Source organism: Streptomyces sp. NPDC051218 (assembly GCF_044455475.1).
Lineage (GTDB): Bacteria > Actinomycetota > Actinomycetes > Streptomycetales > Streptomycetaceae > Streptomyces.
Genome location: NZ_JBITEU010000008.1, coordinates 168,849 through 220,701, shown reverse-complemented (window position 1 = coordinate 220,701; position 51,853 = coordinate 168,849). Strand labels below are relative to the sequence as shown.

63 protein-coding genes, 2 pseudogenes and 1 riboswitch (2 of these 66 only partly in view) are annotated in these 51,853 nt (G+C 70.2%); of the genes and pseudogenes, 35 read left to right on the top strand and 30 right to left on the bottom strand.

What is annotated here, in order from left to right:
* Nucleotides 1-106: the 5' end (the start) of a biotin synthase BioB gene (bioB, locus tag ACIBCK_RS24505; RefSeq protein WP_399393499.1), read on the bottom strand. It extends 1,079 nt beyond the left edge of the window; 106 of the gene's 1,185 nt are visible here — the first part of the coding sequence; the start codon lies at nt 104-106; its stop codon lies beyond the left edge, outside the window.
* 163 nt (nt 107-269) lie between these two features.
* Here bioB and ACIBCK_RS24500 point away from each other — a divergent pair, with 163 nt between their 5' ends.
* The gene (locus tag ACIBCK_RS24500; protein WP_399393497.1) at nt 270-1,412 is read left to right on the top strand and encodes an 8-amino-7-oxononanoate synthase; all 1,143 of its coding nucleotides are present in this window, start codon (nt 270-272) and stop codon (nt 1,410-1,412) included.
* Here ACIBCK_RS24500 and ACIBCK_RS24495 read toward each other — a convergent pair whose 3' ends face one another.
* Together ACIBCK_RS24495 and ACIBCK_RS24490 are read right to left on the bottom strand one after the other, a co-directional pair.
* On the bottom strand, nt 1,413-1,637 hold the full coding sequence (locus tag ACIBCK_RS24495; RefSeq protein ID WP_399393494.1) for a DUF397 domain-containing protein: 225 nt from the start codon (nt 1,635-1,637) through the stop codon (nt 1,413-1,415).
* A 9-nt stretch (nt 1,638-1,646) separates the two neighbouring features.
* On the bottom strand, nt 1,647-2,507 hold the full coding sequence (locus ACIBCK_RS24490; protein WP_399393492.1) for a helix-turn-helix domain-containing protein: 861 nt from the start codon (nt 2,505-2,507) through the stop codon (nt 1,647-1,649).
* 270 nt (nt 2,508-2,777) lie between these two features.
* Between ACIBCK_RS24490 and ACIBCK_RS24485 the strand changes: the two genes are divergently transcribed.
* The gene (locus ACIBCK_RS24485) at nt 2,778-3,245 is read left to right on the top strand and encodes an ATP-binding protein (protein WP_399393491.1); all 468 of its coding nucleotides are present in this window, start codon (nt 2,778-2,780) and stop codon (nt 3,243-3,245) included.
* Here the strand turns inward: ACIBCK_RS24485 and ACIBCK_RS24480 are convergent.
* Nucleotides 3,234-4,145 carry a LysR family transcriptional regulator gene (locus ACIBCK_RS24480; RefSeq protein WP_399393489.1) on the bottom strand — a complete coding sequence of 304 codons (912 nt, stop codon included), beginning with the start codon at nt 4,143-4,145 and terminating at the stop codon, nt 3,234-3,236. The genes ACIBCK_RS24485 and ACIBCK_RS24480 overlap by 12 nt on opposite strands.
* A gap of 128 nt (nt 4,146-4,273) precedes the next feature.
* On the opposite strand from ACIBCK_RS24480, the gene ACIBCK_RS24475 reads away from it, so the two are divergent.
* Complete coding sequence (locus ACIBCK_RS24475) at nt 4,274-4,903, top strand: LysE family translocator (RefSeq protein WP_399393487.1); 630 nt, start codon at nt 4,274-4,276, stop codon at nt 4,901-4,903.
* On the opposite strand, the gene ACIBCK_RS24470 is transcribed toward ACIBCK_RS24475, so the two are convergent.
* The 4 genes from ACIBCK_RS24470 to ACIBCK_RS24455 all read right to left on the bottom strand — a co-directional run bounded on the left by ACIBCK_RS24470 (nt 4,881) and on the right by ACIBCK_RS24455 (nt 7,567).
* A complete protein-coding gene (locus ACIBCK_RS24470; protein WP_399393485.1) occupies nt 4,881-5,447 on the bottom strand; it encodes a DUF6328 family protein in 567 nt (188 codons plus the stop codon). The two genes, ACIBCK_RS24475 and ACIBCK_RS24470, sit on opposite strands and share 23 nt — an antisense overlap.
* Before the next feature lie 164 nt (nt 5,448-5,611).
* A complete protein-coding gene (locus tag ACIBCK_RS24465; RefSeq protein ID WP_399393484.1) occupies nt 5,612-6,085 on the bottom strand; it encodes a C40 family peptidase in 474 nt (157 codons plus the stop codon).
* 3 nt (nt 6,086-6,088) lie between these two features.
* Nucleotides 6,089-6,261, bottom strand: a riboswitch (cyclic di-AMP (ydaO/yuaA leader).
* A 354-nt stretch (nt 6,262-6,615) separates the two neighbouring features.
* Nucleotides 6,616-6,924 carry a hypothetical protein gene (locus ACIBCK_RS24460; RefSeq protein ID WP_399393482.1) on the bottom strand — a complete coding sequence of 103 codons (309 nt, stop codon included), beginning with the start codon at nt 6,922-6,924 and terminating at the stop codon, nt 6,616-6,618.
* Nucleotides 6,925-6,931: 7 nt separating this feature from the next.
* A complete protein-coding gene (locus ACIBCK_RS24455) occupies nt 6,932-7,567 on the bottom strand; it encodes an ATP-dependent Clp protease proteolytic subunit (RefSeq protein WP_399393480.1) in 636 nt (211 codons plus the stop codon).
* 151 nt (nt 7,568-7,718) lie between these two features.
* On the opposite strand from ACIBCK_RS24455, the gene ACIBCK_RS24450 reads away from it, so the two are divergent.
* The 12 genes from ACIBCK_RS24450 (at nt 7,719) to ACIBCK_RS24395 (ending at nt 15,122) form a co-directional block, all read left to right on the top strand.
* The gene (locus tag ACIBCK_RS24450; protein WP_399393478.1) at nt 7,719-9,212 is read left to right on the top strand and encodes an amidase; all 1,494 of its coding nucleotides are present in this window, start codon (nt 7,719-7,721) and stop codon (nt 9,210-9,212) included.
* On the top strand, nt 9,172-9,630 hold the full coding sequence (locus ACIBCK_RS24445) for a phage holin family protein (protein ID WP_399393476.1): 459 nt from the start codon (nt 9,172-9,174) through the stop codon (nt 9,628-9,630). Before ACIBCK_RS24450 ends, ACIBCK_RS24445 begins: the two co-directional genes overlap by 41 nt.
* 66 nt (nt 9,631-9,696) lie before the next feature.
* Complete coding sequence (locus tag ACIBCK_RS24440) at nt 9,697-10,062, top strand: gas vesicle protein (RefSeq protein WP_399393933.1); 366 nt, start codon at nt 9,697-9,699, stop codon at nt 10,060-10,062.
* 67 nt (nt 10,063-10,129) lie between these two features.
* Nucleotides 10,130-10,555 (top strand): gas vesicle structural protein GvpA, encoded by a 426-nt coding sequence (locus ACIBCK_RS24435; protein WP_399393475.1) that lies wholly within the window; start codon nt 10,130-10,132, stop codon nt 10,553-10,555.
* Nucleotides 10,552-11,331 carry a GvpL/GvpF family gas vesicle protein gene (locus ACIBCK_RS24430; RefSeq protein WP_399393473.1) on the top strand — a complete coding sequence of 260 codons (780 nt, stop codon included), beginning with the start codon at nt 10,552-10,554 and terminating at the stop codon, nt 11,329-11,331. Before ACIBCK_RS24435 ends, ACIBCK_RS24430 begins: the two co-directional genes overlap by 4 nt.
* Before the next feature lie 3 nt (nt 11,332-11,334).
* On the top strand, nt 11,335-11,595 hold the full coding sequence (locus ACIBCK_RS24425) for a gas vesicle protein GvpG (protein WP_399393471.1): 261 nt from the start codon (nt 11,335-11,337) through the stop codon (nt 11,593-11,595).
* Entirely contained in the window at nt 11,595-12,260 is a 666-nt protein-coding gene (locus ACIBCK_RS24420; RefSeq protein ID WP_399393931.1) for a DNA primase, read from the top strand. The genes ACIBCK_RS24425 and ACIBCK_RS24420 overlap by 1 nt, the downstream gene beginning before the upstream one ends.
* Nucleotides 12,253-13,392, top strand: coding sequence for an SRPBCC family protein (locus ACIBCK_RS24415; RefSeq protein ID WP_399393469.1), 1,140 nt, complete (start codon nt 12,253-12,255; stop codon nt 13,390-13,392). The genes ACIBCK_RS24420 and ACIBCK_RS24415 overlap by 8 nt, the downstream gene beginning before the upstream one ends.
* A complete protein-coding gene (locus ACIBCK_RS24410) occupies nt 13,389-13,826 on the top strand; it encodes a gas vesicle protein (RefSeq protein WP_399393467.1) in 438 nt (145 codons plus the stop codon). Before ACIBCK_RS24415 ends, ACIBCK_RS24410 begins: the two co-directional genes overlap by 4 nt.
* On the top strand, nt 13,823-14,611 hold the full coding sequence (locus ACIBCK_RS24405) for a GvpL/GvpF family gas vesicle protein (RefSeq protein WP_399393466.1): 789 nt from the start codon (nt 13,823-13,825) through the stop codon (nt 14,609-14,611). The genes ACIBCK_RS24410 and ACIBCK_RS24405 overlap by 4 nt, the downstream gene beginning before the upstream one ends.
* Complete coding sequence (locus ACIBCK_RS24400; protein WP_399393464.1) at nt 14,608-14,796, top strand: gas vesicle protein; 189 nt, start codon at nt 14,608-14,610, stop codon at nt 14,794-14,796. Before ACIBCK_RS24405 ends, ACIBCK_RS24400 begins: the two co-directional genes overlap by 4 nt.
* A 20-nt stretch (nt 14,797-14,816) precedes the next feature.
* Entirely contained in the window at nt 14,817-15,122 is a 306-nt protein-coding gene (locus tag ACIBCK_RS24395; protein ID WP_399393929.1) for a gas vesicle protein K, read from the top strand.
* On the opposite strand, the pseudogene ACIBCK_RS24390 reads toward ACIBCK_RS24395, so the two are convergent.
* Nucleotides 15,119-15,397, bottom strand: a pseudogene (locus tag ACIBCK_RS24390) (DJ-1/PfpI family protein); the annotation flags it as partial. The gene ACIBCK_RS24395 and the pseudogene ACIBCK_RS24390 overlap by 4 nt on opposite strands.
* A gap of 68 nt (nt 15,398-15,465) precedes the next feature.
* Here ACIBCK_RS24390 and ACIBCK_RS24385 point away from each other — a divergent pair.
* Nucleotides 15,466-16,473 (top strand): Ppx/GppA family phosphatase, encoded by a 1,008-nt coding sequence (locus tag ACIBCK_RS24385; protein ID WP_399393462.1) that lies wholly within the window; start codon nt 15,466-15,468, stop codon nt 16,471-16,473.
* 59 nt (nt 16,474-16,532) lie between these two features.
* Here ACIBCK_RS24385 and ACIBCK_RS24380 read toward each other — a convergent pair whose 3' ends face one another.
* Both ACIBCK_RS24380 and ACIBCK_RS24375 read right to left on the bottom strand, forming a co-directional pair.
* The gene (locus ACIBCK_RS24380) at nt 16,533-16,802 is read right to left on the bottom strand and encodes a WhiB family transcriptional regulator (protein ID WP_399393460.1); all 270 of its coding nucleotides are present in this window, start codon (nt 16,800-16,802) and stop codon (nt 16,533-16,535) included.
* Nucleotides 16,802-17,266, bottom strand: coding sequence for an ANTAR domain-containing protein (locus ACIBCK_RS24375; RefSeq protein WP_399393458.1), 465 nt, complete (start codon nt 17,264-17,266; stop codon nt 16,802-16,804). Before ACIBCK_RS24375 ends, ACIBCK_RS24380 begins: the two co-directional genes overlap by 1 nt.
* A gap of 133 nt (nt 17,267-17,399) precedes the next feature.
* On the opposite strand from ACIBCK_RS24375, the gene ACIBCK_RS24370 reads away from it, so the two are divergent.
* Together ACIBCK_RS24370 and ACIBCK_RS24365 are read left to right on the top strand one after the other, a co-directional pair.
* Nucleotides 17,400-17,771, top strand: a complete 372-nt coding sequence (locus tag ACIBCK_RS24370; protein ID WP_399393457.1) for a helix-turn-helix transcriptional regulator — start codon at nt 17,400-17,402, stop codon at nt 17,769-17,771.
* Nucleotides 17,772-18,041: 270 nt separating this feature from the next.
* Entirely contained in the window at nt 18,042-18,326 is a 285-nt protein-coding gene (locus ACIBCK_RS24365) for a type II toxin-antitoxin system Phd/YefM family antitoxin (protein ID WP_399393455.1), read from the top strand.
* A 124-nt stretch (nt 18,327-18,450) separates the two neighbouring features.
* On the opposite strand, the gene ACIBCK_RS24360 is transcribed toward ACIBCK_RS24365, so the two are convergent.
* Entirely contained in the window at nt 18,451-19,464 is a 1,014-nt protein-coding gene (locus tag ACIBCK_RS24360) for an ABC transporter permease (RefSeq protein WP_399393453.1), read from the bottom strand.
* Nucleotides 19,465-19,596: 132 nt separating this feature from the next.
* On the opposite strand from ACIBCK_RS24360, the gene ACIBCK_RS24355 reads away from it, so the two are divergent.
* The 8 genes from ACIBCK_RS24355 to ACIBCK_RS24320 all read left to right on the top strand — a co-directional run bounded on the left by ACIBCK_RS24355 (nt 19,597) and on the right by ACIBCK_RS24320 (nt 26,789).
* Nucleotides 19,597-20,217: a TetR/AcrR family transcriptional regulator gene (locus ACIBCK_RS24355; RefSeq protein ID WP_399393451.1), complete on the top strand. Its 621-nt coding sequence runs from the start codon at nt 19,597-19,599 to the stop codon at nt 20,215-20,217.
* A gap of 200 nt (nt 20,218-20,417) precedes the next feature.
* Entirely contained in the window at nt 20,418-20,720 is a 303-nt protein-coding gene (locus ACIBCK_RS24350; protein WP_361831764.1) for an urease subunit gamma, read from the top strand.
* Nucleotides 20,721-20,752: 32 nt separating this feature from the next.
* Nucleotides 20,753-21,064 (top strand): urease subunit beta, encoded by a 312-nt coding sequence (locus ACIBCK_RS24345; protein ID WP_399393927.1) that lies wholly within the window; start codon nt 20,753-20,755, stop codon nt 21,062-21,064.
* Nucleotides 21,057-22,778: an urease subunit alpha gene (locus ACIBCK_RS24340; RefSeq protein WP_399393449.1), complete on the top strand. Its 1,722-nt coding sequence runs from the start codon at nt 21,057-21,059 to the stop codon at nt 22,776-22,778. The genes ACIBCK_RS24345 and ACIBCK_RS24340 overlap by 8 nt, the downstream gene beginning before the upstream one ends.
* 15 nt (nt 22,779-22,793) lie before the next feature.
* Nucleotides 22,794-23,468 (top strand): urease accessory protein UreF, encoded by a 675-nt coding sequence (locus tag ACIBCK_RS24335; RefSeq protein WP_399393447.1) that lies wholly within the window; start codon nt 22,794-22,796, stop codon nt 23,466-23,468.
* A gap of 111 nt (nt 23,469-23,579) precedes the next feature.
* Complete coding sequence (ureG, locus tag ACIBCK_RS24330) at nt 23,580-24,263, top strand: urease accessory protein UreG (protein WP_399393925.1); 684 nt, start codon at nt 23,580-23,582, stop codon at nt 24,261-24,263.
* Nucleotides 24,260-25,033 carry an urease accessory protein UreD gene (locus ACIBCK_RS24325; protein WP_399393445.1) on the top strand — a complete coding sequence of 258 codons (774 nt, stop codon included), beginning with the start codon at nt 24,260-24,262 and terminating at the stop codon, nt 25,031-25,033. The genes ureG and ACIBCK_RS24325 overlap by 4 nt, the downstream gene beginning before the upstream one ends.
* Before the next feature lie 151 nt (nt 25,034-25,184).
* On the top strand, nt 25,185-26,789 hold the full coding sequence (locus tag ACIBCK_RS24320; RefSeq protein ID WP_399393443.1) for an alpha/beta hydrolase: 1,605 nt from the start codon (nt 25,185-25,187) through the stop codon (nt 26,787-26,789).
* A gap of 99 nt (nt 26,790-26,888) precedes the next feature.
* Here ACIBCK_RS24320 and ACIBCK_RS24315 read toward each other — a convergent pair.
* Together ACIBCK_RS24315 and ACIBCK_RS24310 are read right to left on the bottom strand one after the other, a co-directional pair.
* A pseudogene (locus tag ACIBCK_RS24315) lies at nt 26,889-27,005 on the bottom strand (YbaK/prolyl-tRNA synthetase associated domain-containing protein); the annotation flags it as partial.
* A gap of 42 nt (nt 27,006-27,047) precedes the next feature.
* Nucleotides 27,048-27,776, bottom strand: a complete 729-nt coding sequence (locus ACIBCK_RS24310; protein ID WP_399393442.1) for a lysophospholipid acyltransferase family protein — start codon at nt 27,774-27,776, stop codon at nt 27,048-27,050.
* A gap of 288 nt (nt 27,777-28,064) precedes the next feature.
* Between ACIBCK_RS24310 and ACIBCK_RS24305 the strand changes: the two genes are divergently transcribed.
* Nucleotides 28,065-28,481, top strand: coding sequence for an SSI family serine proteinase inhibitor (locus ACIBCK_RS24305; RefSeq protein ID WP_399393440.1), 417 nt, complete (start codon nt 28,065-28,067; stop codon nt 28,479-28,481).
* A gap of 63 nt (nt 28,482-28,544) precedes the next feature.
* Here the strand turns inward: ACIBCK_RS24305 and ACIBCK_RS24300 are convergent, their stop codons facing one another.
* From ACIBCK_RS24300 to ACIBCK_RS24280, 5 genes are all read right to left on the bottom strand, one after another.
* Nucleotides 28,545-28,706, bottom strand: a complete 162-nt coding sequence (locus ACIBCK_RS24300; RefSeq protein ID WP_344519316.1) for a hypothetical protein — start codon at nt 28,704-28,706, stop codon at nt 28,545-28,547.
* 85 nt (nt 28,707-28,791) lie between these two features.
* Entirely contained in the window at nt 28,792-29,742 is a 951-nt protein-coding gene (locus ACIBCK_RS24295) for a cytochrome c oxidase assembly protein (protein WP_399393437.1), read from the bottom strand.
* A 104-nt stretch (nt 29,743-29,846) separates the two neighbouring features.
* On the bottom strand, nt 29,847-30,872 hold the full coding sequence (locus ACIBCK_RS24290; protein WP_399393436.1) for a 6-phosphofructokinase: 1,026 nt from the start codon (nt 30,870-30,872) through the stop codon (nt 29,847-29,849).
* Nucleotides 30,873-31,036: 164 nt separating this feature from the next.
* Nucleotides 31,037-31,765, bottom strand: a complete 729-nt coding sequence (locus ACIBCK_RS24285; RefSeq protein WP_249585951.1) for a type 1 glutamine amidotransferase — start codon at nt 31,763-31,765, stop codon at nt 31,037-31,039.
* A 40-nt stretch (nt 31,766-31,805) separates the two neighbouring features.
* Nucleotides 31,806-33,044, bottom strand: a complete 1,239-nt coding sequence (locus tag ACIBCK_RS24280) for a MurT ligase domain-containing protein (RefSeq protein WP_344519320.1) — start codon at nt 33,042-33,044, stop codon at nt 31,806-31,808.
* A gap of 142 nt (nt 33,045-33,186) precedes the next feature.
* Here ACIBCK_RS24280 and def point away from each other — a divergent pair, with 142 nt between their 5' ends.
* Nucleotides 33,187-33,726: a peptide deformylase gene (gene def, locus ACIBCK_RS24275; protein WP_399393434.1), complete on the top strand. Its 540-nt coding sequence runs from the start codon at nt 33,187-33,189 to the stop codon at nt 33,724-33,726.
* A 31-nt stretch (nt 33,727-33,757) separates the two neighbouring features.
* Here def and ACIBCK_RS24270 read toward each other — a convergent pair whose 3' ends face one another.
* On the bottom strand, nt 33,758-34,405 hold the full coding sequence (locus ACIBCK_RS24270) for a TetR family transcriptional regulator (protein WP_363207121.1): 648 nt from the start codon (nt 34,403-34,405) through the stop codon (nt 33,758-33,760).
* Between the two features lie 167 nt (nt 34,406-34,572).
* Between ACIBCK_RS24270 and ACIBCK_RS24265 the strand changes: the two genes are divergently transcribed.
* The 3 genes from ACIBCK_RS24265 (at nt 34,573) to ACIBCK_RS24255 (ending at nt 36,972) form a co-directional block, all read left to right on the top strand.
* The gene (locus tag ACIBCK_RS24265; RefSeq protein ID WP_399393430.1) at nt 34,573-35,799 is read left to right on the top strand and encodes an acyl-CoA dehydrogenase family protein; all 1,227 of its coding nucleotides are present in this window, start codon (nt 34,573-34,575) and stop codon (nt 35,797-35,799) included.
* Between the two features lie 90 nt (nt 35,800-35,889).
* Nucleotides 35,890-36,333, top strand: coding sequence for a MarR family winged helix-turn-helix transcriptional regulator (locus ACIBCK_RS24260; RefSeq protein ID WP_399393429.1), 444 nt, complete (start codon nt 35,890-35,892; stop codon nt 36,331-36,333).
* Nucleotides 36,334-36,423: 90 nt separating this feature from the next.
* The gene (locus ACIBCK_RS24255; RefSeq protein ID WP_399393426.1) at nt 36,424-36,972 is read left to right on the top strand and encodes an isochorismatase family protein; all 549 of its coding nucleotides are present in this window, start codon (nt 36,424-36,426) and stop codon (nt 36,970-36,972) included.
* Between the two features lie 6 nt (nt 36,973-36,978).
* On the opposite strand, the gene ACIBCK_RS24250 is transcribed toward ACIBCK_RS24255, so the two are convergent.
* The 4 genes from ACIBCK_RS24250 to ACIBCK_RS24235 form a co-directional block, all read right to left on the bottom strand.
* Nucleotides 36,979-37,767 (bottom strand): GNAT family N-acetyltransferase, encoded by a 789-nt coding sequence (locus ACIBCK_RS24250; RefSeq protein WP_399393424.1) that lies wholly within the window; start codon nt 37,765-37,767, stop codon nt 36,979-36,981.
* A 56-nt stretch (nt 37,768-37,823) separates the two neighbouring features.
* Nucleotides 37,824-38,855 carry a PhlD gene (locus tag ACIBCK_RS24245; RefSeq protein WP_399393923.1) on the bottom strand — a complete coding sequence of 344 codons (1,032 nt, stop codon included), beginning with the start codon at nt 38,853-38,855 and terminating at the stop codon, nt 37,824-37,826.
* 124 nt (nt 38,856-38,979) lie between these two features.
* Nucleotides 38,980-39,801 carry a helix-turn-helix domain-containing protein gene (locus ACIBCK_RS24240; RefSeq protein ID WP_399393423.1) on the bottom strand — a complete coding sequence of 274 codons (822 nt, stop codon included), beginning with the start codon at nt 39,799-39,801 and terminating at the stop codon, nt 38,980-38,982.
* 464 nt (nt 39,802-40,265) lie between these two features.
* Nucleotides 40,266-41,153 carry a Gfo/Idh/MocA family protein gene (locus ACIBCK_RS24235; protein WP_399393421.1) on the bottom strand — a complete coding sequence of 296 codons (888 nt, stop codon included), beginning with the start codon at nt 41,151-41,153 and terminating at the stop codon, nt 40,266-40,268.
* 352 nt (nt 41,154-41,505) lie between these two features.
* Between ACIBCK_RS24235 and ACIBCK_RS24230 the strand changes: the two genes are divergently transcribed.
* Nucleotides 41,506-41,952 (top strand): cupin domain-containing protein, encoded by a 447-nt coding sequence (locus tag ACIBCK_RS24230; RefSeq protein WP_399393419.1) that lies wholly within the window; start codon nt 41,506-41,508, stop codon nt 41,950-41,952.
* Here ACIBCK_RS24230 and ACIBCK_RS24225 read toward each other — a convergent pair.
* Nucleotides 41,925-42,869 carry a DMT family transporter gene (locus tag ACIBCK_RS24225; RefSeq protein WP_399393418.1) on the bottom strand — a complete coding sequence of 315 codons (945 nt, stop codon included), beginning with the start codon at nt 42,867-42,869 and terminating at the stop codon, nt 41,925-41,927. The genes ACIBCK_RS24230 and ACIBCK_RS24225 overlap by 28 nt on opposite strands.
* Before the next feature lie 142 nt (nt 42,870-43,011).
* Here ACIBCK_RS24225 and ACIBCK_RS24220 point away from each other — a divergent pair, with 142 nt between their 5' ends.
* Both ACIBCK_RS24220 and asnB read left to right on the top strand, forming a co-directional pair.
* Complete coding sequence (locus ACIBCK_RS24220) at nt 43,012-43,599, top strand: TetR/AcrR family transcriptional regulator (protein ID WP_399393921.1); 588 nt, start codon at nt 43,012-43,014, stop codon at nt 43,597-43,599.
* Nucleotides 43,600-43,779: 180 nt separating this feature from the next.
* Nucleotides 43,780-45,621: an asparagine synthase (glutamine-hydrolyzing) gene (asnB, locus tag ACIBCK_RS24215; RefSeq protein ID WP_399393416.1), complete on the top strand. Its 1,842-nt coding sequence runs from the start codon at nt 43,780-43,782 to the stop codon at nt 45,619-45,621.
* Between the two features lie 19 nt (nt 45,622-45,640).
* Here the strand turns inward: asnB and ACIBCK_RS24210 are convergent, their stop codons facing one another.
* From ACIBCK_RS24210 to ACIBCK_RS24200, 3 genes are all read right to left on the bottom strand, one after another.
* Nucleotides 45,641-45,976, bottom strand: coding sequence for a plasmid mobilization protein (locus ACIBCK_RS24210; RefSeq protein WP_399393413.1), 336 nt, complete (start codon nt 45,974-45,976; stop codon nt 45,641-45,643).
* Nucleotides 45,977-46,206: 230 nt separating this feature from the next.
* Nucleotides 46,207-47,445, bottom strand: coding sequence for an RNA polymerase sigma factor (locus tag ACIBCK_RS24205; protein WP_399393411.1), 1,239 nt, complete (start codon nt 47,443-47,445; stop codon nt 46,207-46,209).
* On the bottom strand, nt 47,439-47,855 hold the full coding sequence (locus ACIBCK_RS24200; protein ID WP_367047492.1) for a YciI family protein: 417 nt from the start codon (nt 47,853-47,855) through the stop codon (nt 47,439-47,441). The genes ACIBCK_RS24205 and ACIBCK_RS24200 overlap by 7 nt, the downstream gene beginning before the upstream one ends.
* A 134-nt stretch (nt 47,856-47,989) precedes the next feature.
* On the opposite strand from ACIBCK_RS24200, the gene ACIBCK_RS24195 reads away from it, so the two are divergent.
* A complete protein-coding gene (locus ACIBCK_RS24195) occupies nt 47,990-48,799 on the top strand; it encodes an isocitrate lyase/phosphoenolpyruvate mutase family protein (RefSeq protein ID WP_399393409.1) in 810 nt (269 codons plus the stop codon).
* Here ACIBCK_RS24195 and ACIBCK_RS24190 read toward each other — a convergent pair.
* Both ACIBCK_RS24190 and lpdA read right to left on the bottom strand, forming a co-directional pair.
* Complete coding sequence (locus ACIBCK_RS24190; protein ID WP_399393407.1) at nt 48,781-50,928, bottom strand: MMPL family transporter; 2,148 nt, start codon at nt 50,926-50,928, stop codon at nt 48,781-48,783. The genes ACIBCK_RS24195 and ACIBCK_RS24190 overlap by 19 nt on opposite strands.
* Before the next feature lie 139 nt (nt 50,929-51,067).
* A protein-coding gene (gene lpdA / locus ACIBCK_RS24185; protein ID WP_399393406.1) for a dihydrolipoyl dehydrogenase crosses the window boundary here: on the bottom strand, nt 51,068-51,853 show its 3' portion. Its footprint extends 618 nt past the window's final position; the window shows 786 of its 1,404 coding nt (coding positions 619-1,404); the start codon falls outside the window, past its right edge; the stop codon is at nt 51,068-51,070.

The window sequence follows — 51,853 nt, the reverse complement described above, 5'->3', positions numbered from 1 at the left end:
CGTCCAGAAGCTCGTCGTCGGAGGTGGCCAGCACGGCCAGCGCCTCTTCACGGGTCGGCAGCTCGCGCCGAAGCCCCTTGTCCACCAGCGTGTTCAGCAGATCCATGGCGCTGATCCTTACGTACGAGAGCATCGGTTTCCAAGGAGACTTCGCACAACAGAAACGCTGAGAGGTGTGGGTATTGCCACATCCTGGCCCGGTGGCCGGGCGGCTAGGGTCTGTGCACTGTCTACAAACCGGCCAGTGCTCACACCTCGGAGGGGACCCCATGGCGAGCTCGCCGTTCGACTGGATCGACGAGCAGGCGAGCCTCCGTGCGAGGGCCGGCCTCGTCCGCACCCTGCGCCCCCGGCCCGCCGACGCCGGTGGCCTCCTCGACCTGGCGAGCAACGACTACCTGGGTCTGGCCAGGCATCCCGAGATCACCGAGGGCGCGGCGCAGGCGGCCCGGCGCTGGGGCGGCGGAGCCACCGGTTCGCGTCTGGTGACCGGCTCCACCGAACTGCACGCGGAACTGGAGCGCGAGCTCGCCGAGTTCTGCGGCTTCGAGGCGGCCCTGGTCCTGTCCTCCGGATACGCCGCGAACCTCGCCGCCGTGACCGCCCTCGCCCCGCACGGGTCGCTGATCGTCTCGGACGCCGGCAACCACGCCTCGCTGATCGACGGCTGCCGCCTGGCGCGCGGCACGACACAGGTGGTGCCGCACGCCGATCCCGAAGCGGTGCGCAAGACGCTGGACGGCCACACGGGGCCCGCGATCGTCGTCTCGGACACGGTCTTCTCGGTCGACGGTGACGCGGCTTCACTGTCCGAACTCAGTTCCGTTTGCCAGGAGTTCGGGGCAGGTCTCGTCGTCGACGACGCGCACGGCCTCGGTGTGCTCGGCGACGGCGGGCGAGGCGCCCCGCAGGCGGCCGGCCTCGCGGGCACGGCCCACACGGTGGCCACGGTCACCCTGTCGAAGTCCTTCGGCAGCCAGGGTGGCGCAGTCCTCGGGCCCGCGAAGGTCATCGACCATCTGGTCAACGCGGCCCGGACCTTCATCTTCGACACGGGGCTCGCTCCCGCCGCCGCGGGTGCGGCCCTCGCGGCCCTGCGGCTGCTGAGCAGGGAGCCGGAGCGCGCTGCGCGGGCGCGCGCGGTGGCGGCCGAGCTGCATGAACGCCTCACGGCGGAAGGTCTCTCGGCGGTACGACCGGACGCCGCCGTCGTCTCCGTGCGGGCCCCCTCGCCGGACGCTGCCGTGCGCTGGGCCGCCGACTGCCGGGGCGCGGGCCTGGCCGTCGGCTGCTTCCGTCCGCCGTCGGTGCCCGACGGCATCTCGCGGCTGCGGCTGACCGCCCGTGCGGATCTCACCGACGCACAGATCGCCGATGCCGTACGAGTGATCAGCCGCGCCGCACCCCGGTAGTCACCGGAGGCCGTGGACGAAGGCCTCCCATGTCGTGGGCGAGAAGAGCAGAGCGGGCCCTGCCGTGTTCTTCGAGTCGCGCACGGCGAGCAGCCCCTGCTTCGGCCCTGAAGCGAGCGAGGCTGTCTCCACGCAGTTGTTCATGCCGTTGCTGCGGCTGCTGCGGTACCACTGTGCGCCGTGCAGAGATGTGCTGGAAGGTACGTGCCGAGGCAGTGCAGTCATGGTGCCCCCTTACGCGCCGTCACGTATCCCGGCGATGTGATCCGTTGATTCCTCGGGTGAAAGCGCCTTTCCCTGAAGGGAGTTGAAGGCCTCCGTGTATGCCTGGAGGTCTTCTTTCCGTTCGAGGTAGAGGCTACTCGTCAAGTGGTCGAGAACAACCACATCCAGATCAGCAATGTTCGGAAATGAGAAGACAACGAAAGAGCCGATGAGTCCCACATGCTCTCCGGCGGCGAACGGCAGCACCTGAAGTCGTACATGCGGCAACTGTGCCGCTTCCAGTAACCGTTTCAACTGACCCGCGAGCACCCGGCTGCCGCCCACCGGCCTGCGCAGTACCGCCTCGTCCAGGATCACGCTCAGTTGCAGCGGTGGAGAGGTGCGCAGTACGTCCTGACGGGCCAGACGTACCTCCACCAGCGTGTCCACCTGCTCGTCGGGCAGTCGGTCGAGCGCGGCCCGTGTCACCGCACGCGCGTAGTCCGGTGTCTGCAACAGGCCCGGCACGACCGTGGTCTCCAGGGTGCGCATCCGGCAGGCCTGTGACTCCAGACTGATGAAGTCGCGGTAGGCGGGCGGCAGCAGCTCGCGATAGGCGTGCCACCAGTGGCGGCGACCACCGTCGTCGTCCGAGCCCGCCAATGCCACCAGCAACTGGCGGAGTTGGGGGTCCCGCACCTCGTACGCATCGAGCAGCAGTCCTACGTCGGCCGCCTTGACACTGCTACGCCCCGTCTCGATCCGGCTGACCTTCGACTGATGCCAGCCGACCCGGTCCGCCGCCTGGCCACTGGTGAGCCCGGCGTGCGCGCGCAGCGCGCGCAGTTCGGCGCCGAGTTTCCGGCGGCGCACCGCGGGACCGTACCGCATGTCCGTCTCCTTCCCGACGGAGTGTTCCTATTCGGCCTTCCAGGGCCGCTCAGGGGCGACAGTAGAGGAAGCACCGACCTCGCGCCCAAATACGGTCTCTCGTAGCAGAGTTCACCGCTTCGAGCGACAGATATATGCACATCTTGGTGGATGGCCACCGGTGAGGGGTCCAAGAGTGGCAGGCTGGCGCGAAGCACCATTCCGGGACTGTCCTCGTTACTTCCGCTACGAGTCGGAGCCGAGCCCCGGTGGGAAAGGGACAACGTCGCCATGGCAGACCTTCAGGAAGCATCCGTCACCCTGCCGAGCGATCCTGCCTCGGTCTCCACGGCCCGGAAATACGTCGCGCGCATTCTTGCCGAGTGGGGCCTGCCGGGCGAGGCCGAGGCGGCCGACACGGTCCGGCTCATCGTCTCCGAACTCGCCACGAACGCCGTCCAGCACACCCGGGGCCAGTCGCCCACCTTCCGGGTGGACATCGAGCTGGACCGGGACGAGCAGCTGCGCATCGGCGTCACCGACAGCCACCCCCGCTACCCCAAGCGGCTGCCCGCCGCCGTCCAGCAGGACAACGGCCGTGGCCTGGTGATCATCCGCTGGCTGACCATGGAGTGCGGCGGCAGGCTTTCGGTCACACCCACTCCCGAGGGAGGCAAGACGGTCTGGATCGCACTGCCCTGGACCGCGCCGGTCCGTGGCGACGCGACGGCACCCTCGGCCTCGCCCTCACCCCGCTGAGCGTCCGAAGGCGCCCCGGAGCAGCGCCCGGAAGGTGTCCGCCGCCGGATGCGACGCGTCGGTGCGGTGGACGACCGAGATCGTGCGGCGCAATGTGCCCGGCTCCAACGGCCGCACGCCCACCGGGGTGGCAGCGGTCCGCGCCACCATCTCCGGTACGACGGCGACGCCGAGCCCGGCGCTGACCAGCGCGCACACCAGCGCGTAGCCCGGAGTCTCGACCAGGACCGAGGGGGTCGCGCCGGCCCGCGCCAGCGCGGACTCCACGCCCTGCCGGGGCGGATGCGTCGGCGCCATGCTGATGAGCGGCTGCCCGGCGAGTTCGGTCAGGGGCAGCCGTGCGGGCGAGTTCGCGAGCGCGTGCCCGGGGGAGGTCACCAGGACGAGCTCCTCGACCAGGATCGGCTCCGCGGTCACGGACGCGGGCAGCGGCACCGCATCCGCGGGCTCGTACGTATGAGTGAGGGCCAGGTCGACCTCGCCCGCCGCCACGGCCGCGATGCCGAGCGGCGGTTCATAGCCCCGGACCGTCAGATCGACGTCCGGATGGGCGCGGCGGAACGCGGTCAGCGCGGGCGGCACCAGATGGATCCCGGCCGTGGTGAACGTCCCCACCCGCAGCCTGCCGCCGGAGAGCCCCGCGAGCCGGGCCAGTTCGTGCCGGGCCTGTTCCATCTCGTCCAGGACCCGGCGCGCCCGCGCGAGCAGCAGCTCACCCGCACCGGTCAGCCGCGCCCCGCGGTGATGCCGTACCAGGAGCGCGGTGCCCGCCTCCCGTTCGAGCTTGGCCAGCTGCTGGGAGAGGGCGGGCACGGTGTAGCCGAGGCGCTCGGCGGCGCGGGTGATCGACCCGGCCTCGGAGACGGCCACCAGTGCGGCGAGCCGCGTCGGGTCGTACATGGTCGCTCCCGGTGCAGGAGCCGGCGGCGGTGGGGCGGTCCGTCGGCGTGGGGGTAAACGCCTGCTTAAGGCTGACTCAGGATATTCCACATACCTGCTGAAGGCAGAAGAACGGCAGGGTGGATGCCATGGACGCACAATTGGTCACCTTCACCGGAGTCGCCGCGGGCATGGTCGCCATGCCGGGTGCCGACTTCGCCGTCGTGGTGCGCAACGCCCTCACCTCCCGCCGTGCCGGAGTCGCCTGCGCGATCGGTGTGGCGGGCGGGCTCCTGGTGCACACGGCGCTCGCGGTGGCCGGGGTCGCGGCGGTCCTCGCGGCGGTACCCACCCTCTTCCGGGCGTTGCAGGCCGCGGGCGGGGCTTATGTGCTGTACCTCGGCTGTCGCGCCCTGCGGTCGGCCGCGCGACCGCTCGAAGACTTCGGGCCGCGGGACGGCGTGGAGCAGGCGGTGGCCGGGGGCAGTCTGCGGCAGGGCTTCTTCACCAACGCCCTCAACCCGAAGGCGCCCATCACCTTCCTCAGCGTGCTGCCCCAGTTCGTGCCCGCGGGCAGCCCCGCGATGCCGAGGACGCTGCTGCTCGCGTCCATCATCGTGGCCCTCGCCCTGGTGTGGTTCCCGGTCGTCGCCGTCCTGGTCGACCGGCTCGGGCGGTGGTTGCGCAGGCCGCGTACGGCCCGTGCCATCGAGGGCGGCACCGGCGCGGCGCTCAGCGTCCTCGGCGTGGTGCTCCTCACCGAGGCCCTGCTGGCCTGACGCCGTCCGACGTGGCCGATTCCTTGCCGTCGTCACCCCGGCCCTCGGTCTTGTCCGCCGCGCCACGCACCAGGAGGGGGAGCAGGCCCCACAGGCCCGCACACACCACCATCGTGCCCGCGGCGGCGATGATCCCGCCGGTTCGGCCCACCGCCACGTCGACGACCAGGAGCACGGCGCCGGAGACCGCGAACACCAGGACACCGAGGCCGATGCCGGCGAGGCGGGACGACACGCGCACGATCAGCGGCTTGGCCCGCTGCCCGAACAGCGACCTGTGCACGGCTGCCGGAGCGGTGAACAACGCCGCGGCGAGCACGGCGAGCAGCAGCGTGGTCACATACGTGGCGCGCTGCATCGTGTCGAGCGAGGGGAAGCGCTCGGTGAAGGCGAGCGTCAGCAGGAAGGCGAAAAGGATCTGCACCCCGGCCTGCGTGACCCGCAGTTCCTGGAGGATCTCCGCGAAATTGCGATCGGCGCGTTCGAAGCGCGTCTCGTTGCGGGACGGTCCGCCCCCGGTGGAGGAGCTGTTGTTTTCGGCCATGGCGCACGAGTATCCGCGTCGACGTGCTCCACGCCTGGCGGGCGCGCCGGTCGGAGGGCTTGGCGGAGGGCCTGACGGAGGGTCGGGCGAGCGGTGGTGGCGGCCGTGCGGGCCGCCGCCACCGCCCCAGGCCGAGCCTGTGACCGGCGATCAGTGACGGGCCATCAGCGCACCCGCCCGTAGGAGACGCTCTTCGTCCAGATCTTCTCGAGCCGCACCACGGTGTTCGACTTCGGGGCGTGCCAGATCCGGCCCTTGCCCGCGTAGATCCCGACGTGGTAGACGTTCCGGCCGGAGTGGAAGAAGACCAGGTCACCGCGGGTGCGATTGGATGCCGAGATGTGGCGGGTCTTGTTGTACTGCTGTCCGGCGGTGCGTGGCAGTTTCTTGCCCGCGCGCTTGAACGAGTACTGGGTCAGGCCGGAGCAGTCGAACCGGTTCGGTCCCGTCGCTCCGTAGCCGTACGGGGAGCCCTTCTTGGAGGCGGCGATCTTGAGCGCCTTGGTCCCGTGTGTCGCGGCCTCTGCCTCCGACGTGAGCCCTGGGGCCACGATGGTCCCGCCTACGACGGCGAGTGTGAGGGCCGATACCGAACCGGCCCTGGTGAGCAGCGACGGGACGTGATGCAGCGCGGTCATGCGCAACCCTTCGTCAACCGCCTGTGAAGGATGACCTGTCGGATTCGGGCTGACAAAGTTGCCCGGCCGCGCTGTGCGGCTTCACCCCAAGGGCCGGCGTCCGGACTCTCCGGACCGACCCGTCATGCCTGGGTCCTCCACTCCTGCCGATGCACCGATGTCGACCGGTCATCCGGGCGGCGGCAGGACTCGGCGTCCGCCCGGACCGCCCCGCCGCTGTGGCGGGGGCTTGTCGTCGAAAGGGATCTTGACCCGTGAAGGGCGCAAATTCCGAGCCGAAACGGCCTTTTGTGAAGCTACTCACGGCTGAACCGTTCGGGTGGACAAGGTCCGTTTCGTGGTCCGGTCGCGGTGAAGGGCGATCGTGCGACCAGCACCGGAACGAGTAATTCCGGCCCACGCGTACACATCTGACGCAACTGAAGACAGCCCGAAAAACGATGATTGTCTACGCCGAACGAGGTAGCCCGTTTGGTTCGTTTGAGATCGGGCCGGGACGCATCGGGCGTCGGACCGGGGGTGACGGGGGCTCAGGACGCCGTCGCGGGCGGCACGGTGACCCGGCAGGACCGCCGCTCCCCGTCGAGCACGCGCAGGGCCCGTGCCAACGTCGGCGCGTGCACCGCGCTCTCGCCCCGCTGGTGCATGAGCGTCAGCGCGTCCCGCAGGGCGGTCGCGCTGCCGACCAGGGCCTGGGCGGCGCGCAGTCCGCCGTAGGTGTCCGATGCGCGGGCCGGGTTGATCCGGCCCACCAGGTCGACCACTTCGAGGTACCGGTCGATCAACTCGCCCTCGGCGCGCGTGAGTGCGGGCAGGGGAGGAAGTTCGGGTGGCAGCATCGCCGGTTCACCCCGCGTCCTTGGTGCGCGGGGACGGCTTGCGGCTCGCGACGATGCGGTCCACCAGGCCGTAGTCAACTGCCTCGGTCGCGCTGAGGATCTTGTCCCGCTCGATGTCGTCGCGGACGCGTTCCGCGCTCTGCCCCGTGTGTTGCACGAGCAGCTTCTCCAGTTGGGCGCGGGTGCGCAGGAGTTCGTCGGCCTGGATCGCCAGATCGGAGGCCTGGCCGTGCACCGGCTCGGCGAGTGAGGGCTGGTGGATGAGGACCCGGGCGCCGGGCAGCGCGTGCCGCTTACCGGGTGTGCCCGCGGCCAGCAGGACCGCCGCCGCCGACGCGGCCTGCCCCAGGCAGGTCGTCTCCACGTCGCAGGAGACGAACTGGATCGTGTCGTAGATCGCGGTCATCGCGCTGAACGAGCCGCCGGGGGAGTTGATGTAGAGCGCGATGTCGCGCTCGGGCGCCAGGTATTCGAGGTGCATGAACTGCGCCATCACATCGTTGGCCGACGTGTCGTCGATCGGCGTCCCCAAGAAGACGATGCGCTCCTCCAGGAGCTTCGAGTACGGATCGAGGGTCCGCTGTCCGGTGCTCGTGCGCTCGGTGAACTCGGGCAGGACATAGCGGGCGAACGGTCGGTTCATGGCATGTCTCTCCTCTGCCGGGGTCGGATGCTCCCCAAGGCTTCCGTAAAAAATGTACAGGACGTACGTAACGTAGGAGTGAGGTGGCGCGACGGCGTGGGCATGCTCCGCCTCGTCGTGATCTCCCGCCCCGAGCCGAAGGCGTCGCCCAATGAGCCCTGAAGCCCCGCTCGTCCACCTCACCGCCCGCGAACTCGCCGTCAGGATCCGCGCCCGGGAGCTGTCGGCCCGCGAGGTCGTCCAGGCGCACCTGGAGCGGATCGAGCAGGCCAACGGTCCCGTCAACGCGGTGGTGACCGTGGTGGCGGAGCGCGCCCTCGACGAAGCGCGCACCGCCGACGAGGCCGCCGCGCACGGCGAACCGCTCGGCCCGCTGCACGGGCTGCCCGTCGCCCACAAGGACACCCACGACACACACGGCATCCGGACCACGTATGGGACACCGCTCCTCGCCGACAACGTCCCCAACCGGGACGAGTTGATCGTCGAGCGCATCCGCGCCGCCGGGGCGATCACCATCGGCAAGACCAACGTGCCCGAGTTCGCGGCCGGTTCGCACACCGTCAACCCGCTCTTCGGGGCCACCCGCAACCCGTACGACCTCCGGCGGTCGGCGGGCGGCAGCAGCGGGGGAGCGGCGGCCGCGCTCGCGTGCGGCATGCATCCCCTGGCCGACGGCAGTGACATGGGCGGTTCTCTGCGCAACCCCGCGTCGTTCTGCAACGTGGTGGGTCTGCGCCCCTCGCCGGGCCGGGTACCGAGCTGGCCGGAGACCGCCCCCTGGTCGACCATGACGGTGCAGGGGCCGATGGCGCGGACGGTCGCCGACGCCGCTCTGCTGCTGTCCGTCGTCGCCGGGCCCGACCCGCGCTCGCCGATCGCCCTGGAGACACCGGGGAGCGCGTTCGGCGGATCGCTGGAACGGGATGTGCGCGGGCTGCGGATCGCCTGGTCGCCCGACCTGGGAGGAGCGGTGCCCGTCGACCGCGAGGTCAGGGACGTGCTCGCGCCCGCCGCCACGGTCTTCGCCGACCTCGGGTGCACGGTCGAAGAGGCGTGCCCCGATCTGTCCGGCGCCGACGAGGTGTTCCGCACCTTCCGCGCATGGCAGTTCCATCTGGCGCTCGGCGGGCTCCTGAAGACCGAGGAGAAACGGATTAAAAACAGCCTGGTCCGGAATATCCGACAAGGCGCCATACTCACCGGTGTCGACCTGGAGCGGGCCACCGTGCTGCACGGTCAACTGTTCCACCGGGTGCGGGAGTTCTTCGAGCGGTACGACGCGCTGGTCCTGCCGACCAGTCAAGTGCCGCCGTTCCTCCTGGATTTGGAGTATCCGGACAAGGTCGACGGGGTGTCCATGGCGGACTACCTGGACTGGATGCGCTCGGCCTACCTGGTCTCCGCGACCGGCAGCCCCGCCCTGTCCGTGCCCGCCGGATTCACTCCGGGCGGACTGCCCGTCGGGCTGCAGATCGTCGGGCCGCACCGCGGCGACCTACGGGTTCTGCAGATCGGGCACGCCTTTGAACAAGCCACCCGGCACGGTGAACGCAGGCCGGAGCGGGGAGTTAAGCGTCCGGACGGCCGGGTACTCGGGCGCCATGAACCGTTTGGAGCATCTGGACAAGAGCCTCGTCGATGAACTGACGCACGCGGCCCGCGAGGCCGTGCGGGAAGAGTTGAGGGAGCAGGCGCGCAAGCAGCGCCGCAAGGCCGCGCTGTACGCCGGTGCGGGGGCCGTCGGCCTCTACGCGGGCGCCGCGCTCGCGCTCGCCCTCGGCCTCGCGCTTGCCCTGGGGCTGCCCGACTGGGCGGCCGCGCTGATCACCGCGGTGGTACTCGGTGTCGTGGCCTTCCTGCTGCGGAGCGCGGCCCGCCCGTCCGCGGACCGGCCTTCAACAGATCGCCCCTCGGTGGATCTGCCCTCCGTCGACGGGCCGTCCCTGACCCCTTCGCCCGTGACACCGCAGGCGCCCGCACCGCCGACGGAGCCACCGACCGTGGACGCGACACACCCGGGCGGCACGGAGCCCGAGGTTCCGCACCGGTGGGGCCAGTGAGCCGGGACACCTCAAGAGAGATGTTTGGCCAACGGATTACGGGCCACTCGTGAAGAAGAGGTGGCCATATTGAACACATCATCGGATCCAGAGAAGAAAAAGCCGAGTTCGCAGAGCTCGCGCAATTCAACCGAAAACGCGGATAGCGGCGGGACGAAGCGCCGCCCGGGTCCCATGGAGGTGCTGCGCACCGCACGCACCCAGCTCGCGGAGCTGACCGGGATGGTCGCCGAGTCCGTGTCGTCCTTCGAGCAGACCGAGGACGGCTGGACGCTGGAGATCGAGGTCCTGGAACTCACCCGGGTTCCGGACACGATGAGTCTCCTCGCCAGCTACCAGGTGGAGTGCGACCCGCAGGGCGAACTCCTCGGCTACAAGCGCGTCCGCCGCTACGAACGCGGTCGCGCCGACCAGAAGGCCGGCGGCCGGTAGCGCACCCGTCGCGCGGGTTATCCGCGGAATTTCCAACAGACTCCCCAGATAAGGAGGGCCGGTCGTCATGACCGTTGTCCCTGCACAGCAATCCGGTGGATCGGGCGGCACCAGTGGCCTGTACGACGTCCTGGAGCTCGTCCTCGACCGTGGCCTCGTGATCGACGCTTTCGTGCGTGTCTCGCTGGTCGGCATCGAGATCCTGAAGATCGACGTACGAGTGGTCATAGCAAGCGTGGACACGTATCTGCGCTTCGCCGAGGCGTGCAACCGCCTCGACCTGGAGTCGGGGCCGCACAAGGACCCCGGTCTCCCCGACCTGGTGGGCGAGATGACCGAGTCCGGTGCGCGTGGCAAGTCCAAGGGCGCGCTGTCCGGTGCCGCCGAGACCATTTCCGACGCGTTCAAGCAGTCCCGTGAAGAGAGCCAGACGGAGTCCCGTCCGCGCGCCCGCAAGAGCACGTCGGCGCGCAGGAAGGAGGAGCAGGAATGAGCACCTACGTCTATGGCATCGCCGCGAGTTCACACCCGGCACTGCCCGAAGGCATGGACGGCGTGGGCAAGCCCTCTCGCCCCGTGCGCATCGTCAAGGAAGGCGACCTGGCGGCGATCGTCAGTGAGGCGCCCGAGTCGCTGCGTGCCAAGCGCCACGACCTGCTGGCCCACCAGAACGTGCTGAACGAGGCAGGCGCGGCGGGCCCGGTCCTTCCCATGCGGTTCGGCAACGTCGCACCGGACGACGCGTCCGTCACGAGCGTCCTCGCCGAGCGCGCGGAGCACTACCGCGAGCGGCTCGCCACGCTGGCCGGCAAGGTCGAGTACAACGTCAAGGCGAGCCACGAGGAGCAGGCCGCCCTGCACCGCGTGATGGCCGACAACCCCGAGGTGCAGGCACTGGCCGAGGCCAACCGGCAGGCGGGGGGCGGCAGTTACGAGCAGAAGCTGCAGCTCGGCGAGATGGTGGTGGCCGCGCTCCAGGCCCGCGAGGCCGAGGACGCGGTGGAACTGCACCGCACTCTGGAGCCCGCCGCGCACGCCGTGAGTGTGGGCCCCGAGTCCACCGGATGGCTGGCCAACCTGTCGTTCCTGGTGGAGCGCGACTCGTCCGCGGTGTTCCTCTCCGCGGTCGACGAGGTCCGCAAGAGCCATCCGCACATCGAGCTACGGGTCAACGGCCCGCTGCCGCCCTACAGCTTCGTCGAGCCCGGACCCTCCGAGCCGACCGGAGCCACGCCGGAGTCCGCGTCCTCGCAGGCGGGCGGCGAGTAGCAGATGGGACTCATCGGCGAAGTACTGATGCTGCCGTTCGCCCCGGTGCGCGGCGGCCTCTGGGCGGTGAGCCAGGTACTCGCCGAGGCTGAGCGCCTGTACTACGACCCGGCCACCGTCCGGTCCGAACTCGCCCTTCTCGAGCAGCGGCTCGAGTCGGGCGAGATCGGGGAGGAGGAATTCGACCGCTTGGAGGACGAGTTGCTCGACCGACTGGAAATTGGCCTGCGCGGCGGCGCGGGAACCGACAACGGGACCACATGATGAATCGACTGGGAATGGGCCTCGCCGTAGGGGCCGGATACCTCCTCGGACGTACGAAGAAGATGAAGCTGGCGTTCGCCGTGGGCACCATGGTGGCCGGCAAGCGGATGAACCTGAGCCCGCGCGCCCTGGGTGACCTGCTGTCTCAACAGCTGCAGAACAACCCGCAGTTCAAGGAGATCGGCGACCAGCTGCGCGGGGATCTGCGCGGCGTCGGCAAGGCCGCGACCGGAGCGCTGGTCGAGCGGCAGATCTCGGGCCTGGCCGACCGGCTGCACGGCCGGACGGCGGACGTGCGCGACCAGCTGGCGGGCGTGAAGCCGGACATACCCGGCCGCGGTCGCGACGAGGACACCGACGAGTCCGACGACGCGTACGAGGAGTACGACGACGAGGACGATCGGGACGAGCAGGACGATCGGGACCGTGAGGACGCCGCGGACGCGGAGTCCGACGAGGAGTCCGAGGAACGGCCGCGGGCGAGGAAGAAGGCTCCCGCGAAGAAGGCCGCCCCGAAGAAGGCGGCGGCCAAGAAGACCCCGGCAAGGAAGACGGCAGCGCAGAAGAGCCCGGCAAAGAAGGCACCCGCCAGGGCCGCGGCGAAGAGCTCCACGCGCCGTGCCACTGGGTCCCGCGCGCCGAAGGAGGGGGGCCGCAATGACTGACGGCGCGAAGTCCGTGACGGACAAGGCGAAGGGCAACCCGCTCGCCGGCATCGCGCAGAGCGAGGCCGCCGACCGGCTGAAGGCAGAGGTACAGGAGTATCTCGCCGCCCAGGCCCAGCGCATGCTGGCCGGTGTGGGCCACAAGCTCGGCGAGACGACGGGCAAGCTCAACGACATCGCCGAGGGCAACAGCCCCGGCTTCGCCAAGCTCGCTCTCGACGGCGGCCGCAAGATGGCCGAGGGCAAGGGGCCGCTGCGGTCCGCCGTGGAGGTCGGCGCCGGCCGGGCCAAGGACAGCGTGGTGGGCGCCTTCAAGAACATGCTCGGCGGCAAGGGCCGCCGCAAGGGCGGAGCCGGCCAGAAGCCGACGGTCATCATGGAGTTCATCGACGTCGGCGTGCCGCTGCGCACGGCGTACGACCAATGGACCCAGTACCAGGACTTCAGCACCTTCGCCAAGGGCGTCAAGAGTGCGAACCGCGCCGACGACGTCACCTCCGACTGGCAGGCCAAGGTCTTCTGGTCGAGCCGGAGCTGGAAGGCGCACACCACCGAACAGATCGCGGACGACCGGATCGCGTGGACCTCGGAGGGTGCGAAGGGCACGACGAAGGGTGTCGTCTCCTTCCACTCGCTGGCCGAGAACCTCACGCGCGTCCTGCTGGTCCTGGAGTACTACCCGAAGGGTCTCTTCGAGAAGACCGGCAACATCTGGCGCGCTCAGGGCCGCCGGGCCCGGCTCGACCTGAAGAACTACGCGCGCTTCATCACCATCAAGGGTGAGGCCGAGGACGGCTGGCGCGGTGAGATCCGCGACGGCGAGGTCGTCCACAGCCACGAGGATGCGCTCGCGGAGGAGCAGGAGCAGGAGCAGGCCGAGGGCGAGTCGGAGGACGTCGCGGAGGACGAGCGCGACGACGAGGAGCAGCCCGAAGAGTCCTACGAGGACGAAGAGGAGCAGCCCGAGGAGTCCTACGAGGACGAGGAGGACGAGGGCGAGGACGAAGCGAAGTACGAGGAAGACGAAGAAGAGGGCGAGGACGAGGCGAAGTATGACGAGGACGACGAGGGTGTAGAGGACGAGAAGTACGAAGACGAAGAAGAGCCCGCGACGAGTGGGAGTCGCCGATGACCATGCCCAGCCGGATGCCGGAGCCGTACGGACAGGGCGGCGGTGCGAACCTCGCAGACATCCTGGAGCGCGTGCTCGACAAGGGGATCGTCATCGCCGGGGACATCCGGATCAATCTGCTCGACATAGAACTGCTCACCATCAAGCTGCGGCTCATCGTCGCCTCCGTCGACAAGGCGAAGGAGATGGGGATCGACTGGTGGGAGGACGACCCCGCGCTTTCCACCCGTGCGCGCCGCGACGAACTCACGCGTGAGAACGCCGAGTTGCGTGCCCATGTCGCCGAACTGGAGCAGGGCAGGTCGGGCGAGGTGGAGCGAGGGAAGTCGAGCAGCGGCAGGTCGGAACCGAGTAAATCGGAACCGAGCAAGTCGGCGCAGAGCAAGACAGCGCAGAGCAAGACGGAGCAGAGCAAGACGGAGGAAAGCACATGAGCGGACTGCGGTACGTCTACGCGATCTGCCGGCCCTTCGACGCGGCGCTCCAGGCGCAGGTGACCGGTGTGGACGGCGCGCCCCCCGGTCAGCTGTCCCACCACGGCCTGATCGCGGTGGTCGGCACCGTGCCGGAGGAGGACTTCGGTGAGGAACCGCTCCGGCGCCACCTGGAGGACCTGGACTGGCTGAGCGCGACCGCACGCGCCCACCAGGCCGTGATCGACGCGCTGACCGTGGTCACGACGCCGCTGCCGCTGCGGCTCGCGACCGTGTTCCGTGACGACGCGGGAGTGCGCGCCATGATGGAGGCGCGGGAGGACTCCTTCAGGCGCACGCTCGACCGGCTCGACGGCCGGGTGGAGTGGGGCGTCAAGGTCTATTCCGACACGCAGGCCGCAGGCCCGGCCGCCGAGCCGGAGAAGCCCGCCTCGGGCCGCGACTACCTGCGTCAGCGCCGACAGCGCAACAGGGCGCACGAGGAGATGTGGGAGAGCGCGGAGAAGTTCGCGCACCGGCTGCACGGCACGCTCTGTGAGGGGGCGGAGGACGCCCGGCTGCACGCGCCCCAGAACTCCGCGCTCTCCAAGGAAACGGGCCGCAACGTACTCAACGCGGCCTATCTGGTGTCCCGTTCGAACTCGGAGGCCTTCGTGGAACTGGTGGAAGGAGTCAAGGGCCAGGAGCCCGGCATGCGCGTCGAGCTCACCGGACCGTGGGCCGCGTACTCCTTCGCGGGCCTGGAGGCCGAAGACAACGACACGCCGGGGGAGGCGGGACTGTGACCGTCATCGAACGCCGGGAGGTCGCCCTCGTCGACCTGCTCGACCGGTTGCTCGCGGGCGGGGTCGTCATCTCCGGTGACCTCACGCTGCGCATCGCGGACGTCGATCTCGTCCGTATCGACCTGAAGGCGCTCATCAGCTCGGTGAACGAGCAAGTCCCGTCACCTTTCGAGGAGTTGCTGTGAGCGAGGCCGAGCACGAGCGGATCCGCGAGCAGGTCCGGGAGCGGCCCGCGGGGAAGAGCCGGCTCGAACTGGAGCCGGACACGGTGGAGCGCGACCTGATCAAACTGGTCCTGACCGTCGTGGAACTGCTGCGACAGCTCATGGAACGGCAGGCCGTGCGCCGGTTCGACACCGGCGAGCTGGACGAGGACCAGGAGGAGCGCATCGGCCTCACGCTGATGCTCCTCGACGATCGCATGGCCGAACTCCGCGACCGTTACGGCCTGCGGCCCGAGGACCTGAATCTGGACCTCGGGCCGCTGGGCCCGCTCCTGCCGAGGGACTAGCCGCCGGAAGCGGCCGACTTCGCGAACTCCCTCAGGAACGCCTCGCAGAACGCCTTCAGGTCGTCCGGCTTGCGGCTGGTGATCAGCGTGTTGGGTCCGTCGTTGCAGACCTTCACCTGCTCGTCGACCCAGGTGCCGCCCGCGTTGCGGATGTCCGTACGGACGCTGGGGAACGAGGTGAGTTCTCGGCCCGACACGACGTCGGCCTCGACGAGGATCCACGGGGCGTGGCAGATCGCGGCCACCGGACGGCCGGTGTCGAAGAAGCCGCGTACGAGTTCCCTGGTCGCTTCAAGGTCAACCAGAGTGACTGAGCTCGGGCCTGTTGGGTACTCAGAGTTACATGCGGATGAGTGTGATGGACGTGGGTTCGAACGCGGTCCGGCTGGTCGTGGTGGACGCGGAGGACGGTGTGCCCTTGCCGGTGCATACCGCCAAGTGGAAGGTGAGACTTTCCGAAGAGGTCGGCCCGAGCGGGGTGATCCCCGAAGAATCGCTGGGGCAGCTTGTCACGGCGGTCGCCGAAGCGGCCAGGACCGCTCGCAGATGGGGCGCGGCGGAGCCGCTGGCCTTCGCGACGACGGTCGTCCGCAGCGCGCCCAACCGGCTTGACGTGCTGGGCACGATCGGCGAGGAGACCGGCGTACGACTGTGCACGCTGCCCGGAGAGGTGGAGGCCGAACTCACCTTCCTCGGCGCCCGTCGGTGGATGGGCTGGCGGGCCGGACCGCTCGCCATGTTCGACATCGGCGGCGGCTCGCTTGAGGTGGCCTTCGGACGCGGACGGCTGCCGGACTACGTGGCCTCGCTGCCCCTCGGCGCGCGCCGGCTGACCCGGGAGTTCTTCGACGGCGACGACCCGCCCACCGAGCAGAGCGTCAAGGCGCTGCGGCGCAAGGTGCGGCACCAGCTGCGGGACGTCGCAGCCCGCATCCGCTGGGAGGGGCCGCGCACCGCCGTCGCGACCTCCCGGACGTTCCAGCAGCTCGCCCGCCTCGGCGGCGCCGCCCCCGGCCGCCACGGGCCGTTCATGACACGGCAGTTGAGCCGAGCGGAGCTGCGCAACTGCCGAGACCGGCTCGCCGCGTTGCCGGCGGCCGACCGCGCCAAGCTGCCGGGGGTCTCCGCGCCGCGGGCCGCGCAGAGCCTGGCCGGCGCCATCGTCGGACACACGGCGATGAAACTGACGGGCGTCAAGACGGTGACCCTCTGCCCCTGGGCCATCCGTGAAGGCGTGCTCCTGCGGCACATGGAGGACGGCGGCGCATGGTGGGCGGAGGTCAGCCAGGGGGAGCCCGTGCCGCCCGCGGTCCAGCCGGTGCCCCTGCGGATAGCCGCGCTGGGGAACTGAGCCGGTGCGCGGAGGCGTGCTGAGGCAGGCCTACGGAGGCAGGCGTACGGAGGTGCGAGTCAGTGCAGGGCGGTGCTGAGAGGAGGGCGTGGGGTGGCGGAGCCCCGGCGTCGACGCAGCGCCGCGCGCTCCTCCGCGTTGGTGCCGCCCCAGACGCCGTGGGCCTGACCGCTGTCGAGAGCCCAGGCGAGACAGGGCCGTAGCACCGGGCAGCGCACGCAGATCCGTTTGGCGGCCAGTTCCTCGCGCAGCGTGGGGCCGGCCGCGCCGACGGCGAAGAACAGGTCGGGGTCCGCCCGCGCGCAGAGCGCGCCCGTCATCCACTCCATCAACGCCTCCCCTCGGCTTCGTTGTCCGCCGCCGCCCGCGCCACCTCGAGCTGGGCGATCGTCGTGGCCACCTGCTGTCGGAACGCCCTCGGGATCGTCCCTCCCGTGACGGCGCTGACCAGTTCGTCGGCCACGAAATGCAGCTTGGTGTTCGTGTTCTGGGAGATCGACACCAGCACGCTCCAGGCGTCATCCGCGCTCAGTCCGAAGGAGGCCATCAGGATTCCGCGCGCCATGTCGATGGCGGGCCGCGTCTCCATGGCCCGCCGCAGCTGACCGAGTTCGACGCGTGGGTCCTTCTCGGTGTCTCCCTTCGGCGCGGCCACCGCCACCAGGTCGCCGGTGAGGGGCGGTTCGATCGGCGGCAGGGTCCCCCTGCCCTCCTCGCCCGGCGGGTACGAGGGCACGACGCGCGTGGCTTCGCAGTCCTCCGCGAGCTGAGCGGGAAGTGCACGTTCTGTCATGGCGGCCACTCCGTAGGCGTCCTGGCGTCATCACCTCGTCCAGAGTCGGGCCGACGAGGCACACACGTCAAGTGATACATGAAATGTAGTTCGCCCTTTTGAATGCGCGAAACAAACGCCCTATCTTGGGGTGATGGCTGGAGTACCTGAACCCCACAGCGGTTGGACCTTCCTCACCAACCACGCACGTGTGCTGGCCGCGATCGCCGACGACCCCGCCACGCGCATTCGGGACATCGCCGCTCGCTGCAGGCTCACCGAGCGCGCCGTGCAGAAGATCGTTTCCGATCTTGAGGAGGGGGGGTATCTGTCTCACACGCGTCAGGGGCGCTCCAACACGTATCGCATCGAAGCGGGCACCATCCTGCGCCACCCCGCCGAGTCGGGACTCGCCGTGGCGGAACTCCTCTCGCTCCTCGCCCAGCACGACGTCGACCACGGTGAGGGAGCCCGGCAGTTGGAGTCGTCGCCGCCGCACGCGCGCCGCCCGGACTCCGGCCGGTGACCTGGTCCCGGGATCGGCCGCCCGGCGGGTCCCCTCGCCGGACGGCCGGTGGCGGGCTCACTGCCGAACCCTCCCGGGAGCGGTTGGGCGGCGCGCCGCCACTTACAGGTACCGGGCTCGATCCGGTCCAAACGACCCCACGGCGGGCCGCACGCCCCGCACTCCGGACCGGAGCAGCCCGCGACCCCTCTGACCTGCGCCCCTCTGACCTGCGGCGGATCCGTTTCGCATGCCGAATCGTCATGCCGGGCGCCGGTTAAGCTGGGAAACATGGCCTACGAGATTCCGGTGACGCAAGCCCGAGCAGAGCTCGCCGACCTGATCAACCGCGTCGTGTACGGCGGTGAGCGGGTGGTCGTCACCCGTCACGGCAAGCCACTCGTGGCCCTTGTCTCCGCCGCCGACCTGGAACGGCTGGAGGCGTTGCCGGCAGGCGACGAGGAGCAGGTGGTCAGCTCCGTCTCGTCGCTGCGCGCCACATCGTCCCCGGCGCCCGCGGGGGAGCGGCAGCGCTTCGGCATCGCCGCCGAGCACCGCGGCCCCGACACGGCGTAGCCGTACGGCACTTGAGCACGTAAGCACGTAAGCACGTGAGCACCTGAGCACCTGAGCACAGGAATGGCCGTACGCCCCCGTCCGCTACAGCGGGGGCGTACGGCTGTCTCCGTGTGCCGCCGGGTCAGGCGACCGGCGCCGCTTCCCTCGCCGTCGGAGCCTCCTCGCGCGTCCCGGCGGCGGGGCGGCGGGGGAGCGCACCGAGCAGCACGGCCGTCAGGCCGAGCAGGGCCCAGACAGCGAGGGTGAGGAGCGGGCCCGTGACGCGCGCACCGTCGAAGAAGGACACCGAGCGCAGCAGAGTCCCTCCGGCGCCCGGCGGCAGCAACTGGCCGATGAATCCCACCGGTTCAGGCAGCAGCTGAGGCGCCGACGTCACGCCGGAGAACGGGTTGCCGAGGAGCACCATCGTCAGCGCGCCGACCCCGATGCCCGCCGGACCGAGGAGCGCGGCGCAGCCGGCGACGGTGGCGCCCACCGCGAGCGTCAGGAGCCCCAACACCCCGGCTTCCGCCCACCAGTTGCCCGTCAGGATGCCGAGCCAGCTGTGTGCCAGGGCAGCGGCGACCACGCCGATCACCACGGCGGCCGACACAAGGGAGGCGAGCGCCCGGCTGCCGCGCAGGCCGAGCATCGACACGAGTGCTCCGGACGCGACCCCCGCGATGGCCATCGGCAGGATGCTCGCGCCAAGGGCGGCGCCCCTCGGGTCGGCCGCGGGCGCTGCCACCACATCGGCGGTCGGCACCTCGGCTCCCTCCGGGGCCTGAGCGGTCACCGCCTGCTCCAGGAGCTGGGCGACCACGGGGCTCGCAGCCGTAGCGGTCAGCAGTTTCATGCCCTGCGGCGTGACGACGACCGCTCCGTACACGGCCCGATCCTCGATGGCGTCGCGGGCCGCGGCCTCGTCGGCGTACCGATGAATCTCGAACGCGCCCTCGCGCTCCTTCAGTTGGGCCTGGAGGGGAGCCGTCGCCGCGGCGGGTCCCGCGACGCCGAGCGGCAGGTCGCGCGGCGCGGTCCGCGCGGCGGGCCAGGCGAAGGCCCACAGGGCGAGGGCCACGATGGCGGAGACCAGGATGGCCACCGCCACCATGCGGCGGCCCTGCCGGGGCGAGGTGGCGACCGACGTGGACATGAGCTGTGCTCCTTGAGGTGGTCGAAGAGTGTCCAGCTTGAAGAGAAGGATCGTTCGTTTTATGTGATGTGCTCACTGTGCTGCCGAGTGCCGCGCTTGTCAAGAATGAATGTTCGTTTTAGTTTTGCCTGCATGGCCCGCGTATCCCAGGAGCACCTCGACGCACGCCGCCGCCAGATCCTCGACGGCGCCGCCCTCTGCTTCGCCCGTAACGGCTTCCATGCCACCTCCATGCAGGACGTGCTCAAGGAGGTCGGCCTCTCCGCCGGAGCGGTCTACCGCTACTTCCGGGGCAAGGAAGAGCTGATCGGGGCGATCGTCGGCGAGGTCCTGGAGTGGATCCAGGCCACGTTCGAAGCCGCGGCCAAGGAGACCCCGCCGCCTCCGCCGGACGTGCTGGTGGGCCGCGCGCTGACCCAGGTGCTCGGGCGCGGGCCCGGCGCCCAGGAGGGGGAGGCCCCGTACTTCCCGCGCCTGATCGTGCAGGTGTGGGCGGAGACCCTGCGCAACGAGGAGCTCGCGTCACTGATGCGCGAGGGGTACGCGAAGGTGCGCGTGGCCTGGGTGAAGATCGTCGAGGGGTATCAGGCGGCGGGCATGATGCGCGACGACGTCCCGGCCGACCATGTCGCGCGGGTGATGGTCGCCGCCGCTCAGGGCTTCGCCGCGCAGCTTGCCCTGTTCGACGAGGTTCCGGTCGAGGCGCTGCAGGACGGTCTGCGCGGACTGATGAGTATGGGGCAGCCCAGCTGATGGTCATGGAGCGGTCAAGCGCTGGTTAACCTCGTTGAAACTCCTCCCAACTAGCCTGCCATGCCACGCCACCAGGGGATTTCGTAACAGGGGTGCGCAAGATCAAGCGCACTGTCTGTGTGTTACATCTATATCCGTCGCGGTGGCCGCGGCAGCCGGACCCCGCACGGTCCGGAGCGAGGACTGTGAGGTGGGACGCCGTGCAACTGACCCCGCACGAGCAGGAGAGACTGCTCATCCATGTGGCCGCGGACGTGGCCGAGAAGCGAAGGGCGCGGGGGCTGCTGCTCAATCATCCCGAGGCGATCGCGCTCATCACGTCCCACATCCTCGAAGGCGCACGGGACGGCCGTACCGTCTCCGAGCTCATGTCGTCGGGGCGCAAGGTGCTCACGCGTGACGACGTCATGAGCGGCATCCCGGAGATGATTCACGACGTCCAGGTCGAGGCCACCTTCCCGGACGGCACCAAGCTCGTCACCGTCCACGATCCGATCGTCTGACGGGGGCCGGCCGCATGAGTCCCACGCATCCCGTGGTCCCCGGCGAGATCCTCTTCGCCGACGAGCCCGTCGCCTACAACGTAGGCCGTGAAGTCACCGCCCTCACCGTCCTCAACGCCGCCGACCGCCCCGTCCAGGTCGGCTCCCACTACCACTTCGCCGAGGCCAACCCCGGCCTCGACTTCGACCGCGGTGCCGCGCACGGCAAGCGGCTCAACATCGCCGCCGGCACCGCCGTGCGGTTCGAGCCCGGAATCCCCGTCGACGTCGAACTCGTCCCCCTGGCAGGACTGCGCGTCGTGCCGGGCCTGCGCGGCGAGACCGGAGGTCCCCTCGATGCCTGAGCTGTCCCGCGCCGCGTACGCCGACCTGTTCGGCCCCACCACGGGCGACCGCATCCGGCTCGCCGACACCGACCTCCTCGTCGAGATCGAGGAGGACCGCTCCGGCGGCCCCGGACGCTCCGGCGACGAGGCCGTGTTCGGCGGTGGCAAGGTCATCCGTGAGTCGATGGGGCAGTCGCGCACCACGCGTGCAGAAGGTGCCCCCGACACCGTCATCACCGGCGCCGTGATCATCGATCACTGGGGCATCGTCAAGGCCGACGTCGGTATACGCGACGGCCGCGTCACCGGCATCGGCAAGTCCGGCAACCCGGACACGATGGACGGGGTGCACCCCGATCTCGTGATCGGCCCGGAAACCGAAGTCCTCGCGGGCAACGGCAAGATCCTCACCGCCGGCGGCATCGACACCCACATCCACTTCATCTCACCGACCATCGTCGACGAGGCCCTCGCCTCCGGGGTCACCACCCTCATCGGCGGCGGCACGGGACCGGCCGAGGGCAGCAAGGCGACCACGATCACGCCCGGCTCCTGGCACCTGGCCCGGATGTTCGCCGCGATGGACTCCAGCCCCGTCAACATCGGTTTCCTCGGCAAGGGCAACACGGTCTCCGCCGCGTCCATGCACGCCCAACTGCGGGCCGGAGCCGTCAGCTTCAAGATCCATGAAGACTGGGGCGCGACCCCCGCCACCATCGACGCGTGCCTGAACGTCTGTGAGGACACGGGGGCCCAACTCGCCGTCCACACCGACACCCTGAACGAAGCGGGATTCATCGACGCCACGTTCGCCGCCGTCGCGGGCCGCACCCTGCACGCCTTCCACGTCGAGGGCGCGGGCGGCGGACACGCCCCCGACATGATCACGGCGGTGTCGCTGCCGAACATGCTGCCGAGCTCCACCAACCCGACCCGGCCGCACACCGTCAACACCGTCGAGGAACACCTCGACATGCTGATGGTCTGTCACCACCTCAACCCCGCGGTCCCCGAGGACCTCGCCTTCGCCGAGTCGCGCATCCGGCCCACCACGATCGGGGCCGAGGACATCCTGCACGACCTCGGCGCCATCTCGATCATGTCGTCGGACTCGCAGGCCATGGGGCGCATCGGTGAGGTCGTCATGCGGACCTGGCAGACCGCGCACGTGATGAAGCGGCGGCGCGGCTTCCTGTCGGGGGACACCCGCGCCGACAACAGGCGCGCGCGTCGCTATGTCGCCAAGTACACGATCAACGCGGCCGTCGCGCAGGGCGTCGACCACGAGATCGGCTCGGTCGAGAGCGGCAAGCTCGCCGACCTGGTGCTGTGGGACCCGAAGTTCTTCGGCGTCAAACCCCAACTGGTCATCAAGGGCGGCCAGATCGCGTACGCGCAGATGGGCGACGCCAACGCCTCCATCCCCACGCCGCAGCCGGTCCTGCCACGCCCCATGTTCGGTGCGCACGGCACGGCCCCCGGGCTCAATTCGCTCAACTTCGTGACCCAGTCGGCGCTGGACGACGGGCTGCCGGAACGGCTCGGCCTGGCGAAGGAGTTCACCGCGATCCGCTCCACCCGCGGGCGCACGAAGGCGGACATGCGGGAGAACGACGCCCTGCCGAGGGTGGAGGTCGCTCCCGACAGCTTCGCCGTCACCATCGACGGCGAGCTCGTCGAGCCGTCACCCGCAGCCGAACTGCCGCTCGCCCAGCGGTACTTCCTCTTCTGATGGCGGGCGACCACCATGTCTAGCGCCGCGCTTCTCGTCCTTGCCGACGGCCGCTTCCCCGCGGGAGGGCACGCACACTCCGGCGGCGCCGAGGAGGCCGTCAAGGCGGGACGGATCACCGGCGCCGCGAACCTGGCGGAATTCTGCCGGGGGCGACTGCACACGACGGGTCTCGTCTCCGCCTCGCTGGCGGCGGCCGCCGCGCTCGGGCTCGATCCGCTGGACCTCGACGAGGCCGCCGACGCCCGGACGCCGTCGGCCGCGCTGCGGGTCGCGGGGCGGCGGCTCGGGCGGCAGATGATGCGGGCCGCACGAGCCGCGTGGCCCGACCCCGCCCTTGACCAGCTGGCCGCCGCCCGGCCCAAGGGGGCGCACCAGCCCGTCGTGCTCGGTCTTGCCGCGCGGGCGGCGGGACTCGGGCCCGTGGACGCCGCGTACTGCTCCGCGTACGAGTGCGTCAGCGGGCCCGCGACGGCGACCGTGCGGTTGCTGAGCCTGGACCCGTTCGACGCGACGGGGGTCTTGGCTCGGCTTGCCCCCGAGCTCGATCTCGTCGCACAGGCCGCGGCGGATGCGGGCCGCGCGGCCCTGGCAAGTGGGGTCGACGCATTGCCCGCGGCTTCAGCTCCCCTGCTGGAGGTCGGGGCCGAGGCGCATGCGGCATGGCCGGCGCGGTTGTTCGCGTCGTAGGGGCGGTTCTTCTCCCCGCACCCACCCCTTCCCGAAGCTGGGGCTCCGCCCCAGACCCCGCTCCTCGAACGCCGGAGGGGCTGTCCATCCGTGAACCACTGGAGTCGCACCATGCACCTCGACCACTCCCACGACGAATCCACCGCCGTGAGCGCCGACGCCCACCGCCCCGACGGACGCCGCCGCGCCCTGCGGATCGGGCTCGGCGGGCCCGTCGGGTCCGGCAAGACCGCCACCGTCGCCGCGCTCTGCAAGGAGCTGCGGGCCGAGCTGTCCCTGGCCGTCGTCACGAATGACATCTACACCCGCGAGGACGCCGAGTTCCTGCTGCGCGAGGCCGTGCTCCCGCCCGAGCGGATCACCGCCGTGGAGACCGGCGCGTGCCCGCACACCGCGATCCGCGACGACATCTCCGCCAACCTGGAGGCCGTGGAGGACCTGGAGGACGAGGTCGGGCCGCTCGATCTGATCCTCGTCGAGTCCGGTGGCGACAATCTCACCGCCACCTTCTCCAAGGGCCTCGTCGACGCCCAGATCTTCGTCATCGACGTCGCGGGCGGCGACGACATCCCGCGCAAGGGCGGGCCCGGCGTCAGCACCGCCGACCTCCTGGTCGTCAACAAGACCGACCTCGCCCCGCACGTCGGCTCCGACCTCGCCCGCATGGCCGCCGACGCCAAGGCCCAGCGCGCCGAACTGCCCGTCATCTTCCAGTCGTTGAGGTCGGACGAGGGCGTCGGGCCCGTCGCCGCCTGGGTGCGCTCCCAGTACGCCGCCTGGACCGCGTCCGCATGAGCACGCAGACCGTCCCCGCTTCGGGTGTCCGCGGCACCGCCCGCATCACCGCACGCGGCGACGGGCGGGGCGGCACCGCCCTGCCCGTGCTCGACGGGGAGGGCCAGCTCGCCCCGCGCCGTACCCGGTCGGCGGGGAAGGGCGCCCACGTCACGCTCGTCGGGGCGATGAGCGGCCCCCTCGGTGGCGACCACCTCTTGGTCGAGGCCGCCGCCCACGACGGGGCGCGGCTGCACATCGGCTCGGCCGCCGCCACCCTTGCCCTGCCCGGCCAGTCGAAGGCGCCGGCGCGGTACGACGTGCGGATCACGGTCGGCGACGACGCGGAACTGTCGTGGCTGCCGGAGCAGTTGATCTCCGTACGGGACAGTGATCTGCGGGTGACCACCCGGGCCGAACTCGCCGGGAGCGCGCGCCTCGTGCTGCGGGAGGAGCAGGTGCTCGGGCGTACCGGTGAAGAAGCGGGACGTCTCAGCAGCCGCCTCACCGTGCGCCGGGCGGGGCGGCTCCTCCTTGATCAGGAGCTCTCCTGCGGGCCCGGTGCGCCCGGCGGGTGGGACGGTCCCGCTGTCCTGGCGGGGCATCGCGCGATCGGGCAACTCGTGGTCGTACGGCCGGAGTTCGAACAGGACCGGCCCGAGCCCGCGCTGCTCGGCGACGGGGTCGCGCTCACTCCGCTCGCAGGGCCCGCCGTGCTCGTCACCGCCGTCGCCCCTGACGCGCTGCGGGTCCGCCGCGCCCTCGACGGGGCGTTGCGCACACTCACGTGAACAGGGGCATAACCGCTCAGCGGAGTTCCCTGCACCGTCTATCGGATTGGTAAAGAAACCCCTGCCCGGTCTGTCGCACTGAACCCGATGACCGACAGGATCCTCCTACTGTTCGAAAATCGACAGGTAAATCGACAGGGGGAGGAACCAGTTGAGACGCACCACAGCATTCGGCGCCGCGGGCACGCTCATCACGGGCTCGCTCATAGCGGGCGCGATCATGGCGCCCGTCGCCAATGCCGACGCTCGCGGAGGCAGCGGCAGCGCTGACGCCCGCCAGCGCACCAGCGCGGAGGCACGTGGTGTCGCGCTCGCGGCGCAGCGTGCCGCCAAGGCCGGCATCGACTGGCAGGCGTGCCCCGCGGACTGGGGTCTGGAGAAGGCCGTCACGTGCGGCTGGGTGACCGTTCCGGTCGATTACGCCAAGCCCAACGGCAAGAAGATCAAGCTCGCCGTGGACCACATCGGCAACACCGGGACGAAGAAGGAGCGCCAGGGCGCGCTCGTCTACAACCCCGGCGGCCCCGGCGGTTCCGGGCTCCGCTTCCCCAACCGCGTGGCCACCAAGGCCAAGCTCTGGGAGAAGACGGCCAAGGCCTACGACTTCGTGGGCTTCGACCCGCGCGGCGTCGGCCACTCGGCGCCCATCTCCTGCGTGGACCCGCAGGAGTTCGTCAAGGCCCCCAAGCTCGACCCGGTCCCGGACTCCGAGGCGGACAAGCGGGCCCAGCGCAAGCTCGCCGCCGAGTACGCGGACGGCTGCGCCGAGCGCAGCGGCGACATGCTGCCGCACATGACGACGCCGAACACCGCGCGTGACCTGGACGTCATCCGGGCCGCGCTCGGCGAGAAGAAGCTGAACTTCCTCGGCGTCTCGTACGGCACCTACCTCGGCGCGGTCTACGGGACGCTGTTCCCGTCGCACGTGCGCCGCATGGTCGTCGACTCGGTGGTCAACCCCTCGAAGAAGAAGATCTGGTACGAGGCCAACCTCGACCAGGACGTCGCCTTCGAGATCCGCCTCAAGGACTGGATGAAGTGGGTCGCCAAGTACGACGCCACCTTCCACCTCGGGGACACCGCGGGGAAGGTCGCCAAGAACTGGGACAACCTCCGTGCCGCTGCGAAGAAGGAGCCCCTGGGCGGAGTGGTCGGCCCCGCCGAGCTCATCGCCTACTTCCAGAGCGCTCCGTACTACGACTCCGCCTGGGTGGAGATCGCGACGAACTTCGGCAAGTACGTCGCCGGTGACGCCAAGCCGCTGATCGAGGCCGCAAGCCCCGACCTGTCGGACACCGCGGGCAACATCGCGTCGGAGAACAGCAACGCCGTCTACACGGCCGTCGAGTGCGCGGACGCCAAGTGGCCCACCAGCTGGAAGAAGTGGGACCGCGACAACACCCGCATCCACCGTGACAACCCGTTCATGACGTGGTCCAACGCCTGGATGAACCTGCCCTGCGCGACCTGGAAGAGCAAGCAGCACGAGCCGGTCGAGGTCAAGACCGGCAAGGGCCTGCCGCCCGTCCTCATCGCGCAGTCGACCCGCGACGCGGCCACCCCGTACGAGGGCGCCGTCGAGCTGCACAAGCGGTTCAAGGGCTCGCGTCTGATCACGGAGAAGGACGCCGGCTCGCACGGCATCACGAACCTGGTCAACCCGTGCCTCAACGACCGTGTCGACACCTACCTGCTGACCGGCAAGGTGGGCGGCAAGGACGTGACGTGCGCCCCGCACGCCACGCCCAAGCCGTAACGGCCCGCCACTAGGCAGCCGCCGGACAACTGAGCAAGGGGCGGCCGGGGTATCCCGGCCGCCCCTTCGCTATGCCGCTTCCTGCGCGATCGGGGCCGCGCGCCGGTCACCGGGCACCACGGCGAGCACGTACCGCTTCGTCTTCTTGCCGATCTTCACCATCACCACGATGCACTTGGCGGCCTGCTGGAGGGTGTTGCCCCGCAACGCGCTCACCAGACTGTGTTCGCTCATGGGCACGAACCGCATGCCAGGGCCTCAACTCAGCGGCAGCCGGGGGAACTTCCGCCTGCTTGCCGCGGCGGCGCGTTCGGCCTCCTCCGCCTTCACGACCGCGGCGTACTTGTCCACGTACTCCTGGCCCGAGAGTCCGAGGATCGCGTACATGATCTCGTCCGTGACCGCGCGCAGGACCGCCTTCTCGTTCTCCATGCCCGCGTAGCGCGAGAAGTCCAGCGGTGCGCCGAAGCGGATGGACACACGGCGGAAGCTCGGTACCTTCTGGCCCGGCGGCTGCGCCTCGAACGTGCCGATCATCGCGCACGGGATCACCGGAACCTGCGCCTTGAGCGCCATCGCGGCGACGCCGACCTTCCCCTTGTAGAGGCGCCCGTCGTGCGAGCGCGTGCCCTCCGGGTAGATGCCGAGCAGCTCACCCTTGGTCAGCACCCCGAGGCCCTCGCGGATCGCCGCCCGGCCCGCCTCCTTGCCCGAACGGTCCACCGGGATCTGCCCGGCACTGCGGAAGAACGCGGCGGTCAGGCGGCCCTTGATGCCGGGTCCCGTGAAGTACTCGGCCTTCGCCAGGAAAGTGATCCGCCGCTTGATGATGGCGGGCATCAGAAAGTGGTCCGAGAACGAGAGGTGGTTGCCCGCCACGATCGCCGCACCCGATTCCGGTACATGTTCAAGACCCTCGATGCGCGGCCGGAACATGAGCCGCAGCAGCGGCCCCAGGACGACGTACTTGAGCAGGTAGTAGAACACCCGTTGCTCCTTGACGTAGGTGGACCGGCCTGGGTGCTGCGTCGTCGCAGGTCACGGGTCCTCGCGCAGCGGTCAGTTTAGGTGCGCCGCCCCGACGGGAGAAGGGGACCGAGGCCGGGCGGCCTGGATCACTTCGGGGACCGGTGTGCCCGGCCGGCGGGGCGCCCATCCGGGTGCCGCGCCGTACTCGTCCGGGTGACCGCCCGGCGTGTCGCCCGCGCGCGCGGCGGGTGCGGGGGTGGCCTGGCCTCGCTCCGCCGCAGTACGTCACCGTCACAGGAGGTCCCCATGAGGTCTCGTCCCACGCCCCGCCTGCGCCCGGCCGTGGCCACCGCCGCCGCGCTGATCTCCCTCGCTGTGGCCGCGCCCGCCCACGCGGCCGACGAAGCGGCCCCCGAGCGGTCGAGCGGCGTCTTCCTCACCGTCACCGGGCAGGACAACGCATGGGTCCGCGGCGTGCTGCTCGACTGCGTGACCCAGCGGCCCGCACACCACCCGCACGCGGCCGAGGCCTGCGCGGCGATCGACAAGGCGGAGGGCGACTTCGAGGCGCTGCCCGCGAAGTCGGGGATCTGCACCAAGCAGTACGCCCCGGTCACCGTGAGCGCGACCGGGCTGCACCGCGGCAGGCCGATCAGCTGGCAGAAGAAGTACGGCAACGCCTGCGAGATGGAGTACTCGACGGGCGCCGTCTTCCGCTTCTGACCGGCGCCCTGGACACTCCCTGAGGCGCCGCCCCCGCACCTTTCCTCAAGCTCGCGCGGCCCCTCAGGGGGTGCTGCGCGAGAGCACCATCGCCAGCGTGAGCATCCCGACGACGACCCAACCGAACCACAGCCAGCCGTTGCTCCCCAGCGCGACCGTGTACGCGGTCACCGCGACCAAGCCTCCGATGGTGAATACACCCATCGTCTTCGTTGAATCAGGCATCGCCCTGCCTCCTCCCGGCAGCCCCGACGCCTCGACGCCGGAACCGCGGCCTGAGACCATCCTCACCCGTGAGGGCCCTTTGCCGCTAGCGCCCGCGCGCGGCCAGTGATGCCAGATAGGCGTTGTACGCCTCCAGCTCCTTGTCACCGTCACGGTCGGCGGCCCGGTCCGTACGCCGTGCCTGGCGCTGGTCGGAGCGGTACCACTGGAAGAGCAGCGCGAGCAGCACGAGGACCGATGGCACCTCACTGAACGCCCACGCGATGCCGCCCGCGGCGGTCTGATCAGCGAGTGCGTCGATGCCCAGGGAGGAGGGCGGGTTCTTGTACGTACCGACCATCGGCTCGGACGCCATCATCAGCGCGATGCCGAAGAACGCGTGGAAGGGCATGCCCGCGAAGAGCTCCAGCATCCGCATGATGTAGCCGGGGCGATGCGGGCCCGGGTCCACGCCCATGATCGGCCAGAAGAAGACCAGGCCGACGGCGAGGAAGTGCACCATCATCCCGATGTGGCCCGGCTTGGACCCCATCAGGGTGTCGAAGAGCGGGGTGAAGTACAGCGCGTACAGGCTCGCGATGAAGAGCGGGATCGTGAACGCGGGATGCGTGATGATCCGCATGTAGCGGCTCTGCAGGACCCACAGCAGCCACTCGCGCGGCCCCTTGCTGCCGCGGGCCGCGACCGGCAGCGCGCGCAGGGCGAGGGTGATCGGCGCGCCCATCAGGATCAGGATCGGCGACAGCATGCTGATGATCATGTGCTGGACCATGTGCACGCTGAACATGACCATGCCGTAGTCGTTCAGCTTGGTGCACATCACGAGCAGGATGGTCAGCACGCCCGCCACGAAGGAGATCGTGCGGCCGACCGGCCACTTGTCGCCGCGCCGCACGAGCCGGACCACGCCCCAGCCGTACAGCGCGAGGGCCACCAGGCAGCTGATGAGGAAAAAGGGGTCGGCCGAGAGTTCGAGCCCCCGCCCCAGCGTGAACGGCGGCAGATCCATGTTCATGCCGTGCCCGCTGTGATCCATCCACTGGCTCCTGATTCGTGCGGTTGTGCGCTATGTGTCCGCACCAGACTAGAACGGCCCCCGGACGCCGAAGCGTCCGGGGGCCGTTCTGTCACCGCCGGGCTCTACAACACGCACTCCGCCTCGGCGTACCGCTCGTCCGGCACCGTCTTCAGCGTCTCGACGGCCTCGGCGAGCGGGACCATCGTGATGTCCGTGCCGCGCAGCGCCGTCATCTTGCCGAACTCGCCGCGGTGCACGGCCTCCACGGCGTGCCAGCCGAAGCGGGTGGCGAGGACACGGTCGTACGCGGTGGGGGTGCCGCCGCGCTGGACGTGCCCGAGGATCACCGGGCGCGCCTCCTTGCCGAGGCGCTGCTCCAGCTCGATGGAGAGCTGGCGGGCGATGCCGGCGAACCGCTCGTGGCCGTACATGTCCTTGATGCCCTCGTCGAACTTCATCGAGCCCTCACGGGGCTTGGCGCCCTCGGCGGCCACGACGATCGCGAACTTCTTGCCCGCGGAGAACCGTTCGCCGACCTTCTGCGCCAGTTCCTCGATGTCGAAGGGGCGCTCCGGCACGACGATCGCGTGCGCGCCCGCGGCCATGCCCGAGTGCAGCGCGATCCAGCCGGTGTGCCGGCCCATGACCTCGACGATCAGGACCCGCTGGTGCGACTCGGCGGTCGTCTTGAGCCGGTCCAGGGCTTCGGTCGCCACACCGACCGCGGTGTCGAAGCCGAACGTCACGTCGGTCACCGCGATGTCGTTGTCGATCGTCTTGGGCACCCCGACGATCGGCAGACCGGCGTCCGAAAGGAGCCGGGCCGCCTTCAGCGTGCCTTCGCCGCCGATCGGGATGACCGCGTCGAGGCCCAGGTCGGCGAGGTGGCCCTTGGCCCGCTCGACGCCGCCGCGCAGCTGCGCGGGCTGGACACGGGATGAGCCGAGAATCGTTCCGCCACGCGCCAGGATGCCGCCGACCGCGTCGAGGTCGAGCTTGCGGTAGTCGCACTCGAGGAGGCCGCGCCAGCCGTCGTGGAAGCCGATGACCTCGTCGCCGTGGTCGACGACGGCACGGTGCACGACCGAGCGGATGACGGCGTTGAGACCGGGGCAGTCGCCGCCGGACGTGAGGACACCAATGCGCATAGCCCGCCAACGTCTTTCATAAAGAGGGGCCCTGTGTGCTGCGTGGGCCGGAGTCCGGACCACGTCGTCCGGCGGGAACCCCGCCACCCTATAGGCGGAAGGGGGCGGGGCCGCACCGGGCGTCCGACTGCTGGACTCGGCCGCTCACCTGTGCGGCCGAGGCTTCAGGCGGGCTGCTGCGCGGCGTTCATCCGCTCGGCGCGCAGCGCCTCGTACCAGCGGTCGTCGGTCGGCGGCAGCGCGTTCACGTCGAGGGCCAGCTTCAGGAGCAGGTCCGCGATCAGCGGGTTGCGGGCCAGGACAGGGCCGTGCATGTACGTGCCGAAGACGGTGCCGTTGTACGCGCCCTCGGTGCCGTCGCCCGTGCCGTTGCCCCGGCCCAGCGAGACGCGGGCGAAGGGGCGTGCGGAGGGGCCGATGTGCGTGATGCCCTGGTGGTTCTCGAAGCCGGTCAGCGGGGGCAGGCCCAGCTGCGGGTCGATGTCGCCGAGGACGTCGCCGACGCACCGGTCGCCCTCGCCACGGGTGGAGATCACGTCGAGCAGGCCGAGGCCCGGCTCGCGCTGGCCGAGGTCGTTGATGAACTCCTGGCCCAGGATCTGGTAGCCCGCGCAGACCGAGAAGACGATCGCGCCGTTGCCCACGGCGCGCTGCAGTCCGCCGTCGCGGCGCAGGCGCTCGGCCGCCAGGCGCTGCGGGCGGTCCTCACCGCCACCGATCAGGTAGATGTCGCCGGAGGTGGGCACCGGCTGGTCGCTGCGCACGTCGTAACGCTCGACCTGGAGGCCGCGCTGGTGGGCGCGGCGCTCCACGACCAGGGCGTTGCCCTGGTCTCCGTACGTGCTGAGCAGGTCGGGGTAGACCCACACCAGCCGCAGGCTGTTGTCGCTCATGCTCATTCGTCCCTACGAGGGTCTAGAGGGTCCGGTGGGGTCAGTTGCCGACGCGGCGGCGCAGATCCTGGAACGCGGTGTAGTTCGCGATCGTCTCGATCCGTCCGGGCGGCGCGAGCTGCACGGCCTCGTCGAGGGACTCGCAGACCCGGAAGTCCAGGCCCGCGACCTCAAGACGTACGGCGAGGTCCAGCTTGCGGTCGCCGAGCACGAAGATCGGGTGACCCGCGAGACGGGTGTAGTCGACGTCCCACAGCCAGGAGGTGTCGGTGCCGTCGGCGCCACGGGCGTTGACGGAGAGCACCACCGGGGTGGGCGGCGGGTCGATCAGCGAAAACGTTTCGAGCCAGCCCGCGGGGTTCTTCGCGAGCAGCAGGCGCAGATCGCGGCCCTGGAACTGCACGACGTCATAGCGTCCGGCGACGGCCTGTACCTGGTACATCCGCTCCAGGGCGACCTGCGGCGGCACGCCGAAGACGGCGGCGACGGCGGCCGACGTGGTCGCGTTCGCCTTGTTCGCCCGGCCCGGCAGCTGGAGGTGGATCGGCCAGGCCGAGCCGTGCGGGTCGAGGACGTGGTCGCCGGAGAGGACCCAGCTGGGCGCGGGGCGGCGGAAGCCGCACTCGCCGCAGAACCAGTCGTCGCCGGGGCGCTGCATCACACCGCCGCAGGAGGGGCACGACCAGGCGTCGTCCTTCCACTCCTGCCCTGCGGCCACCCATACGACGTTCGGAGAGGAGGACGCGGCCCAGACGACCAGCGGGTCGTCCGCGTTGGCGATCACGACCGCCTTGGATCCGGCCAGACCCTCGCGCCAGTTCTCCGCCATCATGCGGGTCTCGGCGGCGCGGTCCAGCTGGTCGCGCGAGAGGTTCAGGAGCGCGATCGCCTTCGGCTCCACGTCACGGGCGACACCGGCGAGGTACTTCTCGTCGACCTCGATCACGCCGAACCTGGCGTCCGAGCCGCCCGCGAGGGCCGACGTGATGCCCGCCGGCATGTTCGCGCCCAGCGCGTTCGAGACCACGGGCCCGCTGGCGCGCAGCGCCTCCGCGAGCAGCCGGGTCGTGGTCGTCTTGCCGTTCGTGGCGGAGACGAGCACCACGTCCAGGTGCGTGGCGAGACGCCCGAGCAGGTCGGGGTCGAGCTTGAGTGAGACGCGGCCGCCGATCACCGATCCGCTGCCGCGGCCCGCCGCGCGCGACACCGCCGCGGCCGCCTTGCCCGCCGTCACGGCCAGCTTGGCCCGCGGCGACAGCGGGTCCGTGTTGCCTGCCATCAGTTCTGGATCCTCCTTGCGTACGGCGCCGCGCCTGCCCCCGGCAACGCGATGAACCTCAGCCTATCGAGATCCATTGTCAAGGCCGAACCGCGGCACCACCCCGACCCCGGGGCTTTGCAAGGACCGTACCCTTGCGGCCATGCGAAGCGGCTCGATCCCGGGCGCCTCAGGGCGCGTACGACCCCTGACCCTGCTCGGTGACCCCGTGCTGCACACGGCCTGCGAGGAGGTCACCGACTTCGGGCCCGAACTGGCCCGGCTCATCGAGGACATGTACGCCACGATGTACGCCGCCCAGGGGGTGGGCCTGGCCGCCAACCAGATCGGCGTGAACCGGCGGGTCTTCGTGTACGACTGCCCGGACGACGACGATGTGCGTCATCTGGGGCACGTGGTCAATCCGCGCCTCGTGGTGGCGGACGGGGTCAGTGTGCGCGGCCCCGAGGGCTGTCTGTCGCTGCCGGGCCTCGAAGCGAGCACCCCGCGCTTCGACCACGCGGTGGTCGAGGGCGTCACCATGCTCGGCGAGGCGGTGCGGGTGCACGGGACGGGCTGGTTCGCGCGCTGCCTGCAGCACGAGTGCGACCACGTGGAGGGCGGCGTCTACACCGATCGCGTCACGGGCTGGCGGCGGCGCAGGGTTCTGCGGGCCGCCGCCAAAGCGTCCTGGAGCAGCTGACTTCCGGCGGTCGGCCGGTTCTGAGCGGGCTTCAGAACCCGGGGCCACCGACGCGGTCGCCCGCCGCGGCGAGCCGCCCCCACAGCAGGTCGGCCAGGCTGCTGACCAACTCCGCGCGCGGGCAAGGCCGTTCACCGAGCCACCAGTCGCCCGCCGCGTGCATCATGCCGACGATGCCGTGCCCCCACACGCGCGCGAGCTGGGCGCTGCCGGGGCCGAGGTCGACCCGCTCCTCTATGACCTGGGCGAGCTCCTCGCCCATGCGGCGAAGCACGGGCGCTGAGTGCAGGCCCACGTCGAAGCCCTGGTCGCCGGGGGCCGCGGCGTCCGAGGGGTGCATGAGGAAGCGGTAGACCTGCGGGCGGGCCTCGATCGCCGCGAGGTAGGTGTCCAGGGTCTGTTCGACCCGCTCCCGGCGCTCGGCCGGGGCGTCCAGGGCGGCGCGCAGCGCTTCGAGGAGCGCGTCGGTGTGCCGCTTGGCGAGCGCGGCGTACAGTCCGCCCTTGTCGCCGAAGTGCCGGTACAGGATCGGCTTGGTGATGCCGGCCTCCGCGGCGATGGCGTTCATCGAGGCTCCGGGCCCGTCGCGCAGCACCACCCGGTCGGCGGCCTCCAGCAACTCGCGCCGCCGGCGCTCGGCAGACCGCTGCTGATCGGTCTGCTGTGTGGTGGTCTCCATAGCGTTTCTCTCCCCGCCCGTGCGATTGCGTGACGCACGCGCAACGTAACACCCCGGGCGTGGCGCCGATCGAACGGGCGGCCGGGAGTTGACATCGGCTACCGGCCGGTAACAGACTCCAGTTACCGCAAGTAACGTACGTCTTCACCGCAGGTCCTGGAGGGGTCATGGCCGAGTTCACCATGGAGCTCAACGACGAACAGAAGGAGGTCAGGGACTGGCTCCACGGGTTCGCCGCTGACGTGATCCGTCCCGCGGCCGCCGAGTGGGACGAGCGCGAGGAGACGCCGTGGCCGATCATCCAGGAGGCCTCGAAGCTCGGGATCTACTCCCTCGACTTCTACGCCCAGCAGTTCTTCGACCCCACGGGCCTCGGCATCGTGATGGCGACCGAGGAGATCTTCTGGGGTGACGCGGGCATCGGCCTGTCCATCATGGGCACGGGCCTCGCCGCGGTCGGCGTTCTCGCCAACGGCACCGAGGAGCAGATCGGCACCTGGATCCCGCAGATGTACGGCGACGTGAACGACGTCAAGGTCGCCGCCTTCTGCTCCTCCGAGCCCGACGCGGGCTCCGACGTGGCGGCGATGCGCACCCGCGCCGTCTACGACGAGGCCAAGGACGAGTGGGTCCTCAACGGCACCAAGACCTGGGCGACCAACGGCGGCATAGCCAACGTCCACGTCGTCGTCGCGGTCGTCGACGCCGAGCTCGGCTCCAAGGGCCATGCCTCGTTCATCGTCCCGCCGAACACCCCCGGCCTCTCCCAGGGCCAGAAGTTCAAGAAGCACGGCATCCGCGCCTCGCACACCGCCGAGGTCGTCCTGGAGGACGTCCGCGTCCCCGGCCACTGCCTGCTCGGCGGCAAGGAGAAGCTCGACGAGCGCCTCGCCCGCGCCCGTGAGCGCGCCAAGACCGGCGGCGAGCGTGTGAAGAACGCCGCGATGGCCACCTTCGAGGCGTCCCGCCCGGCGGTCGGCGCCATGGCCGTGGGCACGGCGCGCGCCGCGTACGAAGAGGCCCTCGAGTACGCCAAGACGCGTACGCAGTTCGGTCGCCCGATCATCGACAACCAGGGCATCGCCTTCCAGCTCGCCGACATGCGTACGCAGATCGACGCGGCGCGTCTGCTCGTCTGGCGCGCTTCGTGGATGGCGGCCACGGGCAAGAAGTTCGAGTCGGCCGAGGGCTCCATGTCGAAGCTGTACGCGAGCGAGGTCGCCAAGAAGGTCACCGCGCAGGCGGTGCAGATCCTCGGTGGCAACGGCTTCACGCGTGAGTACCCGGTGGAGCGCATGCACCGCGACGCGGCGATCTACACGATCTTCGAGGGTACGAGTGAGATCCAGCGCCTGGTGATCGCGCGCACGCTGTCGGGGATGCCGATCCGCTAGGCACCCGGTCGCCGCCGGCGACTGAAGAGTGATGTGGGAGATAGACAGGCGAGTTTGCAAGTTTGCCTGTCTATCTCCTACTGTCGTGTCATGACCGACAAGCCTGGGGACCCGACCCCCGAGCAGGTCGCCGCAGATCTCACGGCCGTCATCGGACGCGTCGTGCGACGACTGCGGACGGCGTCACCCGGGGTCGGGCTCAGCGCCTCGCAGCGCACCGTCCTCGCCCTCCTCGACCGGGAGGGTCCCGCCACCACGGCTGCTCTGGCCCGCGCGGAGCTCGTACGGCCGCAGTCGATGCGGATGACGGTGGGCGCCCTGGAGAGCATGGAGCTGATCGAGCGCGCCCCCGATCCGAACGACGGGCGGCAGTCCGTCGTCTCCGTGACCGACAAGGGGCGCCGCACGCTCACCGAGGCGCGCGCCGCCAAGCACGGATGGCTGTCGGGCGCCATCGCCGACGGCCTCGACGCCGACGAGCGGCGCCAACTGGCCGACGCGGCCAAGTTGTTGGAGCGACTGGTGCAGCAGTGAGCGCCCGGTCCACCGCACGTTCCGGACCGAGGCCCTGCTCGGTCGTCGGCCAACTCCCCGGCCACACCCACGCATAGAGAGATCCGAGTCATGACTGCCACCACCCTCGACCCCACCACGGCCCTCGTCCTGGTCGACCTCCAGAAGGGCATCACCGCCCTGCCCACGGCGCACCCGTCCACCGAGATCGTCGAACGGTCCGCCCGCCTCGCCGACGCCTTCCGCGAGCGCGGCCTGCCCGTCGTCCTGGTCCGGGTCACCGGCGGCGCCCCCGGACGCACCGAAGGCCCGGTCCGTGGCGGCGATGTGCCGGCCGACTGGGCGGACCTGGTCCCCGAACTCGGCCGCCGGGACAGCGACATCGTCGTCACCAAGCAGCAGTGGGGCGCCTTCTACGGCACCGACCTCGACCTCCAGCTGCGCCGCCGCGGTGTCACGCAAGTCGTCGTCGCCGGTATCGCGACGAGCATCGGCGTCGAGTCGACGGCCCGCGCGGCGCACGAGCACGGTTACCACGTCACGGTCGCTGTCGACGCCGTGACCGACATGGACGCCGACGCGCACCGCAACAGCATCGAGAAGATCTTCCCGCGGCTCGGCGAGACGGACACGGCGGAGGCGATCGCCAAGCTGCTGTGAGCAGCGCTACGGCGTGTACACGTACGGCGTCGTGACGCTCAGCGGCACGAAGCCGAGGCGCCGCAGGATCGGGCGGCTGTCGTCGGTGGCGTCCACCTGGAGGTAGCGGTACCCGCGCTCGGCGGCGATGCGGGCACGGTGGGCGATCAGGGCGCGGTAGATGCCCTTGCCGCGCCACTGCGGGGCGGTGCCGCCGCCCCAGAGGCCTGCGAAGTCCGTGCCGGCACAGAACTCCATCCGCGCTGAACTCACCGGCTCGTCGCCCGCCATCGCGACCACCGCCACGACCGCGTCCGGGGTCTCGGTCAGCTGGGTGAGGACGCGTTTGGCGAGGCGCTCGCCGAGCCCCGAGCTGTCCTCGCCGAACGCCGCGTCGTGGGCGTCCGCCATGAGCCGTACGCCGCGCGCGTCGGTCACCGGCAACAGGCTTACTCCTTCGGGCAGTTCGGCTTCCGTGGGCAGGTCGGCGACCTCGGCCACCATCACGGTCTCCGGCGGCTCGGGAACGAAGCCGGCCGCCCGCAGCCGGTCGGCGAGGTCGGCGGGGCGGTCGTGGGAATGCAGCTTCCACTCGAACTCGCGGCCCAGAGAAGTGAAGTACCGCACCTGCTCGGCGATGACGGCGTCCGCCGTGGTGGCGTCGACGTCCGCCCAGTGGACGCCGTTCCAGTCGTGCCGGGCGCCGATCTGCCGGACGACCGCCCCGTCACGTTCGACGCGAGCTCCGGGGTTGTCCGTCCGCGCGCCGCGCCGGAGCTGCTCGTCGTAGGCCGCCAGTACCGCTTGATGATCCATGCGCGTACTCCAGCAGCGGCGAAGGGGAGGCGGCAACCGAATTAGGGCGGGGCGGGTCACGCCTGCCAGCGACAGCGCAGGGCTGCGGTGGCGAAGCCGGGGCCGAAGGCGACCATGACGCCGCGGGCGCCGTCGGCCGGGGGAGCGGCGTGGGTACGCTCAAGCACCCTCAGGACGCTGACGCCCCCGAGGTTGCCCTCGTCGGCGAGGGTGTCGGTGGAGTGGCGGGAATCGTGCGGGGTCAGCCCGAGGGCGGTGGCGGTGTCGGAGATGATGCGGGGGCTGCCGGGGTGGATGATGGCGAAGTCAGGCGTCTCTGTCGGGCCGTACCACTGCTTGAAGTGGGGCAGGACCTCTGCGGCCGCGCTGAGAGCCTTCTTGCTGGAGTCGAAGTGGATCCCTTCCACGTCGATGCGGCCGCGCTGCCGATCGAGGCTGTCGGCCAGGACGTACTCGAAGGTGTCGTCGATCGTGATCCCCGGTCCGAGTGGGCTGTCCGTGACCACCGCCGCAGCCGCCGAGTCCCCGAACAGGGCCTTGTAGATCATCGATTCGATGCTGGTGTCGGAGTGCTGGTAGATGGCGGACAGTACCTCCGCGCCCACCACGAGGATCTTGCTTCCGGGTCGCGCGGCGACCAGTTCCGCGGCACGGACAAGGGTGTGGGCGCCCCCGGGGCAGGCCACTGTTGTCAGCGCGATGCGGCGCACCGTAGGGCGCAGACCGAGACGTTCGATGAGGTTGACGTCGAGGTTCGGGATCGCCCAACTGGTGGTGTGTGTGGTGACGATCGCGTCGATGTCCGCGGCGGTCAATCCGGCCGTGTCGAGGGCCGCGACGGCGGCGCGCTCTGCCATGGCGAGAGCGTCGTCGAACGCCACGCGGGCACGTTCTCCCATGTCGGCCGAGCCGGAGACCGTGGGCGAGTCCAGAGGCCGCGTGAAGTGACGGGTGTGAACTCCGCAGTTGCCGATGACGCGGAGGATCGCCCGGAGCCGGGGGTGATCACGGTGATGGGCGCGTATGTCGTCGGCTATCTCGGAGGTCGTGACTTTGTGGTCACCCAGAACTGTCGTGGGTCTGGACACATGGACGGGCACGAGGTGACTCCCACGGGGGCTCGGTCGGATGTGGGGGATGGGCCACAACGTACTTCAAGGTGCTGATGCCGTCCCCCTTCCGAACCGCAGAGGCAACAGACTTGATGTTCCGTCAGTGCGCGCGCAGCATGGGCGCACGCGTGTGGGCACGCTGTGCACCTGCATGGAACACGAGGATCATGAGGCGAGCACCGGGTGCGGTCAAGGGCTGCGCGGCGCACATGGTGACCCAGCCAGGGCCCTGTTCGGCGTGGAGCAGCGGCCGCTCGTCGCCGTCCGGGTGAGGATAGGGATTCCCGGCATCGTAGGGAGCGGCGGTCTCGGGATCGGCGAGAACTTCTTTTTCTATCTGGCGCAGAGTGCAGTCCTCCGGTCGCGACGCGAGGGCGCCCCGCAGCTGTGGCAGCACCATGGGCGCCCAGGCGTTGTGCCAGTCCAGCAGAGTGCGGCGGCCGACGGGGTCGAGGACCATCCATCGCATGATGTTGCCGGGAACATCGCGGCCGGGAAACATGGTGGTGAGTGCTTCGTTATAGGCGAGCATGTCCCACGAGGCATCAGTGACGTACGCCATGTGCCGGACACCGTCAACCGCCTCCTGCCACACCCCGGGCACTTCCTTCCCGGACGACGGATGAAGGGGTCCGGGCGGCTCCTGCAACAGTGCGTATCGACACAGCGACACCCACTCCTGCTCATTGAGCCCGAAAAGCCGCGCCACATCCCGCAACAGCGAGGCAGGCGGGTTGGGGTAACTGCCCGACTCCAGGCGGTGGTACGTCCCGATGGCCCGGTGCAGGAGCTGGTCCACCTGGTGCTGGGAGAGGCCTCGGGCGCGGCGCCCCTGGCCCGTGGGGCGGCTGAAGCCGTGCGATTCGGGGGCGATGAGGGCGCGTCGTTCGCGGAGCAGAGCGCGGAGCGCCGTCTTGTTCATGGTGGGTAATCCCTCTTGATGCACGCCGAGTTGAGCATCAGCAGTCTAAATATTCGCACCAGATTTGGTAGTAAAGATTGCCCGAAGAAAAACGATCAGTCGATGTTGCATCATGGTCGGAGCGGGACCGCCGACCTGCTGGTTCCATCGTCGGTGGGCACGCGGACACAACTGTGGGGCATCTTGTCCGAGGAGCTCGAAATTGGCTGAAATTCCTCGGTGTTGGATACCCCCTAGGCCCATTGGGCCGCTGCGGGATGAGTATGGATCGGTTGTTCGTATTCCGATGTGTGTGGTCGGAAACGTCGCACTCGGGACGTACGACGCATGACTTCCCGAATCGGTTCCTGGGTCCACTGGCTGCGGCCGGTGCCGTCACTCGCCATTACGTAGCGGCCACGGTACCGGCCGCCCGCGGTTGTCCCCGGGCGGTTCGCCGGTGGGGAGTTCAGCCGGAGGGAAGTTCAGCCGGCGGGAAGCTGCTCCTCGGCCTGCGCCAGGATCTCCGTGACGCGCAGACCGAACCGCACGTCGCAGGCGTGCGGTTGGCCGGATCGCGCCGACTCGACGAGTGCGTCGACCGCCGCGCGGAACGCGTCGAGCGCGCCGCCTCCCGACGGCATCAGCGCGATCCCCGCCTCGCCGCGCAGCTCCACCGTCGAACCCGAAGCCTTCGCGGGAGTGCTCAGGCTCAGTGTCGCGGTGCTCGAAGCGCCGCCGCTGTGCCGCAGGATCAGATGGACCAGGTCCGCACGGCCGGCCGCCGCCGTCACGTCGGTCACATCGCCGAGCACCGGCAGCAGGACGGAGAGGGCGTGCGGGCCGACGTCCCACAGGCCGCCCCGCTGCGCCCGCCACGGCGAGGAGAACGGGCTGGAGCCGTCCGCCGCGTAGAACGAGCTGTACCAGTCCGCGCGTCCCGCGAACCAGCCCTCCGTCGCCGCCTGCTCCTTCACCCACGTCGCCGTCGGCTCGGCGAAGCGCAGCGTGCAGAAGACCACGGACGCCACCCGGGCCGCTTCGGCGGCCGCCGCGAGGTCGCGCGCGGCGGTCACCGTCGTGGCCACCGGCTTGTCCAGGAGCAGATGACAGCCCGCCGCGGCGGCCCGCGTGGCAAGCGGCGCCTGCACGTCCGGCGGTACGGCGAACGCCACGGCGTCGCTCGCGGCGAACAGTTCGTCCACGTCCGCGTAGGCCGCGGTCGCGTGCGCGGACGCCAGCGAGGCCGCCGCGTCGGGCCGCCGCCCCCATACGCCGGCCAGCTCCACGTCGGGGTGCGCCGCGAGTGCCGGGGCGTGCGTGGACGAGGCCCAGGGGCCCGTGCCGACCAGCCCAATTCGCAGTCTCTTCATGGTCGGCATTATGGCTGACTCCATACCGTCGGCGATGATGACGCCCAGTTCCCGCACGGAAGTTGGCCGCTCTTCGCTCCTGTGCCCACTCCGCACATGGCTTGATCTCGGGACCGAACTCGGCGGTAAGGAATGCCCATTCACCCGCTATGGTGAATTTCCCTCCACTTCGCTTTGTCTCCGTTCACTTCTCCGGAGTTTCGTGCCGCGCTGGAGTGATCATCAAGTTCGCCCCGATATCTTCCGTACCCTCCGCAGAGAGCGCGGGCATATGCGCCCGCGTGCTGGCTTTCCTCAGGCCCCCAGGGGTGCCGTCCGGCGCCCCTTCGACCCGCGAAACGGAAGAGCACGTATGAACGACGCGACTGAACGCCCCCTGCTGGCACGCGAGTTGGGAATGGAGCCGCACCCGGAAGGCGGCTGGTTCGTCGAGACCTGGGCCTCGGGCCACTCCTTCACGCCCACGGGCTACCCCGGCGTGCGTGCGGCGGCCACCGCCATCTACTTCCTGCTCTGCCCGGGAGAGGAGTCGCGCTGGCACGTGGTGCGCTCGGACGAGATCTGGCTGTGGCACCGTGGCGGCCCCCTCGACCTGCGCCTCGGGGGCGACGGCGCGCTCCCCAAGGAGGGCGCTGCTCCCATGCGCCTCGGGCCGGGCATCGAGCACGGTGAGCGCCCGCAGATCCTGGTGCCCGGCGGTGTGTGGCAGGCGGCGCGCCCCACCGGCGGTGAGCCGGTCCTGGTGAGCTGCGTCGTCGCGCCCGGTTTCGACTACGCGGACTTCCGGCTCGCGGACTGAGCCGGCGCCGTCGCGGACATCTCCCGCCGGGAGCACACGGTCATGGCCGTCGAGCGATTCCCCCGGTGCACGACCGCGACCGCCGCGAGGCCGACCGCGAGACCCAACGCCGTCTGTACACCGAAGGGTTCGCCGAACATCAGCGCTCCCCACAGGGCCGTCACCGGCGCCATCAGGAACATCAGGGTGTTGACCTGCGTGACCCCGGAGCGCCGCAGGATCAGCCAGTAGAGTCCGTACCCGCCGAAGGTGGAGAGCGTCACCAGCCAACTGATCGCCACCCAGAACGACGCCTCCATCGGCGGCGTCGCGGCGCCCGCGCCGACGGCGAGTGCGGTGAAGATGACCGCGCTGGTCACGCAGTGGACCGTCATCGCGACCGCGGGCGCGGTCGGGCGGGGGGAACGGCGCTCCAGGAAGGTCGCCGCGACCAGCGAGAACATCCCGAGGAACGGCACCAGGTAGGCCCACCAGGGAGCGTCGGCGCCGCCCGTGGCGTCCGCCGCCGTCACGATGACCACCCCGGTCACACCGAGCCCGAGGCCCACCCACTGGGTCCGCGAGACGTACTGGCCGAGCAGCGGCCCGGCAAGGGCGCCCGCCACCAGCGGCTGGGTCCCGTCGATCAGGGCGGTGGTGCCGCTGGAGACGCCGAGCTGGATCGCGTAGTACACGGTGAGCAGATAGCCGCTCTGTGACAGCGCCCCTACGGCCGCCTGCCGTATCGCGTCACGTGCCGTGAACCCGCGCCAGGAGGCCCGCGTCACGGTCAGGGCCACGACCGCGAGCACGAGGGCCAGGGGCAGGAACCGCCACATGAGGACCGTCACCGCGGACGCGCTGCCGGCGCCCAGCTTGGCACCGATGAAACCAGAGCTCCAGGTCAGCACGAATGCGATCGAGAGAAGGACGTTCATGGCGCTCCTCCGAGTGAGGTAAACCGATCTGTCTACTCCTGTCCGAGTATACAGATCGGTTTATTATGGGGGCATGACCGAACTGCTGAGTGAGTTGGTGAAGGGCGCCGCGGGGCCCGAAGGCGCGCCGCGGAGGATCGTCATGACGCCGGGCGCGCGGCGGGCTCTGGACGCCGCGAGCGTGCTGTTCTACGACCGCGGTATCCATGCCGTAGGGGTGGACCTCATCGCCGCCGAGGCCGGGGTCACCAAGAAGACGCTCTATGACCGGTTCGGCTCCAAGGAGCAGATCGTCGTCGAGTATCTGGCCGCCCGTGACGAGCGCTGGCAGGCCTTCCTCGCCCCGTACGTCGAGGCCGTGACCACCCCGCGGGCCAGGATCCTCGCCGTCTTCGACGCCTCGCGCGACTGGGCCGAAGTGCACAGCGACAAGGGCTGCAGCATGGTCAACGCGCACGCCGAGATCAGTGACCCCGCGCACCCCGCGTACCGGGTCATCGCCGGTCAGAAGGCCTGGATGCTCGCCCTGTTCACCGGCCTCGCCCGCGCGATCGCGCCCCGGCGGGCGGCGAAGCTGGGGCGGACGCTCATGCTGCTGCACGAGGGCGCTCTGGTCGCACACGGCCTGCGCATCTTTCCGGACGCGATCGAACACGCCCGTGACGAGGCGGCGACGCTCCTGCGTGACGCTCGCGGTGCCGCCGCTGCCGCTGATGAAAAGCGCAGGTGACAGGCCCTTTGAGGAAGTCTTTGCCGTTGGCCGGAATGTGTCGTTCCGTGCGGCTGGCTCATTGACCGTGCGCAGTTTCGGGGAGCACGCTGGCCATATAGCTGCCATCTACACCTAGTGGGGTCTGCATCTAGTTCCTCGGGTGGTGGCGCACAGGCAGCGTGAAGCAGGAGGTAGCGCATGTGTGGCATTACTGGCTGGGTCTCCTTCGACCGTGACCTGCGATCCGCGTCCGGCACGCTGGACGCGATGACCGAGACGATGTCCTGCCGCGGCCCCGACGACCGCGGCACCTGGATCGAGGGCCCGGCCGGACTCGGGCACCGCAGGCTCGCGATCATCGACCTGCCGGGCGGGCGCCAGCCCATGACCGTGCGGACACCGCGCGGCACCGTCGCCCTGGTCTACTCGGGAGAGACGTACAACTACACCGAACTGCGTCGCGAACTGACCGGGCGCGGCCATGAGTTCACCACCGAATCCGACACCGAGGTCGTCCTGCGCGGTTATCTGGAGTGGGGCGAGGCGGTCGCCGAACGGCTCAACGGCATGTACGCCTTCGCGGTGTGGGACGGCAGGCGCGACAAGCTCGTCATGATCCGCGACCGTATGGGCATCAAGCCCTTCTACTACTACGAGACCCCGGACGGCGTCCTGTTCGGCTCCGAACCCAAGGCGATCCTCGCCAACCCGCTGGCCCGCGCCCGGGTGACCGCCGACGGACTGCGGGAGCTGTCCACCTTCGTCAAGACGCCCGGACACGCCGTGTGGGACGGCATGAACGAGGTCGAGCCCGGCACCGTCGTGACCGTCGACCGCTCAGGCCTGCGCCGTCACGTCTACTGGCGTCTCGAGACCCGGCCGCACCCCGACGGTCGCGACGAGTCCGTCGCCAAGGTGCGCGAACTCCTCGAGGACATCGTGCGCCGCCAGCTCGTATCGGACGTGCCGCGCTGCACCCTGCTCTCCGGTGGTCTCGACTCCTCGGCGATGACCGCGCTCGCCGCCCGTCAACTCGGAGCGGTGGGCGAGACCGTACGCAGCTTCGCCGTGGACTTCGTCGGCCAGAGCGAGAACTTCGTCGCCGACGCGCTGCGCTCCACCCCCGACACGCCCTACGTGCACGACGTGGCCAAGGCCGCGGGCACCGATCACCGCGACATCGTCCTGGACTCGCACGCTCTGGCCGCCCCCGAGGTCCGGGCCAAGATGATCCGCGCCCGCGACCTGCCCATGGGTTTCGGCGACATGGACGCATCCCTCTACCTCCTCTTCCGGGCCATCCGCGAGCACTCGACGGTCGCGCTGTCGGGGGAGTCCGCGGACGAGGTCTTCGGCGGCTACCTCCAGTTCTTCGACGAGGAGGCCCGCTCGGCCGACACCTTCCCCTGGCTGGTGAAGTTCGCCGAGCAGTTCGGCGACGACGCCGACGTCCTGCGCCCTGACCTGACCGCCGCCCTCGACCTGCCCGCGTACATCCAGGGCAGCTACGACACGGCCGTCGCCGGAATCCAACGCCTGGACGGCGAGAGCGACTTCGAGTTCCGGATGCGGAAGATCTGCCACCTTCACCTGACCCGGTTCGTACGCGTCCTGCTCGACCGCAAGGACCGCGCGAGCATGGCGGTCGGCCTCGAAGTGCGGGTGCCGTTCTGTGATCACCGTCTTGTCGAGTACGTCTACAACGCCCCTTGGTCACTGAAGTCCTTCGACGGCAGGGAGAAGAGCCTGCTGCGGGAGGCGACCGCGGACGTCCTGCCGCGATCCGTGTACGACCGCGTGAAGAGCCCCTATCCCTCCACGCAGGACCCCAAGTACGCCATCGCGCTCCAGGGGCACGTCAAGGACCTGCTCGCCGAGCACGCCCACCCGGTCTTCGACCTCGTCGACCGGGACCGGGCGATGCGCGCGGCGGAGCGCGACGTGCCCCAGATCACCCAGGCGTCCCGGCGTGGCCTCGAACGCACGCTGGACCTGGCGCTCTGGCTCGACATGTACAAGCCGGAGATCTCCCTGGCCTGAACCGGGGACGCCCCGGCCGTCACTGCCCCGAGCAGCTGCGGACCGTCGGCTGCGGTGGCACCCGCTCCTCGGGGGCGGGTTCCCCCGAGGCCGCCGTGGCCGCGAGGGTGTCGAGGAAGCGCTGGAGCGCGGGCGCCCCGTCAGGGCCGACGCTGCGGCGGATCGGCGGCACGGTCACCGGAGCGTCGGAGCCGCGCCGGGTCCCGGCGGTCGGGCAGGGGAGTTCCGTGGCGTCGACGGTCGCGGCCCGGCGTATGAACTCATCGACCGTAAGGCCGAGTTGGTCCGCGTTCCGCTGGACCGCTGCGTACTCGTCGGGCGTGAACAAGACCTGCACAGGCTTGGCACCGTCCATGAACGCATGATGCCGTCCGGGGGCTGCGCCGTGCGGTGCGGTTGGCATATTCACGCTCGAAGGCGTGAAACGGACCGGACTCGACATGAACGGTCGGAAAGAGAGGTAGGCCCCGACCGGACGGGGGAATCGCGATCGGGACCTACGTACTGTTCAACGGTGAACCAACAGCCGATGTTCCCAGGTGGCAGCCCCAAGGCTGTGAGCTGCGTTACGTGCCGCCAGGGCGCTCACGTCGACGACAGGCGGGCCGCGCGCATCTGTAGGTAGCGGGTCTCGGGGACGCTCAGGGTGCGCTTGGCCGCCAGCTGGTAGGCCGCGCGGGCCGCGTCCGTCTCGCCGGCCCGTTCCAGGAGATGGGCGCGCACGGCATCGAGCCGGTGGTGGCCCGCCAGCCGGTCCTCGAGCGCCGCGACCTCGTCGAGCCCGGCGCGTGGCCCGTGCACCATCGCGAAGGCCACGGCCCGGCTGAGTTCGGCCATGGGTTCGGGAGCACGGCGTACGAGGATGTCGTAGAGGGCCAGGATCTGCGGCCAGTCGGTGTCGTCGGCGCGCGTGGCCTCGTCGTGCAGCGCGGCGATCGCCGCCTGCAACTGGTAGGCACCCGCCGGGCCTTGGGACAGGGCCTTCTCGACCAGCGCGGAGCCTTCCTCGATCGCGCGCCGGTCCCAGCGTGAGCGGTCCTGTTCGTCGAGCGGGATCAGTTCCCCGTGCGGGCCGGTGCGGGCCGCGCTGCGGGCCTCGGTGAGCAGCATCAGCGCGAGCAGTCCGGTCACCGCGCCGTCACCGGGCAGCAGCGTACGCACGGAACGGGTGAGCCGGATCGCCTCGCGCGACAGATCGGAGCGGTGCAGGGCGCTGCCGGACGTCGCCGTGTACCCCTCGTTGAAGATGAGGTAGAGCACCTGGAGCACCACCGCGAGCCGCTGATCGCGGTCCTCCGGGCCCGGCTGCCGGAACGGCACGCCCTTGACCTTCGCCTTCGCCCTGCTGATGCGCTGGGCCATCGTCGCCTCGGGGACGAGGTGCGCACGGGCGATCTCGGCCGTGGTCAGGCCGCCGACGGCGCGCAGCGTGAGCGCGACCTGCGCGGCAGGGCTCAGCCCCGGATGGCAGCACAGGAAGAGCAGGGTCAGGGTGTCGTCGTCGGAGGGCGCGCGGCTCTCGCCCGGCGCGGGCGCCGTGAAGGCGTCCCGGGGCGACAGCTGGGCGGCCTCCTCCTCACGTCTGCGCCGCGCCTCGTCACTGCGCAGCTGATCCATGAGCCGCCGCGACGCGACCCTGATCAGCCAGCCGCGCGGATTCTCCGGAACACCCTGCTCGGGCCATTGCCGAGCGGCGGCGAGCAGAGCCTCCTGCACGGCGTCCTCGGCCTCGCCGAAGTGCCCGTACCTGCGCACGAGCGCGCCGAGGACCTGCGGCGCGTGCAGGCGCAGCAGGTCCTCGACCACGGCGGTGCTGTTCAGCACGCCTCGTCGGGGCCGCTCATGATGGGGCGGATCACGACGGGGTAGTTCGGCGCGCCCTCGGGAACGGGGCACTGCTGGATGCGGTTGGCGATCTCCGTGACGCGGTCCAGGCTCGCGCAGTCGAGAACCCAGTACCCGGCGAGGACCTCCTTCGTCTCGCCGTAGGGACCGTCCGTGATGACCGGACGGCCGTCCTTGTCCACGTCGACCAGACGGGTCTGCGCGGGCTCGGCGAGGCCCTGCCCGTCGACGATCTCGCCGGACTCCGCCAGATCGTCGTTGAGCGCGCCCATGAAGGCGAACATCGCCTGCAGGTCCTTCTCGCTCCACGCCGGGCTTGTCGAGTTGCCCTTGCCGCTCTGCGCCTCGTAGTCCGCCTGCGTTCCCTGAACCATCACCAGGTACTTCATGATGTCGCTCCTCGGCTGTGCGGTGGTCACCCCTTGTGGGCAACTCTCACAGGGGACGTCGGAGCGGACGGCCCGTTCTCGACATTACGCCGGAACAATTTCGACGCCCTGTCGAAGCGACGTACGGTCCGACCATGACGACGTACGCACAGCGAGCCGAGCAGTTCCGCGCCCTGCACCGCACCGGCGAGCCCCTGCTGCTTCCCAACGCCTGGGACCACGCCTCCGCGGCGGCGCTCGCCCACGGCGGCTTCCCGGCGATCGGCACCACCAGCCTGGGGGTGGCGGCAGCTGTCGGCAAGGCGGACGCCACGGGCGGCACCCGGGAGGAGACCCTGCGTCTCGCCCACGGCCTGGCCCGGCTGCCCGCGCTCATCACCGTGGACATCGAGGGCGGCTTCAGCGACCGGCCAGGGGAGGTGGCGGCGCTCGCGGCGGAACTTGTCGGGGCCGGCGTGGTGGGCGTGAACATCGAGGACGGCCGTCCGGACGGCACGCTGGCCGACACGGCCCCGCAGTGCGAGCTGATCCGGGCCGTCAAGGAGAGCGCCCCCGATCTGTTCGTCAACGCGCGCACCGACACGTACTGGCTGCGCGCCGGGAGAGCGGGCGAGACCGAGCGCCGGGCCGCGGACTACCAACTGGCGGGCGCCGACGGCGTGTTCGTGCCCGGACTCCAGGACGAGAAGGTCATCGGGGGACTGGTCGATGGGCTGGCCGACGTCCCGCTGAACATCCTCTTCGCGCCGGGCGCCCTGACGTACGGGCGGCTCGCGGAGCTCGGCGTGCGCCGGGTGAGCAGCGGCTCGCTGCTGTTCCGCGCCGCGCTGCACGGAGCCGTCGAGGCGGCGCGCTCGATCGCCCGAGGGGGCGCGGTGCCGGAGGGCCTGCCCTCGTACGCGGACGCCCAGGCGCTCTCGGCGGCCTACGGCGATGGCGTGTAGGGCGGCGTCGGGGGCGAGTCATCCTTGTCGCGCTTCTTCTCGTCCCCGTGCCCCGGCCACCACGCCGCGTGCCCGATCAGGGCCGTCAGCGCGGGCGTGAAGATCATCGCCATGACGAAGGCGGCGATGAGGATGCCGAAGGAGAGGGAGAAGCCCATCTGGGAGAGCGTCGAGTTGCCCGCGAGCATCAGCGTCGCGAACGTGCCCGCGAGGATCACGCCCGCCGAGCCGATCGTCGGGCCGGAGTGCCGCACCGCCGTGCCCGCCGCGTCGTGCGGGCCGCGGCCCGCGCGGGCCTCCTCGCGCAGCCGCGACACCATCAGGATGTTGTAGTCCGTGCCGAGGGCGACCACGAACAGATACATGATCACGGGCAGCATGAACATCAACCCGGGCTGGCTGCCGACCTGTTGGAACAGCAGCGAGGTCGCGCCCAGGGTCGCGCCGAAGCCGAGCGCGACCGACAGCATCAGGTACCAGGGAGCCACCAGGCTCCGCAGGAGCAGGCCGAGGATGACCATGATGGCGAGCGCGGCCACCGGGAAGACCACCGAGTAGTCGCGGTCCACGGCCTTGTTGATGTCCACGTACACCGCCGTCGTCCCGCCGACGAGCGCCTCGGTGCCGGCCGGCGCGTCCTCGTGGGCGATCGGCCGCAGGCGGTCCTTGACGGTCTCCAGGGCCTTGTCGGACGCGGGCGGGTCCGAGAGCACCACGGAGTACGACGCCGTCGCGCCGTCCGGGCTCAGACGGGGAGCGGTGACTTCGCCCACGCCGCTTACCTCGTCCAACTGGCCTCGGAATGCGGCCGTCTGGGCTTTCGGGAGCGGCCCGTCGTCCGTCGAGGTGAGGTAGACGAAGGTCGGGTCGGTGGTGCCCGCGGGGAAACCCTTCTGGAGGTTCTGCAGGGCGACCATCGACTCCTTTTCCTTGGGCAGCGAGGAGCCCGCCAGGTCGAAGTTGGCCTTGTAGCCGAGCGCGCCGAGGGTGAGCGCGCCCATGAACAGCGCCGACACCAGGGCCCAGACAGCGGGCTTACGGGCGATGGATGCGCCGAGCCGCGCGAATCCGGTGCCCTGCGGCTCCCGCTGCCACGACTTCGAGGGCCAGAACACCTTCGTGCCGAGCAGCGAGACGACGGCGGGGACCAGCGTGAGCCCGGCGAGCAGCGTCACGAAGACCGCGATGGCCAGAGCGGGGCCCATGGACCGCAGCATGCCCAGCGAGGAGAGCGTGAGGGCGGCGAACGCGACGATGACGGCGCCCGCGGCCGAAGTGATCGCCTCACCGACCCGCTCGACGGCATGCACCATGCCGCCCTTGGGGTCCTCGCCGGCCCGCAGGGCCTCTCGGTAGCGGAAGAGCAGGAACAGGATGTAGTCGGTGCCGACGCCGAACAGGACGACGGTGAGCAGTTCCTGGATGGAGGAGTCGGCCTTCATGTCGAAGGCCTTGTTCGCGGAGGCGATCAGGCCGGTCGCCATCGGTGAGATGAGGCCGATCAGGACCACGGGGAGCAGCGCGATGATCGGGCTGCGGAAGATCACCAGAAGAAGCACGATGATGATCACGATGGTGCCGACCCCGACGAGGATTCCGGCCCGCTCCGACGCGTCACTCTCGTCGAGCGCCTGGGCGGCGGAGCCGGTGATGCCGGCCGAGAGGTCCGTGCCCTTCAGCTCGGGCTTGAGGTCGGAGCGCAGGTCCTCGACCGCGTCCTGCTGAGCGGTGTCCTCGGGGTTGGTGATCTTCGGCATCGCGACGACCGACGTCTGCACGAGCTTGTTGGGGGAGACCGCGCCGGGCACGACCGCCTGCACCTGGGGGATCTTCCTGGCCTGCAGATCCTTGGAGACGCGGGTGACGTCCGCGGAGTCGGCCGCCGTCAGCTTTCCGCCGTCGGAGCGCTGGAAGACGATGATCGCGCCGACGTTCTGCTGCTTGGGGAACTCGGCTTCCTGTACGTCTGCCGCGCGGATGGACTCGTAGTGGTCAGGGAGGAAGCTCGCCTCATCGCTGCTGGAGGTGAGTTTCGGCGCCAGGGAGATCACGGCACCGGCCGCCACGACCCACGCCAGGATGATCCACCACGGGCGACGGACCACGAATCGGCCCAGGCCAGAGAACATCGGCTGCTGCCTCTCGTCGCCCCCGAGGCGTAACGATGCGTCCTGACCAAGGATCTTCCGGACCGGGCGGCCCCGCCACTTGAGCCGTTCGGCGCAAGGGCGGGGGCGCGCCCGGAGTCCGCGAGGGCCGCGCGCGACGTCAGAAGTTGATCATGTGCCCGGCCAGGCCGTGCACCGCTTCCTTGACCGCCTCGCCGAGCGTCGGGTGCGCGTGCACGTTGCGGGAGACCTCGTGCACGGTCAGGTCCCACTGCTGGGCCAGGGTCAGCTCGGGCAGGAGCTCGGTGACGTCCGGGCCGATCAGGTGGGCGCCGATGATCTCGCCGTACCGCGCGTCACTGATGATCTTCACGAAGCCGACGGTGTCGCCGAGGCCGTGCGCCTTGCCGTTGGCCATGAATGGGAACTTGGCGACCTTGACGTCGAAGCCCTTCTCCTTGGCCTGCGCCTCGGTCCAGCCGAAGCTGGCGATCTGCGGCTGGGTGTAGGTGGCGCGCGGGATCATCGGGTAGTCGAGTTCCATCGTCTCGGCGCCCGCGAGGGTCTCGGCGGCCACGACACCCATCGCCTCGGCGGTGTGCGCGAGCATCAGCTTCGCGGTGACGTCACCGATGGCGTAGATGTGCGGCACGTTCGTCCGCCCCCGCCCGTCGATGTCGATGGCGCCGCGCTCGGTCAGCGCCACGCCCGCCGCCTCCAGGCCGAAGCCCGTGACGTTCGGCGCGAAGCCGATCGCCTGGAGGACCTTGTCCGCCTCCAGGACCTCCTGCTTGCCGTCCTTGCCCGTCACCGTGACCTTGACCTTGGCGCCGGACTCGTCGATCGACTCGACGCGGGTGGAGGTCTTCACGTCGATGCCGAGCTTGCGGTACTGCTTGGCCAGCTCCGTCGAGACGTCCGCGTCCTCCAGCGGCGCGATGCGGTC

Coding starts and splice junctions, on each gene's coding strand:
- ACIBCK_RS24305 (WP_399393440.1), top strand. CDS start 28,065: ATGAGGTCTCGTCCCACGCCCCGCCTGCGCCCGGCCGTGGCCACCGCC.
- ACIBCK_RS24365 (WP_399393455.1), top strand. CDS start 18,042: ATGGCCTACGAGATTCCGGTGACGCAAGCCCGAGCAGAGCTCGCCGAC.
- ACIBCK_RS24445 (WP_399393476.1), top strand. CDS start 9,172: ATGAACCGTTTGGAGCATCTGGACAAGAGCCTCGTCGATGAACTGACG.
- ACIBCK_RS24450 (WP_399393478.1), top strand. CDS start 7,719: ATGAGCCCTGAAGCCCCGCTCGTCCACCTCACCGCCCGCGAACTCGCC.
- ACIBCK_RS24485 (WP_399393491.1), top strand. CDS start 2,778: ATGGCAGACCTTCAGGAAGCATCCGTCACCCTGCCGAGCGATCCTGCC.
- ACIBCK_RS24415 (WP_399393469.1), top strand. CDS start 12,253: ATGACTGACGGCGCGAAGTCCGTGACGGACAAGGCGAAGGGCAACCCG.
- ACIBCK_RS24500 (WP_399393497.1), top strand. CDS start 270: ATGGCGAGCTCGCCGTTCGACTGGATCGACGAGCAGGCGAGCCTCCGT.
- ACIBCK_RS24425 (WP_399393471.1), top strand. CDS start 11,335: ATGGGACTCATCGGCGAAGTACTGATGCTGCCGTTCGCCCCGGTGCGC.
- ACIBCK_RS24495 (WP_399393494.1), bottom strand. CDS start 1,637: ATGACTGCACTGCCTCGGCACGTACCTTCCAGCACATCTCTGCACGGC.
- ACIBCK_RS24360 (WP_399393453.1), bottom strand. CDS start 19,464: ATGTCCACGTCGGTCGCCACCTCGCCCCGGCAGGGCCGCCGCATGGTG.
- ACIBCK_RS24190 (WP_399393407.1), bottom strand. CDS start 50,928: ATGTTCTCTGGCCTGGGCCGATTCGTGGTCCGTCGCCCGTGGTGGATC.
- ACIBCK_RS24270 (WP_363207121.1), bottom strand. CDS start 34,405: ATGGAGACCACCACACAGCAGACCGATCAGCAGCGGTCTGCCGAGCGC.
- ACIBCK_RS24420 (WP_399393931.1), top strand. CDS start 11,595: ATGAATCGACTGGGAATGGGCCTCGCCGTAGGGGCCGGATACCTCCTC.
- ACIBCK_RS24200 (WP_367047492.1), bottom strand. CDS start 47,855: ATGAAGTACCTGGTGATGGTTCAGGGAACGCAGGCGGACTACGAGGCG.
- ACIBCK_RS24240 (WP_399393423.1), bottom strand. CDS start 39,801: ATGAACAAGACGGCGCTCCGCGCTCTGCTCCGCGAACGACGCGCCCTC.
- ACIBCK_RS24325 (WP_399393445.1), top strand. CDS start 24,260: ATGAGCACGCAGACCGTCCCCGCTTCGGGTGTCCGCGGCACCGCCCGC.
- ACIBCK_RS24285 (WP_249585951.1), bottom strand. CDS start 31,765: ATGAGCGACAACAGCCTGCGGCTGGTGTGGGTCTACCCCGACCTGCTC.
- ACIBCK_RS24380 (WP_399393460.1), bottom strand. CDS start 16,802: ATGGAGTGGATGACGGGCGCGCTCTGCGCGCGGGCGGACCCCGACCTG.
- ACIBCK_RS24295 (WP_399393437.1), bottom strand. CDS start 29,742: ATGGATCACAGCGGGCACGGCATGAACATGGATCTGCCGCCGTTCACG.
- ACIBCK_RS24290 (WP_399393436.1), bottom strand. CDS start 30,872: ATGCGCATTGGTGTCCTCACGTCCGGCGGCGACTGCCCCGGTCTCAAC.
- ACIBCK_RS24340 (WP_399393449.1), top strand. CDS start 21,057: ATGCCTGAGCTGTCCCGCGCCGCGTACGCCGACCTGTTCGGCCCCACC.
- ACIBCK_RS24490 (WP_399393492.1), bottom strand. CDS start 2,507: ATGCGGTACGGTCCCGCGGTGCGCCGCCGGAAACTCGGCGCCGAACTG.
- ACIBCK_RS24265 (WP_399393430.1), top strand. CDS start 34,573: ATGGCCGAGTTCACCATGGAGCTCAACGACGAACAGAAGGAGGTCAGG.
- def (WP_399393434.1), top strand. CDS start 33,187: ATGCGAAGCGGCTCGATCCCGGGCGCCTCAGGGCGCGTACGACCCCTG.
- ACIBCK_RS24225 (WP_399393418.1), bottom strand. CDS start 42,869: ATGAACGTCCTTCTCTCGATCGCATTCGTGCTGACCTGGAGCTCTGGT.
- ACIBCK_RS24250 (WP_399393424.1), bottom strand. CDS start 37,767: ATGGATCATCAAGCGGTACTGGCGGCCTACGACGAGCAGCTCCGGCGC.
- ACIBCK_RS24480 (WP_399393489.1), bottom strand. CDS start 4,145: ATGTACGACCCGACGCGGCTCGCCGCACTGGTGGCCGTCTCCGAGGCC.
- ureG (WP_399393925.1), top strand. CDS start 23,580: ATGCACCTCGACCACTCCCACGACGAATCCACCGCCGTGAGCGCCGAC.
- ACIBCK_RS24375 (WP_399393458.1), bottom strand. CDS start 17,266: ATGACAGAACGTGCACTTCCCGCTCAGCTCGCGGAGGACTGCGAAGCC.
- ACIBCK_RS24280 (WP_344519320.1), bottom strand. CDS start 33,044: ATGGCAGGCAACACGGACCCGCTGTCGCCGCGGGCCAAGCTGGCCGTG.
- ACIBCK_RS24355 (WP_399393451.1), top strand. CDS start 19,597: ATGGCCCGCGTATCCCAGGAGCACCTCGACGCACGCCGCCGCCAGATC.
- ACIBCK_RS24370 (WP_399393457.1), top strand. CDS start 17,400: ATGGCTGGAGTACCTGAACCCCACAGCGGTTGGACCTTCCTCACCAAC.
- asnB (WP_399393416.1), top strand. CDS start 43,780: ATGTGTGGCATTACTGGCTGGGTCTCCTTCGACCGTGACCTGCGATCC.
- ACIBCK_RS24460 (WP_399393482.1), bottom strand. CDS start 6,924: ATGCTGCCACCCGAACTTCCTCCCCTGCCCGCACTCACGCGCGCCGAG.
- ACIBCK_RS24430 (WP_399393473.1), top strand. CDS start 10,552: ATGAGCACCTACGTCTATGGCATCGCCGCGAGTTCACACCCGGCACTG.
- ACIBCK_RS24255 (WP_399393426.1), top strand. CDS start 36,424: ATGACTGCCACCACCCTCGACCCCACCACGGCCCTCGTCCTGGTCGAC.
- ACIBCK_RS24300 (WP_344519316.1), bottom strand. CDS start 28,706: ATGCCTGATTCAACGAAGACGATGGGTGTATTCACCATCGGAGGCTTG.
- ACIBCK_RS24410 (WP_399393467.1), top strand. CDS start 13,389: ATGACCATGCCCAGCCGGATGCCGGAGCCGTACGGACAGGGCGGCGGT.
- ACIBCK_RS24465 (WP_399393484.1), bottom strand. CDS start 6,085: ATGACCGCGCTGCATCACGTCCCGTCGCTGCTCACCAGGGCCGGTTCG.
- ACIBCK_RS24405 (WP_399393466.1), top strand. CDS start 13,823: ATGAGCGGACTGCGGTACGTCTACGCGATCTGCCGGCCCTTCGACGCG.
- ACIBCK_RS24385 (WP_399393462.1), top strand. CDS start 15,466: ATGCGGATGAGTGTGATGGACGTGGGTTCGAACGCGGTCCGGCTGGTC.
- ACIBCK_RS24210 (WP_399393413.1), bottom strand. CDS start 45,976: ATGGACGGTGCCAAGCCTGTGCAGGTCTTGTTCACGCCCGACGAGTAC.
- ACIBCK_RS24475 (WP_399393487.1), top strand. CDS start 4,274: ATGGACGCACAATTGGTCACCTTCACCGGAGTCGCCGCGGGCATGGTC.
- ACIBCK_RS24470 (WP_399393485.1), bottom strand. CDS start 5,447: ATGGCCGAAAACAACAGCTCCTCCACCGGGGGCGGACCGTCCCGCAAC.
- ACIBCK_RS24195 (WP_399393409.1), top strand. CDS start 47,990: ATGACGACGTACGCACAGCGAGCCGAGCAGTTCCGCGCCCTGCACCGC.
- ACIBCK_RS24455 (WP_399393480.1), bottom strand. CDS start 7,567: ATGAACCGACCGTTCGCCCGCTATGTCCTGCCCGAGTTCACCGAGCGC.
- ACIBCK_RS24235 (WP_399393421.1), bottom strand. CDS start 41,153: ATGAAGAGACTGCGAATTGGGCTGGTCGGCACGGGCCCCTGGGCCTCG.
- ACIBCK_RS24435 (WP_399393475.1), top strand. CDS start 10,130: ATGACCGTTGTCCCTGCACAGCAATCCGGTGGATCGGGCGGCACCAGT.
- ACIBCK_RS24220 (WP_399393921.1), top strand. CDS start 43,012: ATGACGCCGGGCGCGCGGCGGGCTCTGGACGCCGCGAGCGTGCTGTTC.
- ACIBCK_RS24260 (WP_399393429.1), top strand. CDS start 35,890: ATGACCGACAAGCCTGGGGACCCGACCCCCGAGCAGGTCGCCGCAGAT.
- ACIBCK_RS24335 (WP_399393447.1), top strand. CDS start 22,794: ATGTCTAGCGCCGCGCTTCTCGTCCTTGCCGACGGCCGCTTCCCCGCG.
- ACIBCK_RS24230 (WP_399393419.1), top strand. CDS start 41,506: ATGAACGACGCGACTGAACGCCCCCTGCTGGCACGCGAGTTGGGAATG.